Below are 55,473 nucleotides of genomic sequence, written 5' to 3' on the forward strand. Positions count from 1 at the left end.
CGGGCGGATGCCGGGCTTGTCATACGGTTTCCAGTGCAGCGCATCGGGCGAAGTCGACAGGTTGATCGACGGCCCCGCGCGCCACTCGCTGCCCGGCGGATAGGCGAAATAGAGATCGCCGAGCGGCCGCGTCTGCGCCCAGTATTTGTCGCCGATCTGTCCTTCGAAGATCAGCATGTCCTTGTTCTGGTGGTCGAGCACGATCCCCTTGAGCCGCCAGTCGAGCGCGTCGTCGGAGGTGTAGAGCGTGGTCGAATGCCGCTCCGGGCTGACCGAACAGGTGGTCATGAACCAGCGCTCGCCGACCTTGCTGATCCGCGCATCCTCGACGCCATAGCATTGGTATGGCGCGGCCGGCGCGATCGCGCGGTCGTAATGGATGTCCGCCACCTTGCGCCCATCGGCAGTCAGCTCGACCGGCAGCAGCCATGATAGGCTGGTCAGCGCCATCACCCGCCAGCCGCCGGTGCGCATCATGAACTTGCGCGGATCGGCGGTGTCGACCATCTCGATCGGCCAGGGATCGAGCACATAGCCGCCGTCATGCCAGCGGATCGCGTGGATATGCTGGTCGACGATCGGCTGACGCAGCGCCTCCGCCACCCGCACCATCAGCAGCAGATTGCCGTTGGGCAACCGCGTCATCCCGGGATTGAACGCGCCCAGGCAATAGGTCTCGGCATCGATCTGTCCGGCCAGCGGGCCGCGCGACAGATCGACGTCGCGCGGGTCGAACACCAGTTCGTCGAAGGGATAGGTCATTCCTGATCCTGCTCGCGCGGGGCGATCGTCAGTTGTTGCACGACCGCGCGACGCGGTTGCGTCAGCACGTAATGGACGCCGACCGCGATGTCCTCGGCGCGGAGCATCGTCTCCTCGCGGATCATCGCGCGCTGCTTGTCGGCCGGGATGTCGGGATACTGGAAGTCGGCGCCGGTCTTGCCGGGCTCGACCAGCGCGACCTTGATCCCCTGTGGCCCCAATTCCTTGCGCAACGCCTCCGCGAACCCGGCGATGCCGGCCTTCATCCCGGCATAGACGGTCGAGCCCGCTCCCAGCACGTGCGCGGACATCGATCCGATCAACACGATGTCGCCGCGATCGCCTATCGCATCGGCGGCGGCGTGGGCGCTCAGCAGATAGGCGGTGAAATCGGTGGCGATGGCATAGCGTAGCGACGCGTCGTCCATGTCGGTCAGCCCCTCCGCCGGGATCGCGGCGTTGACCACCGCGACGTCGAGACCGCCGAGAAACGCGGTCGCCTTGTCGACGAACACCTTGCTGTTCTTCGGGTCAGCGAGGTCGAGGTTGATGCCGTCACCCTCCCCCACCTCGCGGATCCGCGCCAGCGCATCCTCCAGATGATCGGCGTCGCGCCCGCAGACGAACACCTTCGCGCCCTCGCTCGCCAGCAGCACAGCGATCGCTCGCCCGATGCCGGTCGTGCCGCCGGTGATCGCGACTCGCCTGCCCGACAGGCTGGGCATCGCGGTATGCGCGTCGGCACGATCGGCGGTGGGGCGGTCGAGGGTGTCGGCTGCGTCGGTCATGATACCTCTCTGTTGGATGAGCCAACGAGACGCGTCAGGCGATGGCGGGTTCCTTCGCCACGCGCTTCAACAGGCGATCGACCGCAGCGATTGCAACGGGTTCGCTCAGGGTCGGGGCGTGGCCGACGCGCGGTACGGTCACCAGTTCGGCCTGGTCGAGCCGCTCCGCCATCCGCGCGGCGACGCTCGCGCCCAGCACGTCCGACCGCTCGCCGCGCACGATCAGCGTCGGCACGCCCTGCAACGCGTCGAGCGCCGGCCACATGTCGGCGCCGGTCTCGTTACCCGGCACGCGGAACGGCTCGGCGATCTTCATGTCGTAATCGAGCACGACGCGCCCGGCACTGTTGAGCCGGTACAGCCGCTTGGCCATCGCCAGCCAGTCCTCGATCCCGTAATCGGGATAGACGTCGGCGTTCCCCTCCTGCGCCGCCCGCGCGGCATGCATCCAGGTCGGCCAGGTCTGCGGCTTGCCGACATAGGAGCGGATGCGCGACAGCCCCGCCGCCTCGATCTGCGGCCCGACATCGTTGAGCAGCGCCCCCGCCAGCCGCCCCGGCGCGACGTTGGCGAGCAGCATCGTGACCAGCCCGCCGAGCGAGGTGCCGACCGCGACGAACCGATCGATCCGCAACGTGTCGAGCAGCGCCAGCACGTCGGCGACGTACGTCATCGGCAAATACGACATCGGATCCTTCGCCGCCGCGCTGCCGCCGCGACCGCGGAAATTGACCGCCAGCACGTGCCACTCGTCCGACAGTCGCTCGGCCAGTTCGGCGAAATCGCGCGCGTTGCGGGTCAGGCCCGGAAAGCACAGGATCGGCGGCCGGCCATCGTCCGTGCCGCTGCGCTTCGCATAGTCGCGATAGTGCAGCTTGAGATCGTCGACCTCCCAGTAGCAATTTTCATAGGCTGGCATGGTCGTCTCTGGTTGCGTCCTCGGCCCGGGCGCACCCATATCGCCGCATGTCCGCTCGCCCGCAAGCATATCGCCCCGAAACCGCGATCCTCGACCTGGGCGATGCGTTCTACGATCCGGTCGCGGCGGCCGATTTTCCGCAAACGATCCTGCGCTTCCGCAACGATCGCGCGGCGGCGGAGGTCGGGCTCGACGGCTTGAGCGATGCCGAATGGATCGCGCATTTCGGGCGGTTCGCGCCGCTCGACGGGTCGCTGCCGCGGCCGCTGGCGCTGCGCTATCACGGGCATCAGTTCCGCGTGTACAATCCCGACATCGGCGACGGGCGCGGGTTCCTGTTCGCGCAGTTGCGCGATCGGGCCGGGCGACTGATGGACCTGGGGTCCAAGGGATCGGGAAAGACGCCGTACAGCCGCTTCGGCGACGGTCGGCTGACGCTGAAGGGCGGCGTGCGCGAGATCCTGGCGACCGAGATGCTGGAGGCGCTGGGCGTGCCGACCTCGCGCACCTTCTCGCTGATCGAGACCGGCGAGGCGCTTGAGCGCGGCGACGAACCCTCGCCGACGCGCTCGGCGGTGCTGGTGCGGCTGAGCCACGGCCATATCCGGATCGGCACGTTCCAGCGGCTCGCCTATCTGCGCGACAATGCCGGGCTGGCGGCGCTCACGGCCTATGTGCTGCGCCATTATTACGGCGAGGAAGCGGGCGACGACGCGGCCGTTCGCCTGCTCGACCATGTCGTCGATCGCACCGCGACGCTCGCCGCGCGCTACATGGCGGCGGGATTCGTCCATGGCGTGCTCAATTCCGACAACATCAACGTCACCGGGGAAAGCTTCGATTACGGCCCGTGGCGATTCGTCCCGAATTGGGACCCGGGCTTCACCGCGGCCTATTTCGACCACGCCGGGCTCTACGCCTTCGGTCGCCAGCCGGAAGCGATCCATTGGGACGCGATGCAACTGGCGGTGTCGCTCCGCCCGATCGCCGAGGCCGAACCGATGATCGCAATGCTCGACACGTTCGGCGAGCGCTACCAGCGCGCGGTCGGCGAGGCGCCGGTGTGGCGGCTGGGACTGATCCCGCGCGACCCCGCCGAGAATCGCGCACTGGTGCAGGCGATCGAGGGCCCGCTCCGCGCGACGGCGACTCCGATCGACCGCTTCTTCTTCGACGCGTTCGGCGGCGATCTGCCCGCCGGCTATGGTGCCGAGTGGGATACGGCCCGCGCAGCCCTCGCGCCGTACCGACCGCGCAAGGATCGCTCGCATCCCTATTGGTCTGACGCACCCTGTTCGATGCTGATCGACGAGGTCGAGGCGATCTGGGCGGCGATCGACCGTCACGACGATTGGGCGCCGCTCTACGCCAAGATCGCCGCGATCCGCGAAATGGGCGACGCCCTGCGCTAAGGCGTGGCGCTCGCGCGAAAAATCGGTCAGACAGGCGATCGCATGCCCGACACGATCATTTCCCACGAACCCGCGACCGGTGCCGAACTGTGGCGGGGAGCGATCGGCGATGTCGAGACCGAGGTCGCCACCGCGCGCGCCAGCTGGGCCGACTGGGCCGCCAAGCCCGTCACCTTCCGCATCGAGACGCTGCGCCGCTACGCCAATGTCGTCCGTGCCAACGCCGACACGCTGGCCGACACGATCGCGCGCGAGACCGGCAAGCCGTTGTGGGAAGCGAAGACCGAGGTCGAATCGGTCGTCGCCAAAGTCGATATCTCGGTCAGCGCCTATTCGGAGCGGACCAGCCAGCGCCGGCTCGATTCGCCGATGGGCAGCCGCATGGCGCTGCGCCACAAGCCACACGGCGTGCTCGCGGTGCTCGGGCCGTACAATTTCCCGGCGCACCTGCCCAACGGCCACATCGTTCCCGCGCTGATCGCGGGTAACGCCGTGGTGTTCAAGCCGTCGGAGAAGACCCCGGCGTCGGGCGCGATGCTGGTCGGCTTCCTGCGCGAGGCCGGCGTGCCCGAGGGGTGCGTGCGGCTGCTGATCGGCGGCCCCGACGAGGGCAAGGCGCTGGCGGCGCATGACGGGATCGACGGGCTGCTCTTCACCGGCTCGGCCCCGACCGGCATCGCGCTCAACCGCCAGTTCGCGACGCGGCCCGAAAAGATTCTGGCGCTGGAGATGGGCGGCAACAACCCGATCGTGGTGTGGGACACGCCCGACCTGCAACAGGCCGCGGTGCTGGTGGTGCAATCGGCCTTCACCTCGGCTGGTCAGCGCTGCACCGCCGGCCGCCGGCTGATCGTCGACGAGAAGCTGGCCGACGCGCTGATCGGCGAGATCGAGCGGATCGTCGATCGCATCATCGTGGGCGCCCCGCACGACGAGCCGGCGCCGTTCATGGGGCCGGTGATCGACAACCACACCGCCGACATGTTGGGCGAGAGCTTCCTCGAACTGATGCTGCGCGGAGCCAAACCGATCCGGCACTTGCAGCGGCCCGATCCCGATCGCCCGTTCCTGCGCCCCGGCATCCTCGACGTGACGATGCTCGACGAGCGGCCCGACATCGAATTGTTCGGCCCGATCCTGCAAGTCGTCCGCTGCGACCATTTCGACGCCGCGATCGCGGAGGCGAACAACACCCGCTATGGCCTGTCGGCGAGCCTCGTCAGCCAGGAACCGGACCTCTATAACCGCTTCTGGGCGAACATCCGCGCCGGCATCGTCAACTGGAACAAGCCGACCAACGGCGCCAGTTCCTCCGCTCCGTTCGGTGGGGTCGGCTGGTCGGGCAACCACCGCCCGAGCGCCTATTACGCGGCGGATTATTGCGCGTACCCGGTCGTGTCGAACGAAGCCGACGCCGCGCGTGCCGCGATCGGGGTGGGATTGCGGGATATCTAGCTTGAGGGGCGATTTAAACCTCGGCCCCGTCGACGCCGCCTGCGGCGTCACTCAGGACAGGCTCGTGCCGGGATTCACGGGCCGCGCGTCCAGCGCAAGAACATCGACGCTCCGCTGGCGGCTTGGTGGATGCCGGGACAAGCCCGGCATGACGACGACTACTCGTAATTCGACGGCCCGAACCCATCGCCCGCGTAATCGCTGAACCGCGTGATCTCCGGCTCGAACTTCAGCGTCACCTTGCCAGTCGAGCCGTGGCGCTGCTTGGCGACGATCAGCTCCGCGAGGCCGTACACGCGCTCCATGTCCATCTGCCACTTGGCATGGTCCTCGAAGACCTTGCTGTCGTCACCCTCGACCGGTCGCTTTGGCTCCTTGGCCGCGACGTAATAATCCTCGCGATAGACGAACAGCACGACGTCGGCGTCTTGCTCGATCGAGCCCGATTCGCGCAGGTCCGACAGCTGCGGGCGCTTGTCCTCGCGGCTTTCGACCTGGCGGCTGAGCTGCGACAGCGCCAGCACCGGGACGTTCAAGTCCTTCGCCAGCGTCTTCAGCCCACGGCTGATCTCGGAGATTTCCTGCACACGGTTGTCGCTCGCGCGGTTGCCGCTGCCCTGGAGCAGCTGGAGGTAATCGACCACCACCATGCCGATACCGTGTTCGCCGTGCCGCCGCTGCAACCGCCGCATCCGGGTGTGCAGCTGGCCGATCGTCAGGCCGGCGGTGTCGTCGATCACGAACGGCAGGTTCTGGAGCTCGCCGGCAGTCACCACCAGCCGGTCCATCTCCGACTGGCTGATCTTGCCCATGCGCAGGTCCTGGCTCGAAATCCGCGCCTGTTCCGCCAGCACGCGAGTCGCGAGCTGGTCGGCCGACATTTCGAGACTGAAAAACGCGACCTTGGCGCCGATCCGCTGCTTCGGGTCGATCCCGTCCATCTCGTCCTGCATGAACCGCTGTGCCGCGTTGAACGCGATGTTGGTCGCGAGGCTGGTCTTGCCCATGCCCGGACGCCCGGCGAGGATGATGAGGTCGGAGCGGTGGAACCCGCCCATCTTGGCGTTGACCGACGACAGGCCGGTGGTGACGCCCGACACGCCGCCGCCCGAATTGAGCGCGCGGTCGGCCATCGCGATCGCGGCGGTGGTCGCCTGGGCGAAGGTCTTGACCGACGATTCGGCGCCGCCGTCGGCCGCGACCTTGAACAATTCCTCCTCGGCCGCCTCGATCTGCGCGCGCGGATTGACCTCCTTGGAGGTGTCCATCGCCTTGTCGACCAGGTCGCGCCCGACCTCGATCAGCGTGCGGAGCATCGCCAGGTCGTAGATCTGCTGCGCGAACTGGCGCGCGCCGATCAGGCCGGCGCCCGACCCGGTCAGCCGCGCGAGATAGCCCGGCCCGCCGAGCTCCTTCATCGCCGGATCGGCCTCGAACATCGGGCGCAGCGTGACCGGAGTCGCGGTCATCTCGTGCTCGCGCAGCGACTTGATCGCCTTGAAGATGCGGCCGTGCAGCGGCTCGAAGAAATGGTCGGGAACCAGCTTGTCGATCTCGTCGGCGATGCGATTGTCGATCATCATCGCGCCGAGCAACGCCGCCTCCGCCTCCACGTTCTGCGGCAGGGTCGGCGTGTCTGTCGGGGGTACGGATTGAATCGCGGTCGCCATGCTTGCGCTTCTACGCCCCTCCCCGATCCGCTCAACTGTGGATAATCCAAATGGATGGGGATAAGCGCCGGATCGTGGCCGACCAGCGCATCAAGGGGATCACGCTCGACGAGCGGACGATCATGTGGCGCAACGCCGATGTCGAGCAGGAACGCCGCATCGCGATCTACGACCTGATCGAGGACAATTCGTTCGCGCCGGCGCGCGACTATCCGGACGGCTATGCCGGGCCGTATTTGCTGAACCTGGCGGTCGAGGAAGGGCGGCTGGTGCTGGCGTTGTCGCGCGAGGACGGGACCGCGCTGGAGACGTTCATCCTGTCGCTCGGCACGCTGCGGCGCCCGATCCGCGACTATTTCGCGATCTGCGACAGTTATTACGACGCGATCCGCACCGCGACGCCCGACCGGATCGAGACCGTCGACATGGCCCGGCGCGGTATCCACAACCAGGCGGCCGAACTGCTGATGACGCGGCTGGAGGGCAAGATCGCGGTCGATTTCGACACGGCGCGGCGGCTGTTCACGTTGATCTGCGTGCTGCACATTCGGGGATGACGATGACGGATGACACGAGCCCGACCGGGCGACTGATCGTGGCGGCACGGGCGGCAGCGGCGAACGCCTGGGCACCCTATTCGCGCTTCTCGGTCGGGGCGGCGCTGCTGATGCGCGACGGCTCGCTGGTGACCGGCGCGAACGTCGAGAATGCCAGCTACGGCCTGTCGCTCTGCGCCGAGACGGTCGCGGTCGCCAGCGCCGCCGCCGCGGGGCGGATACGCGAGGTGGTCGCGGTCGGCATCGTCGGCGGAATGACGGGCAAGGATGCGATCGAGCCGGTACTGCCATGCGGGCGCTGCCGCCAGGTGCTCAACGAAGCCGCCCAGGCCGGCGGTCGCGACCTCACGGTCTATTGCTCGGGCCTGACCGGCGGTCCGATCGTCGAGCATCGGCTCAGCGACCTCCTCCCCCACGCCTTCGGCCCGGCCAGCCTGGGCATACTGTAGTGCCGCGGCGAGCGGTCGTGCTGGGCGCCGGCATTGCCGGGCTGACCGCCGCGATCGCCTTGCGGCGCGCGGGCTATGCGGTGACGGTCCACGATCGCGCACCGACGCTCGACCCGGCCGGTGCCGCGCTGAGCCTGTGGCCCAATGCGATGCAGGCCCTGTCACTGATCGGTGCGGCGGATCGCATCGGCACGGAGGCGGCCCCGATCGCAAGCATATCGTCGGCTCGCCGTGACGGCCGGCCGATCTTCGGTCCCCTGCGGATCGACGCCGTCATCGCTGGCGGCGAGGCATACCTCCCGACCCGCACCTTCCTGCAAAATTGCCTGCTCGATGCGCTCGGCGATGTGCCGATCCAGCTCGGGCAGGAACTCGATACGATCGAGGACATCGACACTCGCCCGGTCGTCCGGCTGGCCGACGGCACCCGCATCGTCGCCGACTTGGTGATCGACGCGACCGGCATCTGGTCGGCGACCGCGACGCGTTTGATCGGCAATCCGCCGACCTATCGCGGATATGGCGGCGTCATCGCCCTGTCCGACGCGCTGCCGCCGCTGCCTCCCGGTTGCTCGTCCGAGTTCTGGGGCGAGGGCGAACGGTTCGGTCTGTTCGATGCCGGCGGCGGGCGGCGATACTGGTTCTACATGCGCAACCAGCCGGCCAATGCGACGATCGGTCTGTCCGACGTCAGGGCTCGCACGAGCGGCTGGCCCGCGGTCGTGACCGATTCGGTGGCGGGCACGGCGGCGGCGGCGCTGATCCCGTTCGCGATCCATGCGCGCGGTCTGCCCCGTCGTCTCGGCGCCGGCCGCGTGATCTGCGTCGGTGACGCGGTGCATGCGATGGAGCCCAATCTGGGCCAGGGCGCCTGTCAGGCGATCGAGGACGCGGCGGCGCTCGCCATGCTGGCGCCCCGATGCGAGCCCGACGCGTTGCTGCCCGCGTTCGAGACGGCGCGGCTGGCCCGGATCCGGCGCTTCATGCGGCGTTCCCGCAGCGGCGGCTATGGCGCGCATGGCGGCGCGCTGACGCGAACGGCGACGCGCCTGGTTTTCGGGATGATCCCGCCGGCCGTCCAGCGCCGGATGATGGCCGGCATGTTGACGCTGCCCGATTATGCGCCATGACGCCCGATAGCCTCGTTCCGCCCGGTCGTGCCCGGCGGCGGGGAGATGACGCAGGGAGTGGTAGCATGTCGATCTTGTCGGACCGCTGGATTCGCGAAGCGGCGCAGACCCGCGGCATGATCGAGCCGTTCGTCGAGGCGCAGCGGCGCGAGGGCTGCATCAGCTACGGCCTGTCGTCCTACGGCTACGACGCGCGCGTGGCGAACGAGTTCAAGATCTTCACCAACGTCGATTCGGCGACGGTCGATCCGAAGGATTTCGCCGCCAACAGCTTCGTCGACCGCAAGACCGACGTCTGCATCATCCCACCCAACAGCTTCGCGCTGGCGCGGACCGTGGAGTATTTCCGCGTGCCGCGCGACGTGCTGGTCATCTGCCTCGGCAAGTCGACCTATGCGCGATGCGGGATCATCGTGAACGTGACCCCGCTCGAACCCGAATGGGAGGGGCACGTGACGCTCGAATTCTCGAACACGACGCCGCTGCCGGCCAAGATCTACGCCAACGAGGGAGCGTGCCAGTTCCTGTTCCTGCAAGGCAACGAACCGTGCGAGACCAGCTACGCCGACCGCGCGGGTAAATATATGGGCCAGCGCGGGGTGACCCTGCCGCGACTCTAGGTTCGGGTCGGCGGCCAAAGTTGACAAACTTGACGGGGGTACGGGCGTGATCGCCGCGCGGATCGGTCACGATCTCGTCTGGCGTGACGGTGGCTCTGTCGACGCAACCCGGCCCCCGTGCCATGCGGCAGATGACGGAGAATCATCCCGCCGTTTGCCGTCGCAGGCGTACGCCGCCATGGTTTCGCGAAGTCTAGCCATCTCGGCCAGCCTGGCGAACGAAAACCTACATTGAAAGCCGGCGTTCGGACGCTCTAACGAACAGGGGCGGCCGCTCGCGCGACCGCCCCCGATTTGGTGCCGTCCGTTACCGAAGCGTCAGAAGGCGCTGCCGTATTGCTCGTTGCCGATGAAGCCGAGCTTGCTGACGCCCGAGCGCTTGATGATCGCCAAGACCTTGTCGACCGTCTCGTAGCGCGCTTCCGGGTCGGGCTGGAAGTGCAGCTCGGGCTCCGGCGTCTTCTGCAGGCTGGCCTGAAGATAATCGGGCAGCTGCTGCTCGGTCACCGGCTGGCCGTTCCACGTCATCTGATCGTTCGGATAGATGATGAGCTTGTTCTTGTCGGGCTCGACCGGGGGCGCCGGGTTGTTGGTGTTGACCGGCAGGTCCACCTTCACCGCGTGCGTCTGGATCGGAATGGTCATGATGAACAGGATGAGGAGCACGAGCAGGACGTCGATCATCGGCGTCATGTTCATGTCCATCATCGGCGAGCCGTCATCCTTGCCGCCACTCATTGCCATGTCGAATTAACTCCTGATTCTGGGGCGACTTAGGACTGGATCTGGTCCTTGGGCGGCGGCTCGGAAATGAAGCCGACCTTGATGAACCCGGCCGACTGCATCGTGTAGATCGCCGCGCCGATGCACTTGTACGGCGTGTTGACGTCGCCGCGGATGTGCACTTCCGGGATCTTGTCCGGATCGATCGGGCCCGCCGCCTTCAACCGCTCGATGTCCGCCTTCATCTTCTTCGACGCGAAGTCGTAGAGTTCCTGGTGGGTCATCTTGGTCATGTTGCGATAGACGCCGCAGCTGCCGTCATCCTCGCGCCGGATCGACAGCGAGACGTTCTCCGGCTTGGTCGTGGTCGGTTCGTTGACGACCTTCGGCAGCTTGAGCTTGATGTTCTGCACCACCGCCGGGACGGTGATGATGAAGATGATGAGCATGACCAGCATGACGTCGACGAGCGGCGTCGTGTTGATATCGGACATCGGGGCATCGCTTGATCCACCGGTGCTGATCGCCATTGAGCTATCCTATCCTTACTTCGATTTCGCCCCGGCCGCGTTGCCGGGGCGAAGCGGCGGACGAGCCGTTCCCGTCCGCCGTGACGGTGCTTACGCCTTGGTGGCGGGGTTGGCGGCCGTCGTGTTGGTGGTCGTCACCGGCTTCGCCGTGGTCGAGGCCGGCGCGGTCTGCGCCTTGCGCTGCGCCGGGGTCGGCTTCACCGCGCCGTTCGACGCCAGGTAGCCCAGCACGTCGGTCGAGAAGGCCGACAGATGCTCGGCGATGCCCTTGTTACGGCGCTGCAGCCAGTTGTAGGCAAGCACCGCGGGAACCGCGACGACCAGACCGAAGGCGGTCATGATTAGCGCTTCACCGACCGGACCGGCGACCTTGTCGACCGACGCCTGACCCGAGGCGCCGATGTTCAGCAGCGCCTTGTAGATGCCGACGACGGTGCCGAACAGACCGATGAACGGCGCGGTCGCGCCGACCGTCGCCAGGAACGACAGGCCGTTGCCGAGCTGCGAGTTAATCATGTCCTCCGAGCGCGACAGCGAGCCATGGAGCCAGTCGTGCGCCTCAACCGGATCGGTCAGGCGGCTGTGCTGCTCCTGCGCGGCCAAGCCGTCGTCGACCAGCTGCTTGTAGGCCGAGTTCTTCTCGAGCTTGGCGGCGCCTTCGCGCAGCGAGTTCGAGTTCCAGAAGGTCGCGCGGACGCGGCGGCCCTGGTTGATGACCTTCTGCTGCTCGAACACCTTCGTGAAGAGGATGTAGAGCGTGAAGAACAGCATCACGGCCAGGATGACCGCGACCGCCCACGAGATGAAACCGCCCGTCTGGAGCGCGTTCAGGACGCCGAACTGTTCTGCGCCGCCGCCCGAGGCACCGGCATTAAGGATGGAGATGCTCATCGATGTCGTTCCTTACCAAAAGATCAAAAGCGTTTCGTAACCTCTCGACGGAGCGGGCCGCGACCGCGACCCGCCCGCCTGCATTCAATCACTCGCTCGGCAGCACCCAGCGGACCGGCAGCGTGTAGCTGGACGCGATCGGGTTGCCCGCCTCGTCCTGCGCCGGAGTGAAGCGCACACGGCTCTTCGAGATGCGGCAGACCGCCGAATCCAGCGCGCTGTTGCCGCTCGACGACGTGATCGAGCAGTCCGTCACGCGGCCGTCGGTGCCGATCGACAAGCGAGCGACCACGCGACCCTGCGCACCGGCACGGATCGCCTCCGGCGGATAATTGTCCGGACCGAAGAAGTTGGCCGGGTTACCGCGCAGACCGGCAGCCTTCGACTGGCGCGGCGCGGGCGGCGGAGCCGGCGGCATCGGCGGCACGGGCGGAGCCGGCGGCGCGACCGTCGGCGGCATCGGCGGAGCCGGCGGCAGTGCCATCGGCGCCGGCACCGGCACGGGCGGCGGGAATGCCGTCGGCACGGTCGGCGGCGGCGGTAGGTTCGGCTGGTCGGGCGGCGGGGGCGGCGGCTTGTCCGGCGGCGGCGGCGGCGGCGGCGGCGCCACGTCGAACGTATTAAGCTTCTTCTGGACCTGCTCGACGACGTTCATCGCCAGGCCGGTCACGAACGCGTAGCCGAACGCCGCAACGATGATCGACACGACGACGATCGCTACGATGCGGCTGCCACTGGTATCACGATCAGCGTATGCCATTCAGAAAATCAACTCCTTCTTCCCCGCCCTGCTGCGTCACGTTAACCTTTGCCGGTGTAACCGGTTCGGTGGCGTCAGGCCGGGTAGAGCCCAAGTCTCTATCGCCAGCCACGGAACGACGCAAACGCTTTGTCGGACGCAACAAACGTACAATCGTGGCATGGCAGAATTATTTCTGTTGCCGTTCATGTTGGATCGTTAACGTCGCCGGGATGACCCGCGTTCCGCTGCCCCCCCCCGCTGCCCTGATCCTCGCCCTCGCCGTTCCGGCCGTCGCGCAGACGCCGCCGCCCGCGCCGAGCTACGCCTATGCCGACCTGGCCGACCTGGCGATCAAGGCGCCGATGGTGATCGACGGCGCGGTGCGCAGCGTGGCGCGGATCAAGCCGGCCGAGGCGGCCGGGCTCGCGCCTGGAATGTCGCGATATTACATTACCTTAGATGTGGCGGCGCTGATCCGTGGCGGCGACGCGATCCCGCCCCGCGTCGGCTATGTGCTGGACGCGCCGGCCAATGCCGTACCGCGCAAGAAACAGCGCGTGCTGGTCTTCGCCCGGCCCGTCGCGACGATGCCCGACCAGGTGCAGCTGGTCGAGAATAACGGCCAGCTCGCGTGGAGCCCGACGACCGAGGCCACCGTTCGCAGTCTTGCGCAAGACGTCGCCTCGACCAAATCGCCGCCCGCGATCACCGGAATCGGCAATGCCTTCCATTCGCCCGGCACATTGCCTGGCGAGGGCGAGACCCAGATTTTCCTGACGACGCGCGGCGGACCCGTCTCGCTCAGCATCACGCGGCGGCAGAACGAATCGCCAACATGGACCGTGGCGCTGAGCGAGGTGGTCGGCGACGCGCTCCCGCCGCCCCGGCGCAACACCTTCCTGTGGTATCGCCTGGCGTGCGGCCTGCCCGCGGCCGTGCCGAACAGCCTGCTCGCCCAGCTCGAACCCGGCGACGCGGCGGCGGTGCGCGAGGATTACGCCTTCGTGCAGAGCCAGCTGGGCCCTTGCCACGCCTCTTGATGAAACGGCGGCGGCCCGCTTCCCCACCCGACCGCCCAGACATTCTACCTTATGGGCGGTCGGGTGGGGGAGCGGGCCGGCGCCGCATCGCGTTGTGAAACGCGAAACCTACTTCCGGTGTCGGACCAGGCTGATCCCGATCGATTCGCCGGCTTCGGCGATCGCGAGCTTGACGATCTTCACCTCGACCCGCGCGACGCGCCTGTCGCCGAGGAACAGCGTCTCGCAGATATGCTCGGCGACCGCCTCGACCAGCTTGAAATGGACGCCGGCCGGCAACGCAGTCGTCGCGGCATGTTTCAGGTCGAGATAATTCTTCGATTCGCTCAACGGCGAATCAGGATCGAATCGCCCCGGCAGGTCGAGATCGACCGTCACCGAGATCCGCAGCGGCTGCGGCAGGTGCGTCTCCTCGGAATAGATGCCGGTCAGCACCATTACCTCGAGATCGTGGACATGCAGTTGCAGGCGGTCGGTCATGGTGCGCGCCCCTGCCCGCCCGACGCCCGACGATCAACCCCGCCGGTGACGGAGTTCGCTTGTAAACGCCGCCGTTCGGCGTAAAGCGCCGCGCCTTTGGGTCGTCTTTGGCCGAATGTAGGAAGAACGTTGCCCGAATTCGTGCCGATCGTTGACGCCGACCCCGCCGCCGTCGAGGCGTTGCTGGACCGTGCGTTCGGCCGCGACCGGCACCAGCGGACCGCCTATCGCCTGCGCGCCGGCGTGTCGGCGATCCCCGAGCTGAGCTTCGCCGCGATCGAGGACGGCGTCCTGATCGGCACGATCCAGTGCTGGCCGGTGACGCTGACCGCCGATGACGGGATGCACCATCCGCTGGTGCTGGTCGGCCCGGTCGCGGTCGCGCCGGAGCGCCAGCGCGGCGGGCTGGGCAAGGAGCTGATGCACCTGGCGCTCGATACCGCGCTCGAACTCGGGCTGGACGACGCGATGACGCTGGTCGGCGACCCCGAATATTACGGCCGGTTCTGGGGCTTTTCCGCCGAGGCGACCGGCAGCTGGCGCCTGCCCGGTCCGGTCGAGGCGCGCCGCCTGCTCGCGCGCGGGACGAACGTGCCGGCGGTGGCGGGCGCGCTGGGGCCGCGAGTGGTCGTGGCGGCCTAACGAGCCGTGCTCCTGCGAAAGCAGGAGCCTAGGGCCAGGAACGGCACAGCGCGTGGCCCTGGATTCCTGCTTTCGCAGGAATATGGGTGGCGCCTTTACCTCCGCCCCCGCCTGCCCTAGCCGATTCCCATGCCGATGGAGCCGCCGCCCGACCTCGCCAGCCTGTCGCTCGCCGACATCGCGCGGGCGGCGGCCGAGCATCGCCTGCCACCGGTCGAGCGCTGGCACCCGACCCATTGCGGCGACAGCGAGATGCGGATCGCGCGCGACGGCACGTGGTATCACCAGGGCTCGCCGATCGGGCGGGTGGAGATGGTGCGGCTGTTCTCCACGATCCTGCGCCGCGAGCCCGACGGATCGTTCGTGCTGGTGACTCCGGTCGAGAAGCTGGACATCGCGGTCGAGGATGCGCCGTTCGTCGCGGTCGAGATGAAGGCCGAGGGCGACGGCCGCGACGGCCGCCTCGCCTTCCGGCTGAACACCGGCGAGCTGGTCGCGGCCGGCCCGGCGCATCCGTTGCGGTTCGATCAGGGCGAGGACGGCCCCCGCCCGTATCTCCATGTCCGCGGCGGGCTGGAGGCATTGGTCGCGCGATCGGTCTATTACGAGATCGCCGAACGCGCGCTGATCGGTGACGACGAGCCGCCCGGCGTGTGGAGCGACGGCGCCTTCTTCGCGCTGGCGACGGCATGACGTGGGTCCTGTCGCTGGCCGAGCGGTTGCGCGCCGCGCTCGATCATCCGCATCTGCCCGAGCTGCTGCCCGGCGACATGGGCGACGTGCCGGCGGACATGCGGCACACGCCCGCGGCCGTGCTGGTCGCGGTGACCGATCGCGCCGAACCCGGGCTGATCCTGACCCAGCGGACCGATACGCTGCGCCGTCATGCCGGGCAGATCGCCTTTCCCGGCGGCCGGATCGACCCCGGCGATGCCGATGCCGCCGCCGCCGCCTTGCGCGAGGCCGAGGAGGAGATCGCCCTGCCCCGCCACGCCGTCGCCGTCGTCGGTGCAGCCGATCCCTACGTCACCGTTACCGGATTCGCGATCACGCCGATCGTCGGCGTGATCCCGCCCGATCTGCCCTACCGTCCCAACGAAGCCGAGGTCGCCGACGTGTTCGAAGTGCCGCTCGCGTTCGTGCTCGACACCGTCAACCAGGTCCGCGCGAGCGCCGAGTGGCAGGGGCGGACGCGGCATTATTACGAGATTCGCTGGGGCGAGCGGCGCATCTGGGGCGCGACGGCGGCGATGCTGGTCAACCTGTCGCGGCGGCTGCGATGGGCGGCGTGATCCTGCCCCCCGCTGCGTGGCGCGAGCGGCCGGGGCTCGCCCGGCTGATCGCGGCGCTCGGCCCCGGCACCGCGCGGATCGTCGGCGGCGCGGTGCGCGACACGCTGCTGGGACAGGACACCGCCGACATCGATCTCGCGACGACGCACGATCCGCAGGCGGTGATCGCGTTGCTGGAGGCCGCGCGGATCAAGGCAGTGCCGACCGGCATCAAGCACGGCACGATCACGGCGGTCGCCAACGACGAAGTGTACGAGGTCACGACGCTCCGCCGCGACGTCGAGACCGACGGCCGCCACGCGACGGTCGCCTTCACCGACGATTGGCGCGAGGATGCGGCGCGGCGCGACTTCACGATCAACGCGCTCTACGCCGACCCCGCGACCGGCGCGGTGTTCGATTATTTCGGCGGGCTCGGCGATCTGGAGCGGCGCCACATCCGCTTCATCGGCGACCCGCTGGTGCGGATCGCCGAGGATCACCTGCGCATCCTGCGCTTCTTCCGGTTCCTGGCGCGATTCGGCGATTCGCCCGATCCGGTGGGGCTGGCCGCGTGCACCGCTCGCGCCAACGACCTGATGGCATTGTCGCGCGAGCGGATCGCCAACGAGTTGTTGCGCCTGTTGGTCGCGCCGCGCGCGGTCGAGGTCGTCGCGCTGATGCTCGCGCACGGCATCCTGACGCCGGTGCTGCCGGAGATCGTTGACACGAGTTTGTTGGCCCGCGTCGTGGAGCTTGAGGAAGCGGCCGAGTTGCCGCCTGATCCGATACGACGGCTTGCCGCACTCATGTCTCGGAATGCCAAGGCGGCCGAAGATGTAGGATCGCGCCTCAAGCTGTCGAACGCGCAACGTAAGCAATTGTCGTCGGCCATGATCCCGTCGTTCGGATCACCGCATGAGTTGGCCTATCGTTTCGGCCGGCAGGCTGCGACCGATCGCTGGCTTCTAACGATCGAGGAAAACTTCGATGCCGTTATCGGAGCGCGGCATCTTCAGAACATGAAAATACCCGTCTTTCCGCTAACGGGCGGCCAGCTCGTCGCGCGCGGGATCACCGCGGGGCCGGACGTCGCACGCACGCTGCGCGCGATCGAGGATCGCTGGATCGCCGAAGGCTTCCCCGATGCGGTCCGCGTCGGCGTCATTGCCGACGACGCGGTCGCTCAGACGTTGGCGGCCATCAGGAAGGCATAGGCCGCGTCGGCCTCGAGCGGCTTCGCATAGGCATAGCCTTGGCCGTAGGTGCACCCCAGCGCCGCCAGCGTCTGGCCGAGCTCGTTGGTCTCGATCCCCTCCGCCGTCGTCTGCATGCCGAGCGCCTGGGCCAGGCTCAGGATGGCGCGGACGATCGCGATCTTGTCGCGATCAGCGAGCATGCCGGTCACGAAGCTGCGGTCGATCTTGAGCACGTCGATCGGCAGCTTCTGCAGGTAGGCGAGGTTCGAATAGCCGGTGCCGAAATCGTCCATCGCCAGCGTCGTGCCGAGCTGCTTCAGCGCCTGCATCGTGTCGGCGACGCGCGCCGGATCGGCGATCAGCGCGCTTTCGGTGAGTTCGAGCGTGAAGCGGCTGCCCGGCAGGCGGTGCGCCATCAGCGCGCGCTCTACCGCCGGCGCGATGTCGTCGCGGTGGAGCTGGATCGCCGACAGGTTGACCGCGAACTTGACCCCGCACCCGCCGCCCGCGCGCACGTCCCACGCGCGCAGCGTCTTCGCCGCCTCGTCCAGCGCCCAGCGACCGAGCGGGACGATCAGCCCCGATTCCTCGGCGACCGGAATGAACTGGTTGGGCGAGATTTCCTCGCCGCTCTCATTGGCCCAGCGCGCCAGCGATTCGAACGCGACGACACGCCCCGACGACAGGTCGCAGATCGGCTGGTAGGTCAGCCGCAGCGCGCCGTTCTCGATCGCGCGGCGCAGCTCGGTCTCGATCCCGAATTGCGTGCGCGCCGCGTCGAACGCCTGGGTCTGGTACCATTCGGCATGGCCCGAACTCTTCGACCGCTTCACCGCGAACTGGGCGTGGCGAATCAGGTCCTCGGGATCGGCCAGGTCGTCGGTGCCGAACGCGATGCCGATCGCGCAATCGACCCGGATCTCGAAGTCCGACATGCGGAACGGCGTCGCCAGCGCGCGTTCGATCCGGCGCGCGACCTGATCGGCCTCGGCCGGCCCGTCGTCGATCTTCATCAGGATGCCGAATTCGTTGCCGCCGGTGCGCGCCAGCGTGTCGGTCGCCCGCAACGCCCCCTTCAGCCGCCGCGCGACGGTGATAAGCAGCTCGTCGCCCGCCAGACTGCCGAGGCAGGCATTGACGCGGCTGAACCGGCTGAGGTCGATGATGAGGACGGCGTGGCGGGTCGGATCGTCGGAGAGGTTTTCCTCGATCAGCTCGGCGAACCCCGTGCGGTTGGGCATGCCGGTCAGCGAATCGGTGACCATCTCGCGCCGAAGATTGCGTTCGGTCCGCAGTTCGCCGGTATAGTCGACCAGGGTCACGAGCGCTTCGCCCGGCGCGGTGGTTCGTCGGGCCAGCGTGACCTGGAAGTATCGCCGGTCGACCGCTTCGCCGACTTCCCACGGGAATTGCTCGCGCTCGCTATCGCCGGTGACCAGCGCGACGATCCGCTTGCGCTGGTCGGCGACCAGCCGCGATGGCTCGCCCGGCGCGCCGAGCCCGGCGGCGCGGAACGGCCGGTTGGCGGCGGTGATCGCGATATCGCCGTCGATCAGCTTGAGCAGCGCGACCGGCATCGGGAACATCTCGATCGCGCTGATCGCGTCCGACACGTGGCGCGGGTGCGGGGCATCGTCCGCGGGCGCGATCTCGGCCAGCGGGGGCAGTTCGATGCGGGCAGGTCCAAGCGCCATCGCCATTCTGGGTAGCGGACACTGGTTAAGGCGAGATAAAGCGCGTTACCGGCGCAAACCGATTTTACCGTGATGTCAGAAGCGGTTGTCGCGCGGGAAACCATTCGGCGGCATGCGGCCGGCGGCACCGCGCGCGGTGCGCCACGGTTGCAGGTCCGCCTCCGTCCGCACCCGCCCGCTATCGCCGCCCATCGCCCAGCTCAGCCCGTCGGCGAAGCGGAACGTGATCGCATCGGACAGCCCGCCGTCGCGATAGCGTTGCAACTGCACCCCCTGCCCCTTCGCCAGTTCCGCGACCTCGGCCATCGGGAACACCAGCAGCTTGCGATTGTCGCCGATCGCCGCGACGTAGTCGTGTTCGGGACGGATCGGCTTGACCAGCTTGAGCCGGGCCCCGGCGCGCGGGTTGACCACGCTCTTGCCCTTGCGCGTCTCGGCAATGGCGTCGGCGGCCTTCAGGATGAACCCGCGCCCGTCCGATGCCGCGACCAGCAGCCGCTCCGCCTCGCTCGCGCGGAACAGTGCGACGATCGGCACGTCGCCGTCCAGGTCGATCATCAGCCGCACCGGCTCGCCGAACCCGCGCCCGCCCGGCAGCTTGTCCGCCGCCAGCGTGTAGAACCGCCCGGTCTCCGCCGCGAGCAGCAGCTTGTCGGTGGTCTGTGCGTGGAACGCGAAGCGCGGGCCGTCGCCTTCCTTGAATTTCATCGCGTCGGCCGAGGCGAGTTCGACATGCCCCTTCATCGCGCGAATCCAGCCGCGCTGCGACAGGATGACGGTGATCGGCTCGCGCTCGATCATCGCTTCCAGCGGAATCTCGCGCGCCGGCGCCGCTTCCTCGATCGTCGTGCGCCGCTTGCCGAGCACGGTCTCGGGGCCGTAGCGGTCGCGGATCTTGCCCAGGTCGCGCTTCAGCCGCGTGCGCTGGCGGGCGTCGCTCGACAGCAGCAGCTCGAGCTCGCCTTTCTCCTTCTCCAGCCCGTCGCGCTCCCTGCGCAGCTCCATTTCCTCGAGCCGCCGCAACGACCGCAGCCGCATGTTCAGGATTGCCTCTGCCTGGCGATCGGTCAGGTCGAACTCGGCGATCATCACCGGCTTCGGCTCGTCCTCGGTACGGATGATCTCGATCACGCGGTCGAGGTTGAGGTACGCGATGATGTAGCCCGCCAGCAGCTCCAGCCGGTCGGCGATCTTGTCGAGCCGGTGCTGCGACCGCCGCCGCAGCACGACGAACTGGTGATCGACCCACGCCTGCAACGCTTCGGTCAGGCTCATGACGCGCGGCGTGCGGTCCTTGTCGAGCACGTTGAGGTTGAGCGGCACCCGCGTTTCGAGGTCGGACAGCCGGAACAGGCTCTCCATCAGCGTGTCCGGATCGACCGTGCGGGTGCGCGGTTCGAGCACGATGCGGATGTCCTCCGCGCTTTCGTCGCGGACGTCGGCCAGGATCGGCAGTTTCTTGTCGTTGACCAAAGCGGCGATGTTCTCGATCAGTTTGCCCTTCGACACGCCGTACGGGATTTCGCTGACCACCAGGTGCCAGCCGCCACCCTTTTCGGTCACGCGTTCGATCCGCGCGCGGGTGCGGAAACTCCCCCGGCCGGTGGCATAGGCTTCGGCGATCGCCGCCGGGCTGTCGACGATCACGCCGCCGGTCGGCAGATCGGGGCCCTTCACGTAATCGAGCACGTTGGCCTGGGCGTTGTCGATCAGCGCGATCGCCGCGTCGAGCAGTTCGGCGGCGTTGTGCGGCGGAATGCTCGTCGCCATGCCGACCGCGATCCCCGCCGCGCCGTTCGCGAGCAGGTTGGGGAACGCGCCCGGCATCAGCTCGGGTTCCTGTTCCTCGCCGTTATAGGTCGGGCGGAAGCCGGTCGCGTCCTCGTCCAGCCCGTCCATCAGGTCGATCGCGACCTGCGTCAGCCGCGCCTCGGTGTAGCGATAGGCGGCGGCGTTATCGCCGTCGATATTGCCGAAATTGCCCTGCCCGTCGACGAGCGGATAGCGCAACGCGAAGTCCTGCGCGAGCCGCACCATCGCGTCATAGACCGACGCGTCGCCGTGCGGGTGGTACTTGCCGATCACGTCGCCGACCACGCGCGCCGACTTCTTGTACGCCCCCGCCGGGTCCATCCGCAGCAACCGCATCGCCCACAGCAGGCGACGGTGCACCGGCTTCAACCCATCGCGCACGTCGGGCAGCGACCGCGCGGTGATCGTCGACAGCGCATAGACGAGGTACCGCTCCGACAGCGCGCTGTCGAACGGCGCGTCGAGCACGCCCACCGGAGGATTGTCGGGAAGGTCGGTCGTGGAAGCCATCGCTCGCGATTAGAGGGTAACGCGGCGCATCGCTAGACCGGGCTCGGCACGTCGCGGGCGAGTTCGGCGATCAGCCAGTCGCGGAAGCGTTTGATCTTGGCCACCCCGCGCCGCGCCTCGGGATAGACCAGCCAATAGGCATAGCCGCGCGTCGATACCTGATCGAACGGCCGGATCAGCTTCCCCTGCGCCAGGTCGTTGCGCCAGAAGAACGGCGTCAGCATCGCCACCCCCTGCCCCGCCATCGCCGCATTGCCCTCATGCGCCTGGCTGTCGAGCCGCACGCCGACGCGCGGCGGTCCGTCGGGCACGCCGACCCCCGCCTCGCGCAGCCAGTGCGCCCACCACGGATCGTGCGGGCTGAGCTGCGGCACGCGCAGTAGGTCGTACGGCGCGCGCAGCCGATGGCGCTCGGCGAAATCGGCGCTGCACATCGGGGTGAAGTCGATCGCCAGGATCTTTTCCGCCGCCAGCCCCTCCCAATCGCCACGGCCGGAGCGGATGCCGACATCGGCCTCGTCGCTGGCGAAATCGGCCATCGCCTCGTTGGTCAGCAGCCGCACCGCCATTTCCGGGTGCGCCATCTGGAAGCTGCCCAGCCGCCACACCAGCCATGTGTTGGCAAAGGTGTTGGTGGTCGAGACATTGAGCACACTGGCATCGTCGGCGCGCACCGCGGCGAAGGCGGCGTCGATCGCGTCGAACGCGCGCGTGACGGGGGCGGCGGCGCGGCGCCCCGCCTCGGTCAGCACCACACGCCGCTTCTCGCGCCGGAACAGCGGGGCGCCGAGCCGCTCCTCCAGCACCTTGATCTGATAGCTGACCGCCGCCTGGGTCATGCCGAGCTCGGCAGCGGCGCTGGTGAAATTCTCGTACCGCGCGGCGGCCTCGAACACACGGACGGCGGCAAGGGGCGGCAGGCGACGCATAAGGCATCGATAAGCTCGCCTTGTCGATCCTGTCCAACGATTTGTTGGCGCCGCGCAACGATCATCGGCATATCACGATGGCTAGCGACACCCCATGACCGAAGAAGGAACCGACCATGCGCGACGATTTCCTGCGCGGCGACTGGGCCGCCGACCACCGTCACCTGACTGTCACGATCGATAAGCTGGTGCGTGATATCGCTCGCTTCGTCGGCGACACGTTCGATGCGCTGACTCGCCAGCAATTCGACGCGCCGTGGCAGCGCCGCTGGCGGCAGGTGCGGATCAAGCCGGTCCGTTGATTCCCGGCGCGGTCGGGCCGCCGCGACGATCGAGCTTGCGCTCGGCCCCGTCCTGGCGTCTGACCCGACGATGCCGAGCACGACCAGCTTCGTCCCCCTGACCTGGGCTGACCTGACGTCGCGCCCACGCCCTATGCCGCAGGCGACGATCGCTTATGGCCCCGACGATTATCAGAAGGTCGACCTCTGGCTCCCGGACTCGCCGGGCCCGTTCCGCACCGTCGTGATGGTGCATGGCGGCTGCTGGACGACGAGCATAGCCGACCGCCACCTGATGGACTGGGCCGCCGACGACCTCCGCCGGGCCGGCTATGCCGTGTGGAACATCGACTATCGCGGGGTCGATCGCCCGGGCGGCGGCTATCCGGGGACGTTCCTGGATGCGGCGGCCGCGACCGACGCCTTGCGCGGTGAGGCGGCGCGCCATCATCTCGACCTCCGCCACGTCGTCGCGGTCGGGCACAGCGCCGGCGGGCACCTCGTCTTGTGGCTGGCGGCGCGCCATCGCCTTCCGGAGACCAGCCCGCTCCGCACACCCGCCCCGCTGCCGATCGCCCATGTCGTCAGCCTCGGCGGTCTGCCCGATCTCGAAGCGACCGCGGCGAGCCCTGACAATGGCTGCGGCACCGACGTCATCGCCCGCCTGGTCGGCGACCCCGGCCCCGCAAGGCCCGACGTCTACGCCGACACCTCCGTCCCGCGCCTCCTCCCGATCGGCATCCCGCAAGACCTGGTCAACGGCCGCGAGGACGCCATCATCCCCTACCGACTCGCCACCGACTACATCGCGAAAGCGGGCGCAGAAGCAACGCTCCACACCGTCTCCGACACCGGCCACGTCGAACTCATCACACCCGGCACCGCCGCCTGGAGTACGGCAAAGCGTCTGATCGCCACCGCCTTCGCATGCTGAATCCCTCTTTCGTTGCGCAGCCGCGCGCTTTCCTGTAACCGCGCGGCTTCCCGCCCCGGCGCGCTCCCTTGCGTGGCCGGGGCCGCTCATTTTTGATGAAGGGTAGCGCCACGATGGCACGCCGCCGCCAGATCTACGAGGGCAAGGCCAAGATCCTGTACGAGGGTCCCGAACCCGGCACGCTGATCCAGTATTTCAAGGACGACGCCACCGCGTTCAACGCCCAGAAGAAGGGCACGATCAACGGCAAGGGCGTGCTCAACAACCGCATTTCCGAGCACATTTACACCCTGCTCGGCATGATCGGCGTGCCGACCCACTTCATCCGCCGCCTCAACATGCGCGAGCAGTTGATCCGCCAGGTCGAGATCGTGCCGGTCGAGGTGATGGTGCGCAACGTCGCGGCGGGATCGCTGTCGAAGCGCTTGGGGATCGAGGAAGGCACGCAGCTTCCCCGCACGATCATCGAATATGCCTACAAGTCGGACGAGTTGGGCGATCCGATGATTACCGACGAGCATATCGCCGCGTTCGGCTGGGCGAGCCAGGAGGAGATGCACGACATCGCCGACCTGGCGATTCGGGTGAACGATTTCCTGTGCGGCCTGTTCGCCGGGATCGGCATCCGCCTCGTGGACTTCAAGCTCGAATTCGGGCGGATCTGGGACAATGATTACGGTCGCATCATCCTGGCCGACGAGATCAGCCCCGATTGCTGCCGGCTATGGGACATGAAGACCAACGAGAAGCTCGACAAGGACCGCTTCCGCCGCGACCTGGGCGGCGAGGTCGAAGCGTATCAGGAGGTCGCGCGACGGCTCGGCCTGTTGCCAGATGGCGGCGAGAATGCCGTGCTCGACATGGAAACGCACCGGCTGAACCGGGGAAAGTGACGACGCCGCTTAAAGCCGACCGACATTTAGCTCGTCATCCGCGCAGGCGGGGATCCATATTTGGCCATACTCACGGCTTTGAGCCGCACATCCGCCAACTCTGGGTCCCCGCCTGCGCGGGGATGACGCTTCAGGGATTGGGTCGCCCCTTAGTCCTTCACGCGATACCCGCAGATGATGCCGAAGATGAAAGCGCTGGCCAGCGACAGCTTCACCCAGCCTTGCGGATCGCTCCACCCGAAATAGTCGCCGCCATAGGCAAACAAGGCGACGAACATGACCATCGCCAGACCGGCCATGTCCCCACTCCCCACCGTCGGCGCACGACCAGCCGCCCGCCCGCACCCGAAAGGCTGCGCCCGGCGCGTTAACGAAGCGTGAAGCTTGCGACGAACCGCGCCTGCCGCCATAGGGGCGGCGTTCCCGCCAGCCCTCCAGCGAAAGCGATTCCATGAAGGTCCGCCCATGAAGGTCCGCATCGTCGTCACCCTCAAGCCCGGCGTGCTCGACCCGCAGGGCAAGGCGATCCACAAGTCGCTCGACGGGCTCGGCTTCACCGGCATCAACGACGTCCGCGCCGGCAAGGTGATCGAGCTCGACGTGGCCGACGGCACCAGCGACGCCGACCTGGACGGCATGTGCCGCAAGCTGATCGCCAACACCGTGATCGAGAATTACCGGATCGAGCGGCCGGAAACCGCGGCATGAAGCCCGCGGTCGTCGTCTTTCCCGGCTCCAATTGCGACCGCGACCTGGCGGTGGCGATCGCGGCGGTCGGCGGGCGCAAGCCCGCGATGGTGTGGCATGCCGATAGCGAGTTACCCGACGGCACCGACCTGATCGCCCTGCCCGGCGGCTTTTCCTATGGCGACTATCTGCGCTCGGGCGCGATGGCGGCGCGGTCGCCGGTGATGCGCGCGGTCGTCGAGGCGGCGGGACGCGGCGTCCCCGTGCTCGGCGTGTGCAACGGCTTCCAGGTGCTGACCGAGGCGGGATTGCTGCCGGGAGCGCTGATGCGCAATGCCGGGCTCGACTTCGTCTGCCGCGACGTCGCGCTGACGGTCGAGAACGCCCAGAGCGCCTTCACCAGCCGCTATGCCGCCGGCGAGACGATCCGCATTCCGGTCGCGCACCATGACGGCAATTACAATGCCGACGCCGACACGCTCGACCGGCTCGAGGGCCAGGGCCGCGTCGCGTTCCGTTATGTGGGACAGGTCAACGGCTCGGCACGCGACATCGCCGGCGTGCTCAACGACGCCGGCAACGTGCTCGGCATGATGCCTCACCCCGAACGCAAGATCGAGTCGGCACATGGCGGCGACGACGGCCGCCGGCTGTTCGAGGGGCTGCTCGAACTGGTCGGGGCCTAGCCTCGGCCTACACCCGCGCGCGAAACGGCGAGAAGTCGGTGCCGCGATCGTACACGTCGATCCCCTCGCGCCGCTTCAGGAAATTGACGACGAGATAGGTGAACGGGGTCAGCAGGACTTCCCAGCCCACCTTGAGCAGAAACTGGCTGAGCATCACCGCCAGCATCGCAGCCACCGGCCAGTCGGGCGCGCCGTAAAAGGCCAGCGGGTAGAAGATCAGGCTGTCGAACGCCTGCGCGACCACGGTACTGCCGATCGTCCGCGTCCACAGCATCCGCCCCCGCGTCAGGATCTTGAGCTTCGCCAGCACGAAGCTGTTGGCGAACTCGCCGACCCAGAATGCGGTCAGCGAGGCCAGGATGATACGCAGCCCCGTCGCGCCCGCCGCGCTGACGAACACCGACTGGCCGAACACATGTTCGTACGCCGCCTGCCCCTTCCAGTCGCTTGCGGGGGGCAGTGCCACCACCACCTGCTCCATCACCGCCATGAAGATCAGCGCGCCGAACCCCGCCCACACGCACCGCCGCGCCCGGGCATAGCCGTACACTTCGGTCAGAATGTCGCCGATCACATAGCTGACCGGAAAGAACAGGATCCCCGCCCCGAACGGCCATGGGCCGATCACCGGCAGGTCGATCACCGCCCGCTTGCCCGCGCCGATCACGTTCGACAGCAGCAGGATGACGACGAACGCGACCATCACGAAATCGAAATAGCGGAAGTGATTGCCCGCCAGCGCGCCGGCATCGACGGCACGCGGCCGATCCTGATCCCCCTCGGTCATGGCCGCGGTTATGATCGCTGTTCCGCCCGCCCGCAATCCGCGCTAGGCGCATCCGCGACGCGCCCGTAGTTCAACTGGATAGAGCACGAGCCTTCTAAGCTTGGAGTTGCAGGTTCGAGTCCTGCCGGGCGCGCCACTTTTCAATTACTTAGCTGGGATGCCGTCGATTTCTGGCTCAGAGCTGGCACATTTTTCCTTCTGGCCGAACGTGCGCTCTCAATGGCAGTTGGAACCTACCACGTCACACTTGGCGATTTCCAGCTCTAGTTTCCGGAAGCTGTCCACTCGCGAGAGCTCAGCGATCGCGAGTGAGACGAGCCCGTTTGGCGTAACTCTAAATCTTGCTAAATGAGCGACAGGGCTATGTTGAACTCGGGGGAGCATCTTGCGGCTGAATATGTGGGCGCGGTTGGGGATCGTCGCAACGGGCCTCTGGCTCATTGGCGGGACAGCGTATTTTCATGTGACGACGATGGACCAGCGGTACGATTTCTCGATGAAGCTGGAGAAGCTGTGCCTGGACGGCTACGATCGGCTGGAGAGGCAATACCCTTCAATGGACTACTCCAAGGAACAGGGAAACTGCGTTACCGATGCCGAGCAATACCTGCGCTCAGAGACCCCCGCGTCAGAAGTTCTGAAGCAATCTTTTTTCGGAACGGCCATAATCGGTGCAATAGCGTGGGTGCTGATCGGGATAGCAATCGCGTTGACGCGCTGGGTATTGCGCGGGCGGCAGACGCAAGGAGGATCGCGTGGGACCTAAGAAGGGGACGAAAGCGTACCGCGAAGAGTATATCCAGGTCGTTTATGGCATCAGTCGGGAAACGAAGACCGTTCGATCCGTGTACGTGCAGCGCAATGGCGTTCTTTCCAGCATGAACCGGGACGGCACCTCGATACGGCACCCCATCAAGCCCGGTTGGACAGCCGAGCGAGAGGCCGGATTGATCTTTGGTCTCACTGACACTTTCATGACCCCGGTCGGTCTGAGCTCAGACGAATTTACGAAGAGGCGGCTCGCCGAACTAGAAGCCAAGGCACACGCGATGCGAGACGAAGAGCTGTCAGGATAGAGGCCACACCTTCATTTCGACGCGAGGGTGATTGCGATCGACGCCCTTCATCAAATGCAGGTCCGTGATCTGCCCGTCATCAAGCCACAGGATGCCCGTGAGAGCGTCTAGAAGCGCTTTAACGTTGTCGATGTCGCGGTTGCGCCTGTCGGGCCACCAGAGCTCAATTTCGACGGCTAGCGCGCCTTCTAGGGGTCTTCCCCTATGCTGCTGGCGGGCTTCCCACCCGATCGCTTCTTTCGCCCGCTTGGCGCGCGGGTCCATGAAGCGGCGACCCTGCCCCTGAATGTAGAGGTGGTTCGTCGTTGGCGGCAGCGTTTGGAGGGTGAGCTTCAAGCTCCCCTAAGCGTACCATGCCGGTCGGGCGGCTCCGACGTTCTCAAACCGCCAGAGCCGCCCTCACCGCGGCGCGTTTCTCAAGCCACGCCGCGGCTGCCATTACATATGCGCGTCATCGCTGGCTGGGGTATTCCCCTTTTCGGGTATAGCCAGATCAGCCTTTTTCGCCGATCCTCGGAGACGGGGACGCCTCTACCGGCTCCGGTCGCAAGAGTTCGGTCTGCTGGCGTAGAATATTGGCGATGTCCGCCATGGCAATCTGCGATGCCACGAGGATGTTGTCCCTCATGATATAGGCGTCGGCCGCGTAGCCGCTGGTCTGGATGTCAGTTTCCGCGAGCTTGAAGCCGGCCTCCTTCATCGCTTCGAAGATGAGCTTCGTCTGCTTGGCGCCGTGCAGCTTTTCGTGCGCCTCCTTGTTTTCCTCGCTGGGCTTGAAGCGAACATGCTCGATGTAGTCGTGCCACGCTGCCATGACGGCCTTGCTGCTATTGAACTCAGCGGGGATTAAATTGATCGCAGTGGAGTAGGTGGCATCGCCCACCAGATGCCGAGAAGCAAGCAGCATACGGATGATCTGGTGTCGCGCGTCGTGGCGCTTTCGCTTGCCGTCAACGATCAGCGTGATGACGACAGCGACGATCGGTCCAATGAGGATACCGGCTAAGCTGATCCATTCACTAAACTTCAGGCCCCAGTAGAGCGTTTCCGGCACAGTGGCTGGCGGCATTTACCCCTGATCCTTCCGCAATTTGTAAGTGAGCATCGCCCCGAAGCTCTTCACGTTCGGATCGTCGCACTCATTGAAGAGCTGGTAAAGGCGCGGGTTGGTCAAGCCGTCGAAGCGCTTGGCGAGACGTGCGTATGAAAATGTCGGTCGCCCGTCGCGCTTCTGCTCATCGTTGAGGCGTGAACGGAACCGCTCGACAAGCTCTTCTCGTTCATTACGCGGCAGGCCGATTTTTCGATCGCGCGGCCGGAATTTCTCACTGTAGCTAGGCGGTAAATCCATAGGTCAGGAGAGGTTTGCTACGAATTGCAGTAAGGCTTCCGATCCTTCGTCCGGGCTCCACTTCAGAAAGGGTATGCCGAACCGGCCGCACATATCGCGAAAGAGCTTCTGCCCGTCTCGAAGTGCCCTCGTGGTCGTAGGCTTCACCTCGACGAAACCCGCGATCTCTCCATCGCGAAGGATCGCATAGTCCGGATAACCTCGACGTGAAAATTCGATGCCGGCGGATTTTAATAAATGAGCAGCTTCAAACTCTGCGATATTGAGAGCGTATCCTGCTCTCCTGAGCTCTTTTCGATTAGCTCGATCTAATTGCATGTTTTCTTTGTTAGATTTTGGGTTGCGTCCCCTACCCCACGTCGGCGCAAGGTAGGAAACGCAGTCTTCTCCGTTGAGTTTTGGTCCTGATGACGCCTCGGACAGGCTGCGCGAGAACGACCGTTTTAATGTCCTGTCGTTACATCCCCGGACAAAAGCAAAAGCCCCGCAACTGTCGTAGCAGCGGCGGGACTTTTGCCCGCGATGCGCTACGACGCATCACGAAACTTATTGCTCTTCCATGATGATACCAGAGCGCCGCGAAGCGCGTGCTACTCGTCGGTGTGGACAACCTGGTCAGGCATCGGGCCTTCACCTGCAAGATACAGGTTCGGGAACTCTTCCCGGAATTTGAAGAATGGATTCACCTCGCCGGCAAGCGTGTAATTCATCATCGACGAGTACGGCAGCCCGTGGAGGATGCCCGGAACGAGGCGCTTCATGCCGAGCTGCTCGCGATAGGTGTCTTCTTCCCAAGTCATCTGCGCTTCGACGAGAGGGATGTACCAATCCTTCTTCGGGTCGGTGTCGCCGATCGCGATGCGCGCCATGTTGAAGCCGTTGCAGTAGTACAGCATCACGGCGCTGCGGCTGTTAGCGAATTGCTTCAAATCTGCCGCGGTCAGTTCGCTTTCCTCGTTCCAGACGAACCGTTTCATCTCCTCGTTGTGGTCGGCTGCCCGCGCTGCGGATTGTTGGCTAGACGCCCAGGATCACTTCGAGCTGCTTGATGATCGTGCGGCCATCGCTGATCGCGCGTCGCAGTAATTCCTTATGCGCCTTCTTGCTGAGCTTCAGCGGCGAAAAAGCGACCGGCATTAGTGTGAAGCTGCGGCCGAATATCGCCATCTCCGGCGAGCTCGTGCTGTTCGAAGCGCGGGAAGAAAATCGCCAGTGACATTCAAGGCCCTCGGGACAACCGAGGGCCTTTCTGCTACGATGATCTCGGAAGCTCGCAAAGCGCCGCCACCCCATTGGCGGCGCTTTGCTATATCTCCTTCGCCGATGCGAGAAGCGCCTTGGGCATACGCCAGTTGAGCCCGAACGTCGGCTCGACGAGGAAGCGCCAGCGATCGGCGTAGCGGCTGTTCGCCTTCACATACGCGGCGATATTCTCGGCGTGCGTAGCGTTCGTCGTGACGACTAGGATCGTCGCCGTGGGGATGCCGTAGGCGCGCTTCAATCCGCCCGATAGCGCGGCGTCATAGTCAGCGACCTTCTTCTTCCAGGTGTTGTACGTTCCGGTGTTACGCTCGATACTTTCCGTATTGCGGTCGATCTCCACCACGAAAAACTGCTTTTTGCCGCTCGGTAGCCGGAGCGCGAACACATCGTCAGGGATTAGTTTCGAGCCGTCGAGCTCTATGGTCAGGTTGTTCCGATCGAGGAGCTCTTCGCGGTGGATGAAGTCATCGCCCTTCGCGAGCTCCAGAGATGCGGTGAAGCAGGCTTGCATGAGCTGGTGGACGAATGACGCAGTACGCGCTGGCGGCATCGGACAAGCCTTGTCGCCGAGCATCGCCCTCGCCTTCGGGGTCAGGTCGTACACGATCGACGAATAGCGGGAGTGAAAACTCTCGAACTGACGCGGCGGACGGGACAGGAAGCCGTTGTGATAGAAGCGCGTGAACCGACGCTGGAGCTTCGCGAAATTCTTGCGTGACGTGAAATGCGCCAGATACGTCAGCGGGAGCGGACCGTGACGCGAGATTGCCGCCCACTGTCGCAGGTCTTCCTCCTGCGGGATGATGGCGTCCCGGTCGATCGGATCAGGGTCGTCGAACCGGAGCCGCCTAGAAAGAGCATCGGTAGCCATGCACACAGCATAACCTGCCGAAAATGGCTGAAAACGGCCGGTATGCGTGGGTGTGAGTAGCGGTGCCGCGCCATGGTGCGCGATGCTAAATCTAACTTTCTTATACCCATTCGCTATCGTTGCTGTCGGCGGCGGGCGTGCTCACGATCGGCTGTCCCGGGGCGTTCGATCGTCCAAGCGAGACGCGCTCCCGGTTCTTCCATTTGAATACCTCGCGCGTAGCAGCCGATAGCTGAGGATGTCTCGGGACTGCGAGCTTGACCGACATGGCGTGCGGGGTCGTGCCGTGAATGAAAAGGCCGAAATGATGCTTTGGAAGCGTCGAGAAAAACTCGGGTGTCGTCTTCATTTCCCTTGCGATGCGTGTTGCGTCGGCGCTCGAAGGATGAGCGAACCGGATAGCCGGCTGGGAAAGGATCGCAGCCTCTAGCGCTGCGCTGCGCTTCGTCGCCTGGGCTAGATCGTGATGCGCCAGCACGAGCCCGCAGTTGAACTTCCGCAGCTCGGTCAGCATCTCGGCGATGTCGTCGGACATGTAATTCGCGCACTCGTCCACGTACACGAACGTCGGTCGCCATAGCCGGCGATCGTGATCGTCGCGGCCGAGCATCGCTTGAAAGATAAGGGCCAGGACCATGCCGCCGAACACGGTTGAGGCTGAACCTATGCTGCTTTTGGCGGTATCGACGAGAATGACGGAGCCTCGATTGAGCTCGTCGAAAAAATCGATCTTCGTTTCCTGCGCGGACAGCACGTCATACGCGGCCTCGTTGAAAAGCACGTTGCGCAGCCGGTAGCCGATCTCCTCGCGAGTAGCGTCGAATGTGGTCTTGGCTACCTTGCCGCTGTCGCCTCCGGACGGCACGATCGCCTCGTAGAAGTATTCCCGGTCATGCGAAGGAAGCTGGTCGATAACGTCGGTGTACGATGCCGGCTTCTGCAGAAACTGCATGATGTCGATGATCGTCGCGTTGCGACCGCGCGCTTTGGGCATCGCGAGCAACATGCGTACCGTGTAGTTCCAGAGCGTCGATTGCTTTGCCGTCAGCTCAAGGTCGAGCGAGGCGAGCACGTAGTTGAATGTCTCGATGACATGGTTCGCGCGAACCGGCCGTTTCGAATGGAATGGGTTGATCGCGGGCGGGAATTTCTCGTCGGACGGATCGACGACCACGAGGCGCTGCCCGATAGTGCCGGCGTACGCTTTGAGGTTCTGCACGAGCTCGCGGTGCGGCGTGATGATGACAAGCGACGGCTGGTTTGCTGATCGAATGTCCTGGGCGACCATGGCTTCGATGAGGGTCGTTTTGCCTGATCCGGTTCGCCCGATGATGTGCGTGTGCGCGAAGCGGTCGCTATCCCTCCATGCGATCGGCACGCTGGCACGGAAGAATTCGAGGATAGGCGTGTCCTTGAACATTCGCTCGATAAGCTCGTGGTCGCCAAGCGCGACCTGCGACGGTCGCGTCCGTTCCCAATTCAGGTGATATTCGTCGCACAAGAAGAAGAAATTGCTGCGTATTTTGCAGCTCGTATCGTACGTCGGCAGGAAGGACAGCGCGGAGAATTCGTACTCGTCCTTCTCGCGGAAATGGAACAGCCAACCGGACGTAAAGAGACGGTATAGGGCGTCCACAGTCGCCCGTGCGTCTTTGAGCAAGGTCCAAGCTGGGACCGACACGAGCGAGTGCCCGCTTTCTGCTTCGATCTTCCGGGCCTCAGCGAAGTGATCCATAACGTAGCGCGCGATCTCGTTGAAGGACCGCTCGATATTGCTGCCATGCTCCATCAGGTGCGCGGCTGCTTTCAGGTCCCGCTCGTACCGCTGGAACAGCTCGCGATTGTCGTGGTACGCGTTCTCCGGCCACTGGAGCGCCACAGCCTCCGCAACGGCCCTCCGATCAGGCATGTCCTTTTCGCCGGCTTCGGCCATTGCCGCAAGCGCGCGTCCGAACAGCTCGTCCGATACGTCGAGCGCGATGCGCGGAAATTTTTGCTTCTCACGGATTACCCCTAGGTACTCCATGACGTTGCGATACAGGTCCTCATAGTAATTCTCGCCATGCTCGGTCGTGCTGACCCACATGCGCGGTATGTTTCTCGGCTCCTGCATCGTGCCTCCGGACCGGAAGCTATCACAGCCTGAGCTAATGGCGAGGGCGTATCGCGTTCTGAACGAACGTCGTGTGTCCATCCGTTCCCGGTATGAGACCCGCGTATATGCCGAGAATTTCTGCATCCTCTGGCGTTGCTTGGCTCGCGATTTTTTTCGGAATGGTGAGGAACTGATCGCGCAACACCGACACGCCTTCGAACGATGTGATGCCGGCGATGAGGCGATTTTGACGGATAAGCGCTGCGTGCTCCTTGTGCGCATAGAAGGAAAAGTCCGGCACGATAATGGCTCCGCGGAACTGGCTGATGAGCATATTGCCGAGCACGAACGCATCGAAATCGCCGATCTCTGCTCGCGGTAGCTGTGCGGTGATGGTGCCCTTGGTTGAGAAATTCGACGGCCGATTAAGGACACGCTTTAGGACAGGAGATAGTAAAAGACGCTCGATGCGCTCCGATGCGTCCCGTTCGTAGGGGTCTTTCGACCGGACAATCATATCGGACAGACGGTCTGGCTTTTCGAGAAGCTGCTTAAACAGGATGTGATTGGAATAGCGACGCGTGAGAGTTGCGCTTCCCTCGGGGAAAATGGCGTCAAGGACAGCGATGAATTCCGCTGCCCGAATATGGTTCATGTCCTTGAGCGGATTGAAGCTGTCGGTTTTGAAATCGAACGCGGTCGCACGGCGCGCAACCGGGATCGGATCGTCGTCGATAAAAAGGAAACCCTGCCGCGGAATATGTTCGACGATGGCGGTGCTGTCGAAGCCGACGACTAGGGTATTTGTTGGTTCTCTCATGGCCGGGGAAGGTAGAGCCTTGCGCCTGGCAGGATGCCTTCGCCGGCACGAAAAGGTGCAGGTCCATGGTCATTGTACCTTCCCGCCGCGGGGTTGGACGGGCTGGCCGCGGCGGGAAGTGTATAGGACACGGTATCGGACACGCGACGCGTTGGGACGGTGCCGCTCACTGTCCGTCGTTGTGCCGAAGGCCACGACCCCACACTAAAGCTAGGGGCCGTGATGTCCGATAGGACTAGGCCCCGACCGTCCGATTAGGAGGGGAGTTTTAGTGTGGGGTCGTGGCGTGAGCCCGACGGACATGTGATGCGGGAATGTAGGAAATCCGCCGTTTCTCGGCGGGATAGTACCGTATCGTAGGGGCATACAGGATAGCCCAGTCTATAGCCCTAAAAGAAAGAGCCCGGACCTTTCGATCCGGGCTCCCTGGCGTCCGTTAGGAGGCCGTGCCTGCGTCGCGTTGGGCGATGCGTTGGTAAATCCAATCGTCTACTTCCTCGTCCACCCAGCCGACCCGTCCGGCGCCTAGCTGTACCCGTTTGGGAAAGAGCCCTGACGCTTCAAGGCGAGCTAAGTGGGCGGGGCTGTATAGGACCTTCTCGCGCACGTCCTTCTTCGATAGCAGCTTCATCGCGGATCACTCCCATAAGGGAGCCATCCGGATGGCTCAGGTTATTCGCCCGAGCCCGACAGCTTTACCATGAACGCCTCGTACTTCGATAGTGCCTGTCGTTTCTCTTTGAGACGGTCGTACCGATCATAGATTTCGTCGAGCACTGCCGGCGCATGGTTGATGAGTACCTCGCATAGTTCGCGAGGAACCTTCAGCCGTGCCATGTTCGATCGGAACGTGCGACGGATGTCTCGTGTCGTGAAGCCAGATAGACCGGCTTCCTCCTGTACGGTGCGGATGAGCTTAACGAGCGAATGGCCGGTGATCGCCTTGTCCCCTTTGACGTTCGGGAAAAAGTAGGTGTCATTGCCTTTGCACTCAGCGAGCACAGCCTTAGCGAGCGGCAAGAGCGGTATCGCATGATCGCGGCCGTTCTTCGTGATCCGCTTGCCGTCTTCAAAGCCGGGTATAGTGAGCACGTTCCCTTCGGCCCATGATCGCTTGATAGCGGTCGTTTCGGAGCTCCGGGTGCCCCACAGTACCAGTAGACGGAATACGCGAGACTGAGGGCCATCTGCTGCCTTCCAGAGAGCTTTGAGTTCTGCATCTGACAGCGTCCGGGTGCCCTTCGTGTCGGCGCCGGGTGCTTCGTAGCCTTCCATGGGGCTATGCACGACGTACCGGCGCGGTGGCCGGGTCGTCCAACGGAAGAACGCGCGAGCTGCTCGGAAGGCGTGAAGCCGAGCGGATGGCCCTTCGATGGCGTCGAGCGCTTCCTCGATCTCTTCAAACGTGATCGAGGCGAGCTGTTTGCTGCCTAAACCCGGAAAATGCTTATTGAACAGCAGGGTCAGGTGGTACTTGTGGGCCGTGTCCGGAAAGGTGGCAAGGTATTCCTCCTTCGCTTCCTTGAACGTCTTCCGCGGTGCGCGCTTGGTGTCCGGCTCGGCTAGAAGCCGCTTCGCTTCCTTTCGCGCGTCGGCGAGGGAAATGTCCGGGTATCTGCCGATCGACACGCGCTCCCGCTTCGTACCGCGAAGAACGATGAAGGTCTTGGATCGTAGCCCGCAACGGATGCCAAAGTTGGGCGTCTTGGTATCAAAGAACGTTTCGTATTTTTCCGAGCCGGTCAGGGCGCGGATGGCGATGTCGGTGAAAAGCATCTGCGCCATAGCGGTCTCCTTTCTGGCTCAAATCTGGCTCAAGTATCGCACGGTTACGGGTGCGACGGTATGGTCAGTATGAGTAGCCGAAACGGCGGAAAACCTGGGCGCGTGCGGCTTCGTGTTTCGCATGCGCAGCTATGAGAAACGTTCGTATCAGCCTTCTAAGCTTGGAGTTGCAGGTTCGAATCCTGCCGGGCGCGCCATTCCCGTTCGATGTTGGGCACCGGCATACCGGGTGCCGCATCAAACCGTCCGACCGCATGTTCGAGCGCCTTGGTCGCACCGCGAATACGGATCTGCGTATCGCCGACCTCGATACGGTCGACGATCGCTCGCACGTAGTATTGGCGCAGCGCAACGTTCTCGCCGCGCAGCCGCTCGCGCATCAGCCCGGCGAACGCTTCAAGCCTTGCCGGCGTGATCCGCCGCTCCGAGGTCGCGAGCTGCCGCTCCAGCATGACGATGTCAGTCTTCACCTCGTTGAGCTGCGCGGTCTGCTCGGCATATTTGCGCGAGAATCGATCGTCGTGCGCGGTCAGGTGCCCTTCCGCGACCAGGTCGAGCAGCCGATCGAGGCCGGCCTCGATCGCGGTCTGGCGTGCGCGAAGCTGCCGGAGCGCCTCACGCCGAGCGGCGGTCGCGTCAGCAGACAGGTCGAGCCAGCCTGACAGCAGTTCCTTGAGCCGATTGGGCTGCAGCACGCGCTCCTCAATCGCCGAAGTGACGATGTCGTCGAGTTTCGGCATCGAGATGCGCCGACCCTTGCAGACGCTGAGGCCCGCACGCGCCCGGTTCGAGCAGGCATAATATTTGTAGCGGCCCGACTTGCCGGTCGAGGTCGTCATGCCGCCGCCGCAGCCATCGTCGCCACACCCACAGCGGACGAGCCCGATCAGCAGGTTATCGGTCGTAGTTACTCGCGCTGGCCTGTTGAGCGCGCGACGATCAACCAACCGCGCCTGGACGATCTCGAAGGTCTCGGCGTCGATGATCGGGGGCACGGGGATCGGCACCCATTCGCTCTCGGGCCGCACCTCGCCGGTCCTGGAGTCACGCTTGTTGTATAAGGCGACGCCGACATAGGCGATGTTGCGCAACAGCGCCTGCACGTTCGAGACGTGGAACTTCGCCCCCCGGTATTTGTAGCCGTGGGCGTTGAGCCACGCCGCCAGCCGGGTGATGCCGAGCGGCAGCGCGCCGGGCGGACCGTTGAGATAGAGGTCGAACACCTTGCGGACGATGAACGCCTCGTCCTCGTCTATCTCGAGCTTGCGCTTGGATTTTCCCTCCCGGCGCTCGGCTTCGTAGGTGCGATAGCCTAAGGGCGGGGTTTGGCCATTCCAGAATCCGAGCCGGGCATTGGCAAGCATCGCACGCTGGGTGTGCTTGGCATTTTCGACCGAATGATATTCGTCGAACAGCGCCAGCATGCCGATCGCCAATTCGGCAGCCGGGTCGTCGCCGAACCCTTGCGTGATCGAGACGATCGCCACCTTCGATCGCTTGAGCAGGTGGCGATACTGCATGAAGTGCAGCGCGTTGCGGAAAAGGCGCGACAGCGAGTGGATCAGGATTACGTCATACGGATGGTCCTCACTGGTCGCCCGCGCGATCATCTCCTGGAAGCGCGGCCGGTCGTCGTCGGTGGCGCTGGCGCCGGGCTCGACGACGGTATCGACCAGCACCGCGCCGCTCTGCTCGCACCATTGCTTGCCACGATCAATCTGGTCGGGAATCGATAGGTCGTTCTTCGCCTGGCGCGTGGTGGACACGCGGCCATAGATACATACCCGCGCGCCCACGTAGCTCGGCATCTTTCATTCCCCTGGAGGATGTTCACGAACGATCACGTCACCGATACGATCGCGACGTTTGCCTCCCCGAGGGTCTGTCCGTATTGCCCGAACAACGCGGCGTTCCGAAACAGACGCGAGGGTGAGGAGACGAGGATTACGTCGTAGGGGTGGCCGTTGCCCGTCGCCCGCGCGATCATCTCGTGCAACTGCCGACGATCGGCGATGCTGGCGCCGGCGTCCATTACGGTATCGACCAGAATCGCGCCGTTCTGCGCGCACCATTGCTTGCCGCGTTCGATCTGGTCGGCGACCGACACCCCGTTGTTCACCTGATCGGTCGCCGATACGCGGGCATATATGCACGCTCTCGTGTTGTGATAATTCTGCATTTTCATTCCTCGATGAACAGTTTTGCGATCTCATCGCCCAGCACCTGATCCAGAATCCGGATCTCGTCCGGCAGGATCGACAGCGATCGGGGTAAGCGATCCAGGACCGACCTGTCCTGAGCGGACACGTCATGTCTCGCGCTGGCGGAACCAGCGGCTTTCCGCTTGGGACAAGGCAGATCGCGAGACACGCGTAGGATATGTTTCGCGCGCCCGCGTCAGGCGTCCAACCTACCCTAACAGCAGTGACATCTTCCGCGCGGCAAGCCGCGATCAGCTTTCGTCCAGCCGTGCCAATCCACTCTCGACCATATCAAGCAGTGTGGTTTCGTGATCGTGCGCGCGTTTCAGCACGCTGATTAGCCACCCGAGCATCTCAGGCTGTGCCATGAGGCGGAGGAAACCGCGTTCATCACCACTCATGGCGCGGAAGCGTTCGATCAAAGCGATCTCATCGTCATCGAGTTGATAGAGACCGGCGTGATCCTCGACATCTTCCCGTTCGCGACGCACGTCCGCGTGTGCCGGGACGTGTTCCCGCTCCCAGGTCCAGCGATCCTCCAGTGGGATTTGCGCATGCTGGATCACCAGGGGCATCCAATACATCCAGTCTGGGATGGCCGCTCCTTCCTGCTCGAAGCGGGCGATGCGTTTTTCCGTGGGACGATCGAACAGGGCACCGCCGCCCGTCCCGATATAGAGATCACTCTTGTAGGCGCAGTCCAAGAACGCGTTCGCGATTTGCTTGTGCGTCCAGCCGAGCAGGCGGCGTTGCTCGATCAGCCATGTTCGGGCCTGAAGCGGGTTCTCCCAACGCGCGCCAGGCAGCATGGCCCAACGATCATCGCGTGCGTCGCTGGTCACCGCAACATCTCCCGATCGAAACTCGCCCCCTCTACAGGGTGCGACGATGTCGCCCAAGCGGTCGTCGCGCCTATCGCCCGAGAAATTGGGGATTACGGATGCCGCCCTTGAAAAACGGCTTGTAGCTGCGCGGTCGTTTTTCGAGTGCTACTGCGACCACACTCGACCAGATCAGGTCACAGCCTGTTGGCGGTGCCGTGCCGCGTCCCACGTTGCAGGCACGGTGTTTGAGCAGGCCGTTCGATAAATGCCGTAGCCCACCAAGGCTGCGAAGCTCTAGATGGTCGAACGTCGGATAGGCTGGATCGTTGTAATGAACCTTGCGGAAGCTCGGGACCGGCTTGCCGCAACCCGCACAGATCGAGCGCTGCGCCGCCCGTAGCGCCCGCAACTGTCGCCTGGAATGCTTTTCCGCCACGAACGCCAGATTGCGCGGGCCGGAGCAAATAATCCATTAACGGCCTAGGCGGGGATTTTCGGCATCGATTCCTTGACGCTCGGACTAGCCGTCGCCCTTCGCCGGCGTATTGGCGATCATGGTTGCGAGCACTTCTTCAGCGACGCGCTACTTATCCTTGCTCTCGGACATCAGGTTACGCCGCAGCCATTCCGCCGCGTGTGCCACGATCGCGGCAGTCTTTGCATTGTCGGTCATCATTGCGTCATCGGCACGACCTGTGTTGTCATGCAATCGGTCCGGCGCGGCATATCGCGCCGGACCGATATATGGATCACGCCACACGTGGGACGGTGTAGAGATCGATTTGCCCAGCGGTATCGACCTCTTGCTCGACCAGATCGCGCAACCGGCGCTCGGCGCGATCGATGCCCTCCTCCCAGCCATCGGGCTTGTGGGGCCGGTGGATAAGTTCGCGCGGTGTCAATTCGAAATGCCCCCGGCCACCCTTGGGCGGTATGATGATGGCGTGCTTGCCGACGAGTGACAGCCGGCACTCGGGGTAGGTGTAGACCGCGATATCCCTTGGTGCACAGATATGGATGCCGGTCATGCGGTAATCGCCATCGACATGGTCGAGCGTCAGGTGGATCAGGTCGCAGTCGCTTTGCTTCGCCACTTGGGCGAGGTGGATCCTCTTGGCCATGTCGATCGGACCACCCGCGAGCAGCGCCAGGCCGGATTTGAGCATCTTGTGGCCCAGGGTCATCCGGGTCACCGCATGGACGTAACGCCCGGCGATCTCGACTTCGTTCAGCATACACACCTCCTTTTTCTCCCCACCAGGGGATCGTCACCTCCATTCCTCATTGTCATTGGCCGGATCTCCGCCGCGCAAGGCGGGCGATCTCGGCGGCGGCCCGGCACAAGCCGGCCGAACGCTCGTCGGCGTCGAGCCAGGGCGACAGCATCTCGAGCCTGAGCCCTGCACGGGTCAGTTCGATGAACGGGCCGCGCGCGCCCGGCACCAGCCACAGTCCTCGGTCGGTATGCCGGAAGAACAGCAGATCCGTGACGACCAGTGCGTCCCCCCCGAAGCGGAGCGCGATATCGACCATCACCTCATCAATCACCTCGGGGTGTCGTCCGCTGCGGATCAACAGCACATCATGGTCATGATCGCGCGACACCTGTTCGAGCGTGGCGGCGAACGCCGGCGCCGATTGCGGCGTCATCGCCACCAGAAGCTTGGCCGCCGGGACATGCAGAGTGCAGGCCGGCATATGGGCGATCGGATGGGGCGGGATCGCCGCCACCGTGTTCATCGCGGCGAGCGGCAAGGAGAGAAGGCGCGCGGCGAGGTCCGCGCCGGCGGGGAAATTGATATCGGTCATGGGAATCTTTCGCAGGCGAGCGACACCGCCCGGCGCAGCCGGGTCGGTGTCGTCGAGTTGAGACAGGTAGATTTGCCAGCGACAGGCCAGGCAATCAAACGATCTTCGGGTTACGTCCGGCGATGCTCGTCCCACAGGCGCGCCAGTTCTTTCTGGCCCCGCGCGAAGCAGAACAGGTGCTGGTATTTGCCGAGGCCCAACGCATTGAGCACGCGAGGCACGATCAGCAGATGGGCGTGCACCGGATTGGACGAGCCCGCGCGATGCGGCGCGTGCAGCGCGACGATGGTCGCGACCTCATGATCATCGGCAAGCCGTTCGGCGAACGAGCGCGCATCGTGCCACGCGTGGTGCAGCCGGGTGGCTTGAGGATAGTACAGTGTCACGTAGCATAGCAGCGCCGGCTTGCCCGCGACAGCCATACGATCGACCTCGGCGGCCAGCACGAACGGATCGCCGAACCGGTCGTCGGCATCCGCCGGCAACAGCACCTCGGCACGCTCGGCGGTGATCAGCGGCCCGCCGATCACTGGCGGCACCGGCTGTAGTTTGACGGTCGCGAACTCGGTCGCGCTGTTGAGGCGGCCATTATAATTCCTCTCCAGCACGCCGAACATAAAGTGATCGGCAGCATGCTTGTCATCGGGATTGAGATCGAGCCACGTGTGCGGGTTGGCGGTGATGCTCGATGCGGTCTTGGTCTTGGGCAAGGTAACTTCCTTGAGGCTGGGTGGATCGGCCGGTTGACCGATCAAGCCTCGCGCAGGCGTTTTCACACCCTTGGAGGCTCGTGCCTCCGCTCTCTCTATACCGCGCCGATCGGCGCCCATTCTCTTCAATGCTTCTCGAATTCCGGTTTCACCAATTGTGTCGTGCCGCATCAGGTCATGGCTCTACGGCTTGGTTTCGCCGGCGGAGCGCTTATCTCCGGCGCTTGATATTTCGAGGAAATTCCATGGCCATGCCGACACGCGTCGTTGTTCCGATCGACGATTCCGACCCGCAGTCGCTTAAGATCGCGCTCGGCTATGCGCAGATTCTAGCCGACAACGCATCGCCCAAAGCCGGCAAGGTCATCCTACTGACCCACACCAAGGCGCAGATGCAATCTTCATCGCTTGCCAGTCATCTCGGTGCGCAAGCGACAAAAGCGCTGTCGGGCGGCAAGCCGGTGCGGTTGAATGGCGACCTCATGTTGCAGCACGAGACGATGCAAACCTTGCGCTATGGGGCCAACAATGCGGTCATCGTCGTGTTTTACGCCGAGGACAAGATCCTGGATTTCGTCGATGGACTTGCAGGCGTCGCCGGCGTTGTGGCGGTGCCGTGGCCGCTCGATGGCGCGAAAGGCTGGACCGACCGCTGGACACCAAGGGTCCACGGGCAGCCAGTTCAGGCGCCCGCGCCCTTGCTCACCGATCCGGTCATCGAGCAGGCACTGCGCTCGCTCTCGCGGATGGTGAACCTCTCGCATGGCGTGATGAACCCCCGCGACAAGCAGCATGCCGAAGAGACCCTGCGCATCTTGCGCGCCAAGGGCCATTCTGCGCCTGGGGATCGCATCAAGTCATGGGCCGTGCGGGAGGGGTGGAAGCCCGGTGCCGCTGAGGAACTTGCCAAACTGGCCGGCCGGATTTTTGCCTTGAAGACCAAGCCAAGCCTCGCCGCATTTCATGAGCCGGACGCGCGCTACGCACGCTGGAAAGGCGGCGGCGACTGACCGGCGTCGCGATTACCCCCATCTTACTGTCGCGTGATGCCGCCATCCCGGAACGCGTGCTGGATAGCCATATCGATGTCGTCTTGGCCGATCGCAGGCGTTTCCGCCTCGGCGGACACAGGTTCGGTTTGCTCGGCAAACAGATCCCGCAACCTGCGCTGCAGGTCGTCCGCGAACCCGGGCCTGAGTAACAGCGCCCGCTCGGTATCGGTGAGCATAGCCATGTCGATGTCATAGCTGGTGCCATCATAGGTCACGATGGCGCGGCTTTTCACGAGCCGTTTCCAGGCGGCTTCGCGATCAATCCGTTCACGCTCCACCGCAGCCGCTCGCGCCAGTTCACGATCGCTGGTCGCCCCGATGGTCTCGGCAGCCTGGGTAATCGCCGGCACCGCGTCGGGCTGCGACGGCGAGGCGACCTCGGGCCGGCGTTCGACGCTCTCCTCCCTGGCAGGAACAGGCGGTGCCGTATGGTCGCGGATCATCCGCATGGCAGCCGATTCCGATCTCGCTTCGGCCCTGCCCATTTTCGCCGCGTAGAGACGCGTCACGATGCGCCGGCCGTCCGCCGATCGGGGATCGATTGCCGCCACGATCGTGCGAAGGCGATCCCGCACATCGGATCGCACCGCCGGTATCCGGTTGTCGGCATGCCGTAGTTGCCCAACGATCACCTCCAACCGGCGGCCAAGTGCGGTTCCTGCCGCAGCCAGACGTGTTTGACCATAGGTCGTCACGCCCAGAAGCGACACGCGGATATCGTCGCGCGCCCTTGCGCGCTCGATCCGCCGCGAAGCGTCGGCGAGCCGGGATGCGCCATCGGCCCTAACATGATCGATGTCGTCAACGACCGAACGCAGTCGTGTATCGGCTTGGTGTCCCTGGCTCTGGATCGCCGAGCCACCGCCCGCGACAACCGTGGCGACGGATATCCGGCCGAAGCGATCGCCGATGTCGCGACGTAGACCGAGCCGGGCCTGGTGGCCGTGTTGTCGCACCTGATCGATGCCTTCGCGCATGGTATTGAGGCGCCGCGCGATCAGCACGCCGATGTCGCCGACACCACCATCCTCCGCCCACACCCCGACCCGGTGCGCCATCACCTCAACCTTCCGCCGCACCGCCGTCCGCACGCGATCGATGTCGCCCGGCAATTCGACGATACGCTCCGCCATACCGGTCAGTGCGACAGCAAGCCGCGGCCGCATATCGTCGATGCCGCTCCCCTCCGACCATATGGCGGTAGCGCGCCCCATCGTCTCGACCTTGCGGATGGTCTTGATCCGTGCCGCCTCCACGCGCGCTGCTCCATCGACCGCCGCATCGCGCAGATTCGCCACGATACCGGCGAGTGCTTCGAGTCTGCCCTGCCGCCGGGTCATCGCTTCGAGCCGGCGCCGCGTCCAGGTCGCCTGCTGCCCGACTTTGCCTTGCTCGGGCGGCAGCATATTGCGGGCCTTGTTACTCAAGTGGGTGTAGCGCTTGTTGATACCGGCCGCGTGCAACGTGGCGTTGATCGCACGCACCACCGCCAACCGCCGAGCGCGGATGCCGTCGGGCGTGTTGATGTCGTTCTGCTTTCCCGTCGCAAACTCCCATTCATACGGGGCCACACGTCGGGATTGTCGCAGCGAATAGACGATGTGGCAGTGGAAGTTGCGCTGGTCGCCCGACGCGTCGGGCAGGTGAATGCCGACCGAATACGCCATTCCGCGTGCCTCGAACCAGCGGCAGATCCGTCGCACCGCGCGGCGGCGCTGCCGCGCGGTCAATTCGGCGGGCAGCGCGATCACCTCAACGCAATAGACGTTGGCATTGGCGCGGTCGTGCTTTTCGAGCGCTTCCGACGCGCGGTAATGCGCGGCAAGCTCGTTCCTGTCCTCTGCAATGTTCGACCACCAGCCGCGCTCGCCGCCCTCCAGCGCATCCTCGCGAACGCCATACAACGCGGCGCGTTCGGCCTCGCCGGAGCGCCAGCGTCGGCCCTTGCGCGACGCAAACCCGCGGGCTGTGAACGCATAGTGGATGGAATACAGCCGGTCAGGGCCTCGGCTGTCGCTGAGCCCGATCGTGCCAGCGAGCATCGCTTGCACCTGACGATGGTAGAGCCGACGCGGAGTAGACCCGCGATAGCGCGGCCTGTCGGGCTGCGCGACCCGCACCCGGATCCGCCGCCGCCGTGCGACGTCGGCCGCGCGATCGTCACGGCGCTTTTTGTCGAGTTGGTCGCGGGTCTTGGCGCGCTCATCGGCCCGCTCGACCGCTTTGCGCCGGCTGGCGAAGTTGCGCGCGCTGCGCTCGGCGGCGATGGCCTGCGCCACCCCCTCCGATCGTTGTTTCAGCGCGGCGTAGCCGACCTCCATCCTACCCTTCCAACATCATGAGAGGGGGTGGCCAAAGCGGTGTGTTGTGGGCTTTGCCCCAAACAACACTTTATCGCGCACCACCCCCTCTCACCCTTATCTGGGATTTCTACGGCCGATGGTGGGCCAACCTACCCCGGCGCTAGTGCTGGCACCTATTCGGTGAAAGGCGCTCTTTGGGGTAGGTTGGACATGCCATGCCGCAGGCGTGGCCACATCCTAACCATGACCTACGATACCGATTTTGCGGCCATCATGGCCGCCATCGACTGCACAGCTGACATGATCCGCGCCGACCTGGGCGTCATCACGGAGAAGCTCCCTGAATTGCGTCGCCAGGCGCTGGCGGATCCACGGCGGCGCAACCGCGATGCTAAGCGCTATGCGTTGGGCGGAGCGCTCACGGTGCTCGGGTTCGAGCGAATCGATCCGATCGCGATTACCGGCCTGCTCGGCAATCCTCGACGGATGCTGACATGGCTGGTCGACGCGCGCGCCGTCATCGGCGATGCGCCGCTGGCTGATCTCGTCGACGCGGTATTCGAGCACGCCGATCGCTACGATTGGTGCAGGCAGTGGGGTGTCCATATCGACTGGCTGCACGGCAAGGCGTTATACGACGCTGCTGTGACCTCCTTTGTCACCTCGGGTCGCACTGGCGCGAACGAGCGCTGGCGCCGAGACACCATCACGGCTGACCAGGAGCAACTGATCTCACGAATCTGTACATGGCGTCAGATCACCGAGCCTAAGGTCACGACCCGGGGCGAAGCGTTCGACTGGATCTATGCAGCCGGTGGCAATCCGACTTGGTGGGGGCCGCCGGCCACGCCGGCTGATTGGATCGACTGATGGACGATTTCACCGACATCGACGCGGCTTATACCGCCTTCCTGCAACTCGCAAAGCAGCGCGATGACGCGCTTGACGATTGCGCCGCCGAGCAGGTGGCTGGCAGGACGGGACTTCTTGCCTATCGCCGCGCCGCTGCGTTGCAAGGCGAAGTTAATGTTTTTGCCGCCAAGTTGGCCGCCGCAATCGAGCGGGAGCGGCAGACGCTATGAACATGGACGTCAAGCTCGGCCGCAAGGAAGCTAAGCGCCAGCGCACTGCACGAGAACAACAGACCTATTTCCAACAGAAGTCAGCGTCGCGCCAGCGCAACGCTGTCGTCAGCGACTTCACCGAGTTTACGCGACTGTTCGAAGAAGAAGGGTTACCGGTCGCGGACGACCTGACGTCGTTTATTGACCGCCTAATTATAGAATACCGCGAAGGCTCAGGCGAACGCAGCGATCACGATCTGCTGATCTTCGATCCCGGCCTTACCGACCTGTCGACCTTGCCCATCGGGGTGCTCGATCACAAGGAACTGGCGCTACCCGATGCGCTGATCCCCCGGTCGCGCGACGATCTGCTCTCCTTGTGCGAATGCATGATCGTGCGCAGTCGCGACCGCGAACTTATCGCCTATGTGGTCGCGGGCTGGCCCGACTGCACGGTGTCCCGCCGCGACATTCGTAACGGCAGTTCTGATGCGATCGATGCGGCGATTGCGTATCTACATCGCCATGTCGATCGGCTGTGGCACCTTTATGGCTCTGCGCCAGCAATGTATGAAGCGATCGTCGCTGGGCGGCATGGCCATGCGCTCAAGCGCCTGCGCAACAAGGGTGCACCTGGGAACTTCTCCCGCGAGATCATCTTCGATCTGATCGCACGCCAAGGCCTGATCTGGTGCTGCAACGATCTTCAGTTGACCTTCGCGCGAAGTCGGATCGCCGCCGCCAATCCATTCGGCGCGCTGGTCAGCGCCGGTCAGATCGAGCTCAAGCCCGAGCGGATCACCAACGACTTCAAGCCGTATCTGCTTCTCCTGCGCGTGGCACTGCAACTCTATGCCACCCTGCGCGAGGAGCATGACCCGGTTCGGCCCAAGGCCGTGCCGGAGGGCTTGCCCGACAACCCTCAGGCGCGCCTGCTCGGCGCGGCGGTAAAGCACGACCTCGATCTCCTCGTGCTTGGACTCGGCCTCGATCGCACCCCGCTCGATAGCCTGGTCGAGCGAATCCGGTCGCTCCAGACGTACGGCAACAAGCGGCTATGGCGCATCCTCGATAGGCCGCTGACCCAGAATGAACTGACGGCGCACTTCTCGGGCATATGGTTCGCGGGGCTATCGCACGTGCAGATCGCCGGAGTCGGCGTCCTTCGCTACCTGCAAGCCGAAGCATACATCGAACACATGGTCCAAGAATGGTATCCGCAGAAAGGGACATCTCGCGCGATACCACGGGATGGCATCGCCATGCCGCCGTTCGATGCGAACTACTTGGGCGCGGCGTGGAACGGCCATGCCAAGGATCTGCTACATCTCTATCGACGAGAGACACTACGCGACAAAATGGCACCAGAACCCGGGGTGTCGCTGACACATCGCTCGAAGAACGCCGGGGATGCCTCGCTGGACATTGCGTGTGCGTTTCTTAGTGGGCGATCGCAGCGACGGATTGGTGACCATGCTGGTCATATCAACTCGGTAGAACGAACTTTCTATCTGATCGACATCATTCCCGAGGCGCGGCTCGCGCGAGGCTAACGCGGTTGGGTGAGTGACGCACCTTTGGGATAGCTAGCCAGAGAGTCGGATATCAGGCGAAGGCCTCACTCAATCGAACGCGACCATTTTTGAATGCCTGGCGCACCAGCGCCTCGAAGAAATGGATGTTGTCTATTTCGCGATAGCCCATCGTCTCCGACGCTTTGGAGCCCTTCGGGCCTTCCACAATGAACGAACCGTCGGCCGTCCTGACCGTCACGTCACCCCAGCCGAACTCCACTCGTTCGCTGCTGAACATCTTGCGCTGCGTGAGGACCACGGTTTCGTTCCTGACGACCATCTTGCCGAATGTGAGCTCGCCGCCAGCGCCGAGCGCGGCCATCATCTCGTTCATGAGGCGGAAGCCGACGCCCTGCCATAACCTTGGCACGAAGGCCTCGAAGATCGCGCCGTTCCTGAATTCGGCTGTCGTTGTGGCAACCCCGTCGTTCCAAGCGATCAAATAATCTGTCCCGGTCGGAACGCCGTTGACGGACTTTCTGATAGCGCCCCAGCGCACGCCTCGGATCGCAGATAGCCTGGTGCGCCTACCTCGCCACTCTACGCCATCCCGATCGATCGAGAGGCGGGTCTTGCTGAACGTTCCAACATCGGCAGCATAGGCCAGCTCCGCATCCTCCTGCGCGGCTTGCGCTGACAGATTGTCGAGGGCCTGCGCGTCTTCGGCGATCTTGGACGCAACGCGTGGCAATGCCGAGAAACTACTACCTACCAGGACGGACACCTGCTGAGATTCTTCCAGCAGGCTATGGTCGTTGTACAGGTCAATCGAGAGGCTACGGACGGTGAACGCTAGCTTCTCGCTTTCCTCGTCACGCTGACCACGCAGTGTCGCGCTTATCTGGACCGGGTGCGTCAGTTCGTCCCAGGTCACGAGCAGCTTTTTAAGCGCGTCGATGATTGGCGGCAGCGCATCAGGTCGCGTCGCCGCCAGCTCGCGCGCCTTCTCAACTAAGCGTTCCGCGCCTGCGATCTCGCGCGCCAAGAACGACTGCGACCTCACCGCGTAATCATCGATCACTTCATGAAGGAAACGAGGAAAGCGCTGTTCATCGGCGACCTTATCAACCAACGTGAACATCGCCTCGGCCATTTCCACCGTCGGCACGCGCTCGAATGTCGCCATGACCGCTCGTCGCCAAGCCTGCCGGCGATCACGCAGCGATTCCGCTGCCACGTCCATGGACGTGACCATTGGGAAACCGGCAATCTCGCGGTCCTCATTCACCTCGCGGATTACCCGCTCGACATCGACTTGATCGGCGGCACTGGTCAGCGCGTCCAGGAAGTCGCGGAGCTCAACGACCGTCTGTGCGGTCCAACCCGACGAGGCGGCAACCAAGGCGTTGGCCATGGCTAGCCCGCCCAGCGGCAATTCCGACAGTTGAGATACCGTTGATGAAGCAGCCTGCTCAGCAACCTTTGGCGATGTCCCGGGGAACCAACTAAGCTCTGCTTCCAGCCGGCGTCGCGGGTTTGTGAGGATGGCCTGTGCCTGCTGACATAGGTCTGAATCTGCGATCAGCGACCTTTCCTCGGCCGCCTCCATGATACGCCCACGATCGTCTCGGGTCGTCACGCCAAGGATGGCGAATGGATTCGTGGGCTGCTTTTCAGGATCACTGGACACGGGCGCGGCCCTCGGTTTCCAATTGATACCGCTTCGCCTCCACCTGCGAGGTCGCCGTTGGACGATCACTCGCCAGAATGGATCGATTGGAGCAGCGGCTGTTATAGTCGCTCACGGCGTCGTTGAACCCATCGACGTTCCGATTGAATTTGTCGGTGTCGCTGTATTGCAGTCCGTCGATCTCGGTCTTCTGCGCGGCAATACGGATGTCTTCGGCCAGGCAGTAGCGGATCTCTGCCAAGCCAAGGGAGGCATAGCCCGGCGTAGGCTTTGATTCCGCCCCATCGTCCTCAGAGGCGGCGGCCTCGCCCGTCGCTGTCCCGTCGCTGCCAGTCGATGTGTCTACGGCGTCACCAATCGTCATGTTGTCGGTCGACGTGCCGCTGGAGCCGGCAGTCGTATCATAGGCGGTCGATTGATCGCTTGGTGCGACATACGTGCTGCTGCTGTCACTGACGGCATGGACACCGCCCCAGATGCAAGCCTTTATCGCTAGTAGGATTCCGATTCCTAGCACCCAGCCGCCAATCTTTTTGACGCCGGCAGGGATTGCGCCGCCATCTTTATGAACGGGCGCTGTCGGTGCTGTCGCTGTCGTTCCTGCTCGTGGAGGCGCCGGTTGCGGTGCGGCCGATGCTATCCGATTAGCAGCGGCGATCGCTTCATCGACGTCCGTGGCAAGCCCAGCCAGACCCTCAAAACCTATATCTTTCGGCGTGACCATGGTCAGAAACCGATCCGCCGCTGCTCGTCGCTATTGCGGGAGGGACTCTTGGCGAGGGCGCTCGCTATCTCGTCCGGACCGATCCGTTCCTTCTTGCCGCGAGCCGTAAGCCGCGCGGCCTCGCGAACAACGAACGACACATCGGATAGCGGCCGGCCGGCAAGCGCCGCCGCCAAGCCAGCCAAGTCGGGCACGTCGTTGGGAATCTCCGACAGGAGCGAGCTTAACAGCGCGGCGACCTCATCTCGGCCGGCGTGATCGACGTGGATTACATGGTCAAAGCGGCCACGTCGCAGGATGGCCGGATCGATGGCATCGACCTGATTGGTCATGCCGATGACCAGCACCCGATTTTTCGCAGCCTCCGGAATGCGCCGGAGAAATTCGGCGACCTCCTCTACGTGATGCTGTTGCGATCCGGTGTCGCGGCTCGCAAGAAAAGCATCCATCTCGTCAATGACGATAACCGCCGGTGCTGCTTTCGTTGCCTCGGCGAAGACCTGCGCGACCTTGCGCGAAGTTTCGTGGATATATGGGCTGGCGACGCTCGATGCCTCGATGTGGAACGACGGCCAGCCAAGATGCTCTATCAGTCGCTCAACGGCGAACGTCTTGCCACAACCAGTCGGACCCTCGAGGACGATCCCACCGGGAAAGCCGATGCCCAGCGATGCGTAGCGCTCCTCATCCGCGACAATGTCGATAACATGCTCGTTGAAGAAGTCGGCGAGAGCTGGGCGGCCGGGCAATTCGAACGGCCCGATAGCCGCCGAACCGACGTTGGCACGGATATCCGCGGCCTTCTTTTTCTGCTTGCCACCCCGGACCGTCGATTTGAGCTCCAGACCCGCGGCGATGACGATCGCCTCTAAATCGTCGACATCGAACTTGGGCAAGATCTGCTCAAGAGCAACCACATCGTCTGCGCGCACTTCAATGCCCCCGGTCAGGAACAGGCCCAGCACTTCGGCCTTGTCGCGTGATTGAAGCGATGGGTCGGAATATGGCAGCAGCAGCTTCCCCGCCTCGTCGTATATCGCGCCCTGGACGGTCTTGTCCGTGCGGCGCAATGCGGTCGCGAACGCTAGGGCCTGATCAACCGTCGTCGGGCGAGGCAGATGCCCCACGATATCGAGCGTGCCGTCGGTGACCATGACTCGGTATTCGCCGCCAGCGAAGGACAGAACGTCGAGATCTGGCAACGCCGCAGTGCCGACTGCAGGAACCTTTGCGAACTCGGCGGCCATGAGAAGCGCTCGCCTGCGACTCTTGGTCGCATGGATCCAGAACATTGGATCTACGGCGCGCACGAGCCGTCCAAGCTCTTCACCGTTGGGCAGCACCGTGCCTTGAGGAAATGGCGATGCCGGCATCAACCCCTCATGATGTTGGTCATGGCGAGCATCTCCTCCTCGCCACCTCGCGTAAAGCGAAGGTCGTCAAGGTGGATCAGGATATCACGGAGCGAGCCCAGGTCTGTCTGGGCCAATGCGGCGCGCCCTTGCTGTATCAGCGCGGCGTAGCGATTTTGATCCATGAATTGCTCCGGGCTTCGCGAGAGCCAATGGAAGCGTTCGACGACGAATTCATCCGATCGCCATAGCGCCGCGATGTTCTTCGACCGAAGTTCTGCAAGGTGGGTTTCGAAATCGCTGGCGCCGGCGTCGATCGAATGTTGCGCCGTTCGCACAAGGGCATCGAACGCCGCTGCCTCTTCGGGCAACGCGAATTCCCGCCCCCAGCCATCGAAGCTCGAAACTATCCCGTCGAGATCGAGTTGCCGGATGACTTTCAAATGGTCTTTGCGAACATTTGAGATGTCGCGGCGGGCGGCTCGTATCTCATCAAGGGCATGCTTCGTCTCTTCGGGCTCCGCCCGATCGACGTCCAGCGATGACGCCTTCTCGATCCGATCCATGATCGCCTCCACACGCGGATCATCGATATGCTTGGAGAACTCGTCCAGCCGGGACATGGTCGATTGGGCCTCGACAGCCACAAGGCCAGCGGCTTGGGCGTAATCGAGCTGGGCGTCCTGGCGGGCGTAATAATTATGGCCGCTGGTAAACGAACCGCCGATCTCGGGAACTGAAACGTCAAGTCGGATCGTGCCGCCGTCTGTGATTTCATACTCGCAGCGGATCTCCGATCCGATCGAGATCATGCCCTCATCGAAATCCGATCCGGACACCCGGAAGGTGCCGATGGGCATATTGTCCTCGACGGGTTCGCGGATGTCACCTTCCCACAGCTTGAAGTTGAGTGCGCCCGGACTCCCGGCTCGAAGGGCCTCGCCTGATCTGAACGTGACGACGCCCTTTTTCGGAAGTGGGTCGCCCGCGCGAACGAGTGGCTCCAGGCCTTTGGCGCCGCCGCGCCCTTCGAGCACCTCGATGCTAATGGTGTGCGATGCAGGGATCGCGTCGATCGAGGCTGCCGTCCTGCTGATGATGATGCGATCGTTTGCGATCCCGATCGGCCCGCCGCCCGCATCGAACACGAAAACCCGGAAGGCATTCTCGCCAGGTTTCGCAAGCGGCAGGTCGATCGTGGCGCCGTCCTTGAGTTCTTTGCGGCCTGAAGACCAACCGGTGTCGAGGCTATCGACTTGAAACTCGCCGTTTGCGGTGCCGACCTTCTTGGCGACGATCCGCGCCGATGCGTCGGGCGTTCGCGCGACATACGCAAATTCAAGGCCCGTGGAGGACAAAGAGCTCCGCGCCGCCTTGCGGCCACGGCTCTGGGTCGACCAGTCGATCGACTCCGCGAAGATAGCGGCGCCTTCGGCGACCGCCGTCATCGGATTCACGTCGGTGGAAGCGGCGATCCCGAGCTCGAACGCCACCCTATCGCGCAGCGGTTTGTATTGGGTAGGGCCGCCGACGAACACGACGCGATCGACGTCGTGGGCGCTGATCCCGGCCTGATCGAGGGACGCCCTTGCTGCCTTAATCGCTTGCTCGAGGATGGGGTCGATCAGTCGATCGAGTTGTGAGCGGTCGATTGGGATATCCAAATAGATTTCTTCATCTGCATTATCGCGCACACCGATTTCGGTTTCGGACAATGCGATTACCGCTTCGTCGCTACGAGAGAGCTCGATCTTGGCCCGCTCGGCGGCCCAGGTCGCGAGTCGAGTCAGCGATCTGAAGCGCTTGTCGGCAACGAAATCGTCGCTGAGATCAAAGGTATCGACCAGCCAAGGCTTGACCACCTCATTCATGAGCGCCCGATCGATTTCGCGGCCGCCACACATCTCGACGCCACCGTGCGCTAGCAGGCTCACGCGACCCTTCATGCTCTGGGCGATCGCGATGTCCAGCGTGCCGCCCCCTAGGTCGAACACCAAGAACGTGCCGTCGCGGTTGCGCTGACGCATGACGCTCATGACCGCAGCGACCGGCTCCTGCATCAGCGCCACGCGACCGATACCAGCCGACTCCGCTGCCGCGAGCGTCGCGTCCTTCTGCATCTGGTTGAAGGCCGCCGGCACGGTGATGACGGTTCCGGTATCGCCATCACGCCGCATGGTCTCGGGGAGATAGCCAAACACCGTCCGCAGCACCTCGGCCGAGCATTCCTCGGGCGTCATGACCTTGTCGACTGCCGGCAGCTGGATGGGGGTATTCGTCCCCATCATGCGCTTGAAGAGGGTTGCGGCGTTATCAGGATTTCGCGCCGCATTTGTATAAGCCCGCGAGCCGACGAATTTGTTGCCTCGGCGGTCGATGAAGATCGCTGACGGCGTCACGTCGTGCTGTTCCGGACTCTTGTAGAGCGCGACATTCTCTCCATCGTAACTCGCGATGGCGCTGTTCGTCGTGCCGAGGTCGATACCGACATATTCCACTGGCTTAATTCCTGAGCATCATGGTGCCGGTGCGACGGACGCCATTGGGTCCCATCACAATCGGCTCCATCATCTGATCGACGTAGAGCGTGTCTTCGGGACCGAAGTCCGCTGCGTTTAGTGCGGTAGCCGCCATGCCGGTATCGTAAGCCTGACCGTCCAACACGACGAGCTTCAGGCCCAACGGTGCCAAGCTATCATCCAGCTTGCGCTGAAAATAGCGGACCTGATTGGATTGTCGCCCAGCAGCCCTGATATCGCGCGCGTCTATCGATCGCTGGAACATCCGGCACAGCCGCCAGCTCTCGACCGCGAGATCGATAAGCAGATCCTCAGCGCTAGCCGAATCGTCCATTTCCATCCCCCGAACAGCCCCCAAGGGGCCAACGACTGTGTAGAATCGCCGCTAATTTTTTCCAAACATTTCCAATGACGGCGAGCGACCAAGCGTGGAGGCGGTGAGCGAGGCCTCAACCATAGTCTCTGAGCGATTGTCGATTCGGAGTGAATTGCTTTTGCACAGCGAAGACAGCGCCCTATGTTCGTAGGCTAGGGGAGAGCCGATGCAACTGAGCAAGGTCTACGCGCGCTTCTATAAGTCGTTTAATTATGATCATCACCGCAAGGCTCACCGCGATGCGGAAACCCGTACGTGGGAGATGATCGGCGACCTGTGGTATCCGTATATCGAGGTGCCAATCGACTCACGCATCACCACGATCGTCGGTGCGAACGAGTCTGGTAAGAGCCATTTGCTCGGGGCAATCGAAAAGGCGATCAGCGGCGAAGGGTTCAAGCATCAGGATCTGTGTCGATATTGCGATTTCTTCAATGTCGAGCGCGGTAACGAATTCTGGCCGCACTTGGGCGTTGCATGGAGTAACGTCGATCAAGTTGAGGTAGATAAGATACGGGTCGATGCGCCTGCCGCGCCCGAAACTTTCGATAGCTTCCTGATGTTTCGCCAAGGCCCCGATCGCCTCGATCTTTACTTTCCTGATGGCGCTGGCGGGTATCAGCATTTGCCGCTCGTTGATAGCGACGCGCACAACTTCGGGAAGCTGGTGCTCCCGCGCGTGTTTACGATCCAGTCGAACGTCGCGTTACCTGGCGCGCTACCCACATCTGAACTGGTTGAGGCTCGATCGGGGCCGGTTCGTGACCGACGGACGCGCCGTCGCTCTCTTGATGTCTTGGACATTTTGCGGCGCATTTTTACGACCGATCAAGGCCTCTTCTCTCAGAATCTGACGGCAACGGTAGGTGAATTATCTCCAATTATATCCGAGCTGGAAGAAACTCCGGCGACGCGAGAAGAGATTGCCAAGTCCTATGCGCTTGCGCGACGGCTACTGCTCCAGTTGGCGAATGTAGAACCTGAACGGCTCGTAGAACTCGCTCATTTCATCGACGCGGGCGAAAACGGTCATGCCACCGCGCTTGTAGAAAGCATAAACCAACAACTCGAGAAGCGATTAAATTTTCCCAAATACTGGGTTCAGGATCGTGATTTTCAGCTCCGCGTCACCGCCCTGGAATCCGACCTTGTCTTCACCATACGCGACCGCACCGGCACGCAATATACCTTCGACGAACGAAGTGCGGGCCTCAAATACTTCCTGTCATATTTCATTCAGTCGCAAACGCACGAGCCGGATCCGGACCGCCCCGAGATTTTGCTAATGGATGAACCCGACGCTTATCTTTCCGCAGAGGCGCAACAGGATTTACTAAAGATTTTCCGTGGCTTCGCCGAACCTGACGATGGTGCTGCACCCGTTCAGGTGGTCTACGTAACTCATTCACCATTCCTGCTCGACAAGAACCGCGCCGAGCGCATTCGCGTCCTACAGAAAGGAAAGGGCGCCGACGGCACCCGCGTGATCAAGAACGCTTCGCAAAACCACTACGAGCCTCTGCGTTCAGCGTTTGGCGCCTATGTTGGCGAGACCGCCTTTATCGGTGCGTGCAACCTCTT

At 64.1% G+C, this 55,473-nt stretch carries 61 protein-coding genes and 1 tRNA gene (2 of these 62 only partly in view); 24 read left to right on the top strand and 38 right to left on the bottom strand.

The window, feature by feature from the left end:
* The 3 genes in view from J0I47_RS05985 to J0I47_RS05995 are tightly spaced (at most 34 nt apart) and all read right to left on the bottom strand, a layout consistent with a single transcriptional unit that may run on beyond the window.
* Positions 1-762: the 5' portion of a glycosidase gene (locus tag J0I47_RS05985; protein WP_294045550.1), read on the bottom strand. The gene continues 360 nt to the left of window position 1, outside the view; 762 of the gene's 1,122 nt are visible here — the first part of the coding sequence; its start codon is at positions 760-762; its stop codon lies beyond the left edge, outside the window.
* Complete coding sequence (locus J0I47_RS05990) at positions 759-1,550, bottom strand: SDR family oxidoreductase (RefSeq protein WP_294045551.1); 792 nt, start codon at positions 1,548-1,550, stop codon at positions 759-761. The genes J0I47_RS05985 and J0I47_RS05990 overlap by 4 nt, the downstream gene beginning before the upstream one ends.
* 34 nt (positions 1,551-1,584) lie before the next feature.
* On the bottom strand, positions 1,585-2,469 hold the full coding sequence (locus J0I47_RS05995) for an alpha/beta hydrolase (RefSeq protein ID WP_294045553.1): 885 nt from the start codon (positions 2,467-2,469) through the stop codon (positions 1,585-1,587).
* Between the two features lie 47 nt (positions 2,470-2,516).
* On the opposite strand from J0I47_RS05995, the gene J0I47_RS06000 reads away from it, so the two are divergent.
* Positions 2,517-3,881, top strand: a complete 1,365-nt coding sequence (locus tag J0I47_RS06000) for a protein adenylyltransferase SelO (protein WP_294045554.1) — start codon at positions 2,517-2,519, stop codon at positions 3,879-3,881.
* A gap of 42 nt (positions 3,882-3,923) precedes the next feature.
* Positions 3,924-5,336 carry a succinylglutamate-semialdehyde dehydrogenase gene (gene astD, locus J0I47_RS06005; protein ID WP_294045555.1) on the top strand — a complete coding sequence of 471 codons (1,413 nt, stop codon included), beginning with the start codon at positions 3,924-3,926 and terminating at the stop codon, positions 5,334-5,336.
* A 158-nt stretch (positions 5,337-5,494) separates the two neighbouring features.
* Here astD and J0I47_RS06010 read toward each other — a convergent pair whose 3' ends face one another.
* Positions 5,495-7,006, bottom strand: a complete 1,512-nt coding sequence (locus tag J0I47_RS06010) for a replicative DNA helicase (protein ID WP_294045556.1) — start codon at positions 7,004-7,006, stop codon at positions 5,495-5,497.
* Positions 7,007-7,080: 74 nt separating this feature from the next.
* On the opposite strand from J0I47_RS06010, the gene J0I47_RS06015 reads away from it, so the two are divergent.
* The 4 genes from J0I47_RS06015 to dcd all read left to right on the top strand — a co-directional run bounded on the left by J0I47_RS06015 (position 7,081) and on the right by dcd (position 9,762).
* On the top strand, positions 7,081-7,563 hold the full coding sequence (locus J0I47_RS06015; protein ID WP_294045899.1) for a UPF0262 family protein: 483 nt from the start codon (positions 7,081-7,083) through the stop codon (positions 7,561-7,563).
* A 2-nt stretch (positions 7,564-7,565) separates the two neighbouring features.
* On the top strand, positions 7,566-8,012 hold the full coding sequence (locus J0I47_RS06020) for a cytidine deaminase (RefSeq protein ID WP_294045557.1): 447 nt from the start codon (positions 7,566-7,568) through the stop codon (positions 8,010-8,012).
* Positions 8,012-9,142 carry an NAD(P)/FAD-dependent oxidoreductase gene (locus J0I47_RS06025; RefSeq protein WP_294045558.1) on the top strand — a complete coding sequence of 377 codons (1,131 nt, stop codon included), beginning with the start codon at positions 8,012-8,014 and terminating at the stop codon, positions 9,140-9,142. Before J0I47_RS06020 ends, J0I47_RS06025 begins: the two co-directional genes overlap by 1 nt.
* 65 nt (positions 9,143-9,207) lie before the next feature.
* Complete coding sequence (dcd, locus tag J0I47_RS06030; protein ID WP_294045559.1) at positions 9,208-9,762, top strand: dCTP deaminase; 555 nt, start codon at positions 9,208-9,210, stop codon at positions 9,760-9,762.
* A gap of 318 nt (positions 9,763-10,080) precedes the next feature.
* Here dcd and J0I47_RS06035 read toward each other — a convergent pair whose 3' ends face one another.
* The 4 genes from J0I47_RS06035 to J0I47_RS06050 all read right to left on the bottom strand — a co-directional run bounded on the left by J0I47_RS06035 (position 10,081) and on the right by J0I47_RS06050 (position 12,666).
* Entirely contained in the window at positions 10,081-10,506 is a 426-nt protein-coding gene (locus J0I47_RS06035; RefSeq protein WP_294045560.1) for a biopolymer transporter ExbD, read from the bottom strand.
* A gap of 29 nt (positions 10,507-10,535) precedes the next feature.
* The gene (locus J0I47_RS06040) at positions 10,536-11,015 is read right to left on the bottom strand and encodes a biopolymer transporter ExbD (protein ID WP_294045562.1); all 480 of its coding nucleotides are present in this window, start codon (positions 11,013-11,015) and stop codon (positions 10,536-10,538) included.
* A gap of 90 nt (positions 11,016-11,105) precedes the next feature.
* The gene (locus J0I47_RS06045) at positions 11,106-11,906 is read right to left on the bottom strand and encodes a MotA/TolQ/ExbB proton channel family protein (RefSeq protein ID WP_294045563.1); all 801 of its coding nucleotides are present in this window, start codon (positions 11,904-11,906) and stop codon (positions 11,106-11,108) included.
* A gap of 88 nt (positions 11,907-11,994) precedes the next feature.
* Positions 11,995-12,666, bottom strand: coding sequence for an energy transducer TonB (locus J0I47_RS06050; protein WP_294045565.1), 672 nt, complete (start codon positions 12,664-12,666; stop codon positions 11,995-11,997).
* A gap of 212 nt (positions 12,667-12,878) precedes the next feature.
* Here J0I47_RS06050 and J0I47_RS06055 point away from each other — a divergent pair, with 212 nt between their 5' ends.
* On the top strand, positions 12,879-13,688 hold the full coding sequence (locus tag J0I47_RS06055) for a hypothetical protein (protein ID WP_294045567.1): 810 nt from the start codon (positions 12,879-12,881) through the stop codon (positions 13,686-13,688).
* Between the two features lie 108 nt (positions 13,689-13,796).
* Here J0I47_RS06055 and J0I47_RS06060 read toward each other — a convergent pair whose 3' ends face one another.
* The gene (locus J0I47_RS06060) at positions 13,797-14,168 is read right to left on the bottom strand and encodes a dihydroneopterin aldolase (RefSeq protein ID WP_294045568.1); all 372 of its coding nucleotides are present in this window, start codon (positions 14,166-14,168) and stop codon (positions 13,797-13,799) included.
* A gap of 129 nt (positions 14,169-14,297) precedes the next feature.
* Here J0I47_RS06060 and J0I47_RS06065 point away from each other — a divergent pair, with 129 nt between their 5' ends.
* From J0I47_RS06065 to J0I47_RS06080, 4 genes are all read left to right on the top strand, one after another.
* Positions 14,298-14,810: an N-acetyltransferase gene (locus J0I47_RS06065; protein WP_294045570.1), complete on the top strand. Its 513-nt coding sequence runs from the start codon at positions 14,298-14,300 to the stop codon at positions 14,808-14,810.
* Positions 14,811-14,939: 129 nt separating this feature from the next.
* Positions 14,940-15,503 (top strand): DUF1285 domain-containing protein, encoded by a 564-nt coding sequence (locus J0I47_RS06070; protein WP_294045571.1) that lies wholly within the window; start codon positions 14,940-14,942, stop codon positions 15,501-15,503.
* 8 nt (positions 15,504-15,511) lie between these two features.
* On the top strand, positions 15,512-16,102 hold the full coding sequence (locus tag J0I47_RS06075; RefSeq protein WP_294045900.1) for a CoA pyrophosphatase: 591 nt from the start codon (positions 15,512-15,514) through the stop codon (positions 16,100-16,102).
* Positions 16,090-17,298, top strand: coding sequence for a CCA tRNA nucleotidyltransferase (locus tag J0I47_RS06080; protein WP_294045573.1), 1,209 nt, complete (start codon positions 16,090-16,092; stop codon positions 17,296-17,298). Before J0I47_RS06075 ends, J0I47_RS06080 begins: the two co-directional genes overlap by 13 nt.
* On the opposite strand, the gene J0I47_RS06085 is transcribed toward J0I47_RS06080, so the two are convergent.
* The 3 genes from J0I47_RS06085 to J0I47_RS06095 form a co-directional block, all read right to left on the bottom strand.
* The gene (locus J0I47_RS06085; RefSeq protein ID WP_294045902.1) at positions 17,268-18,866 is read right to left on the bottom strand and encodes a bifunctional diguanylate cyclase/phosphodiesterase; all 1,599 of its coding nucleotides are present in this window, start codon (positions 18,864-18,866) and stop codon (positions 17,268-17,270) included. The genes J0I47_RS06080 and J0I47_RS06085 overlap by 31 nt on opposite strands.
* Positions 18,867-19,049: 183 nt before the next feature.
* Positions 19,050-21,296, bottom strand: a complete 2,247-nt coding sequence (gene parC, locus J0I47_RS06090) for a DNA topoisomerase IV subunit A (protein ID WP_294045574.1) — start codon at positions 21,294-21,296, stop codon at positions 19,050-19,052.
* A 32-nt stretch (positions 21,297-21,328) separates the two neighbouring features.
* The gene (locus J0I47_RS06095) at positions 21,329-22,225 is read right to left on the bottom strand and encodes a LysR substrate-binding domain-containing protein (protein WP_294045576.1); all 897 of its coding nucleotides are present in this window, start codon (positions 22,223-22,225) and stop codon (positions 21,329-21,331) included.
* Between the two features lie 116 nt (positions 22,226-22,341).
* Between J0I47_RS06095 and J0I47_RS06100 the strand changes: the two genes are divergently transcribed.
* From J0I47_RS06100 to purC, 3 genes are all read left to right on the top strand, one after another.
* Positions 22,342-22,527, top strand: a complete 186-nt coding sequence (locus tag J0I47_RS06100) for a hypothetical protein (RefSeq protein WP_294045578.1) — start codon at positions 22,342-22,344, stop codon at positions 22,525-22,527.
* 70 nt (positions 22,528-22,597) lie between these two features.
* A complete protein-coding gene (locus J0I47_RS06105) occupies positions 22,598-23,440 on the top strand; it encodes an alpha/beta hydrolase (RefSeq protein WP_294045579.1) in 843 nt (280 codons plus the stop codon).
* Positions 23,441-23,553: 113 nt separating this feature from the next.
* Positions 23,554-24,333, top strand: a complete 780-nt coding sequence (gene purC / locus J0I47_RS06110) for a phosphoribosylaminoimidazolesuccinocarboxamide synthase (protein ID WP_294045580.1) — start codon at positions 23,554-23,556, stop codon at positions 24,331-24,333.
* A gap of 149 nt (positions 24,334-24,482) precedes the next feature.
* On the opposite strand, the gene J0I47_RS06115 is transcribed toward purC, so the two are convergent.
* Entirely contained in the window at positions 24,483-24,632 is a 150-nt protein-coding gene (locus J0I47_RS06115) for a hypothetical protein (RefSeq protein ID WP_294045582.1), read from the bottom strand.
* Between the two features lie 166 nt (positions 24,633-24,798).
* On the opposite strand from J0I47_RS06115, the gene purS reads away from it, so the two are divergent.
* Complete coding sequence (purS, locus tag J0I47_RS06120) at positions 24,799-25,041, top strand: phosphoribosylformylglycinamidine synthase subunit PurS (protein ID WP_294045583.1); 243 nt, start codon at positions 24,799-24,801, stop codon at positions 25,039-25,041.
* Positions 25,038-25,706: a phosphoribosylformylglycinamidine synthase subunit PurQ gene (gene purQ, locus J0I47_RS06125; RefSeq protein WP_294045585.1), complete on the top strand. Its 669-nt coding sequence runs from the start codon at positions 25,038-25,040 to the stop codon at positions 25,704-25,706. The genes purS and purQ overlap by 4 nt, the downstream gene beginning before the upstream one ends.
* 7 nt (positions 25,707-25,713) lie before the next feature.
* On the opposite strand, the gene J0I47_RS06130 is transcribed toward purQ, so the two are convergent.
* The gene (locus J0I47_RS06130) at positions 25,714-26,493 is read right to left on the bottom strand and encodes a queuosine precursor transporter (protein ID WP_294045587.1); all 780 of its coding nucleotides are present in this window, start codon (positions 26,491-26,493) and stop codon (positions 25,714-25,716) included.
* A 59-nt stretch (positions 26,494-26,552) separates the two neighbouring features.
* Here J0I47_RS06130 and J0I47_RS06135 point away from each other — a divergent pair.
* Together J0I47_RS06135 and J0I47_RS06140 are read left to right on the top strand one after the other, a co-directional pair.
* Positions 26,553-26,629 (top strand) — tRNA-Arg (locus J0I47_RS06135).
* 249 nt (positions 26,630-26,878) lie between these two features.
* Positions 26,879-27,259, top strand: coding sequence for a hypothetical protein (locus tag J0I47_RS06140; protein ID WP_294045589.1), 381 nt, complete (start codon positions 26,879-26,881; stop codon positions 27,257-27,259).
* A 301-nt stretch (positions 27,260-27,560) separates the two neighbouring features.
* Here J0I47_RS06140 and J0I47_RS06145 read toward each other — a convergent pair whose 3' ends face one another.
* From J0I47_RS06145 to J0I47_RS06165, 5 genes are all read right to left on the bottom strand, one after another.
* Positions 27,561-27,905: a RusA family crossover junction endodeoxyribonuclease gene (locus J0I47_RS06145; RefSeq protein ID WP_294045591.1), complete on the bottom strand. Its 345-nt coding sequence runs from the start codon at positions 27,903-27,905 to the stop codon at positions 27,561-27,563.
* Between the two features lie 157 nt (positions 27,906-28,062).
* Entirely contained in the window at positions 28,063-28,638 is a 576-nt protein-coding gene (locus tag J0I47_RS06150) for a DUF6680 family protein (protein ID WP_294045592.1), read from the bottom strand.
* Positions 28,639-28,920: a hypothetical protein gene (locus tag J0I47_RS06155; protein WP_294045593.1), complete on the bottom strand. Its 282-nt coding sequence runs from the start codon at positions 28,918-28,920 to the stop codon at positions 28,639-28,641.
* A gap of 3 nt (positions 28,921-28,923) precedes the next feature.
* Positions 28,924-29,238: a hypothetical protein gene (locus tag J0I47_RS06160; RefSeq protein ID WP_294045594.1), complete on the bottom strand. Its 315-nt coding sequence runs from the start codon at positions 29,236-29,238 to the stop codon at positions 28,924-28,926.
* A 272-nt stretch (positions 29,239-29,510) separates the two neighbouring features.
* Positions 29,511-29,897, bottom strand: a complete 387-nt coding sequence (locus tag J0I47_RS06165; RefSeq protein ID WP_294045595.1) for a hypothetical protein — start codon at positions 29,895-29,897, stop codon at positions 29,511-29,513.
* A 71-nt stretch (positions 29,898-29,968) separates the two neighbouring features.
* On the opposite strand from J0I47_RS06165, the gene J0I47_RS06170 reads away from it, so the two are divergent.
* Positions 29,969-30,136 (top strand): hypothetical protein, encoded by a 168-nt coding sequence (locus J0I47_RS06170; RefSeq protein ID WP_294045596.1) that lies wholly within the window; start codon positions 29,969-29,971, stop codon positions 30,134-30,136.
* Positions 30,137-30,226: 90 nt separating this feature from the next.
* Here J0I47_RS06170 and J0I47_RS06175 read toward each other — a convergent pair whose 3' ends face one another.
* The 13 genes from J0I47_RS06175 to J0I47_RS06235 all read right to left on the bottom strand — a co-directional run bounded on the left by J0I47_RS06175 (position 30,227) and on the right by J0I47_RS06235 (position 41,469).
* Positions 30,227-31,054: a replication-relaxation family protein gene (locus J0I47_RS06175; protein WP_294045597.1), complete on the bottom strand. Its 828-nt coding sequence runs from the start codon at positions 31,052-31,054 to the stop codon at positions 30,227-30,229.
* Positions 31,055-31,154: 100 nt separating this feature from the next.
* Positions 31,155-33,140: a type IV secretion system DNA-binding domain-containing protein gene (locus J0I47_RS06180; RefSeq protein WP_294045598.1), complete on the bottom strand. Its 1,986-nt coding sequence runs from the start codon at positions 33,138-33,140 to the stop codon at positions 31,155-31,157.
* A gap of 61 nt (positions 33,141-33,201) precedes the next feature.
* On the bottom strand, positions 33,202-33,969 hold the full coding sequence (locus J0I47_RS06185) for a hypothetical protein (protein ID WP_294045600.1): 768 nt from the start codon (positions 33,967-33,969) through the stop codon (positions 33,202-33,204).
* A gap of 436 nt (positions 33,970-34,405) precedes the next feature.
* Entirely contained in the window at positions 34,406-34,600 is a 195-nt protein-coding gene (locus tag J0I47_RS06190; protein WP_294045601.1) for an AlpA family phage regulatory protein, read from the bottom strand.
* Between the two features lie 41 nt (positions 34,601-34,641).
* On the bottom strand, positions 34,642-35,754 hold the full coding sequence (locus J0I47_RS06195) for a site-specific integrase (RefSeq protein ID WP_294045603.1): 1,113 nt from the start codon (positions 35,752-35,754) through the stop codon (positions 34,642-34,644).
* Positions 35,755-35,909: 155 nt separating this feature from the next.
* Positions 35,910-37,562 (bottom strand): recombinase family protein, encoded by a 1,653-nt coding sequence (locus J0I47_RS06200; protein WP_294045604.1) that lies wholly within the window; start codon positions 37,560-37,562, stop codon positions 35,910-35,912.
* A gap of 32 nt (positions 37,563-37,594) precedes the next feature.
* A complete protein-coding gene (locus tag J0I47_RS06205) occupies positions 37,595-37,933 on the bottom strand; it encodes a recombinase family protein (RefSeq protein WP_294045606.1) in 339 nt (112 codons plus the stop codon).
* A gap of 2 nt (positions 37,934-37,935) precedes the next feature.
* Positions 37,936-38,061, bottom strand: coding sequence for a hypothetical protein (locus tag J0I47_RS06210; RefSeq protein WP_294045607.1), 126 nt, complete (start codon positions 38,059-38,061; stop codon positions 37,936-37,938).
* A 145-nt stretch (positions 38,062-38,206) separates the two neighbouring features.
* Complete coding sequence (locus J0I47_RS06215; RefSeq protein ID WP_294045609.1) at positions 38,207-38,797, bottom strand: hypothetical protein; 591 nt, start codon at positions 38,795-38,797, stop codon at positions 38,207-38,209.
* Positions 38,798-38,867: 70 nt separating this feature from the next.
* Positions 38,868-39,215, bottom strand: coding sequence for a hypothetical protein (locus J0I47_RS06220; protein WP_294045610.1), 348 nt, complete (start codon positions 39,213-39,215; stop codon positions 38,868-38,870).
* A gap of 313 nt (positions 39,216-39,528) precedes the next feature.
* On the bottom strand, positions 39,529-40,014 hold the full coding sequence (locus J0I47_RS06225) for a hypothetical protein (RefSeq protein WP_294045611.1): 486 nt from the start codon (positions 40,012-40,014) through the stop codon (positions 39,529-39,531).
* Between the two features lie 52 nt (positions 40,015-40,066).
* Positions 40,067-40,588: a hypothetical protein gene (locus J0I47_RS06230; protein ID WP_294045613.1), complete on the bottom strand. Its 522-nt coding sequence runs from the start codon at positions 40,586-40,588 to the stop codon at positions 40,067-40,069.
* Between the two features lie 110 nt (positions 40,589-40,698).
* Complete coding sequence (locus J0I47_RS06235) at positions 40,699-41,469, bottom strand: hypothetical protein (RefSeq protein WP_294045614.1); 771 nt, start codon at positions 41,467-41,469, stop codon at positions 40,699-40,701.
* Between the two features lie 74 nt (positions 41,470-41,543).
* Here J0I47_RS06235 and J0I47_RS06240 point away from each other — a divergent pair, with 74 nt between their 5' ends.
* A complete protein-coding gene (locus J0I47_RS06240) occupies positions 41,544-42,308 on the top strand; it encodes a hypothetical protein (RefSeq protein ID WP_294045616.1) in 765 nt (254 codons plus the stop codon).
* A 23-nt stretch (positions 42,309-42,331) separates the two neighbouring features.
* Here the strand turns inward: J0I47_RS06240 and J0I47_RS06245 are convergent, their stop codons facing one another.
* On the bottom strand, positions 42,332-44,671 hold the full coding sequence (locus J0I47_RS06245) for a MobA/MobL family protein (protein ID WP_294045617.1): 2,340 nt from the start codon (positions 44,669-44,671) through the stop codon (positions 42,332-42,334).
* Positions 44,672-44,896: 225 nt separating this feature from the next.
* On the opposite strand from J0I47_RS06245, the gene J0I47_RS06250 reads away from it, so the two are divergent.
* Genes J0I47_RS06250 through J0I47_RS06260 form a run of 3 tightly spaced genes read left to right on the top strand, consistent with a single transcriptional unit; the run spans position 44,897 to position 47,270 of the window.
* Positions 44,897-45,523, top strand: a complete 627-nt coding sequence (locus tag J0I47_RS06250) for a hypothetical protein (protein WP_294045619.1) — start codon at positions 44,897-44,899, stop codon at positions 45,521-45,523.
* Complete coding sequence (locus tag J0I47_RS06255; protein ID WP_294045620.1) at positions 45,523-45,735, top strand: hypothetical protein; 213 nt, start codon at positions 45,523-45,525, stop codon at positions 45,733-45,735. Before J0I47_RS06250 ends, J0I47_RS06255 begins: the two co-directional genes overlap by 1 nt.
* 2 nt (positions 45,736-45,737) lie before the next feature.
* Entirely contained in the window at positions 45,738-47,270 is a 1,533-nt protein-coding gene (locus J0I47_RS06260; RefSeq protein WP_294045621.1) for a hypothetical protein, read from the top strand.
* A gap of 52 nt (positions 47,271-47,322) precedes the next feature.
* On the opposite strand, the gene J0I47_RS06265 is transcribed toward J0I47_RS06260, so the two are convergent.
* Genes J0I47_RS06265 through J0I47_RS06285 form a run of 5 tightly spaced genes read right to left on the bottom strand, consistent with a single transcriptional unit; the run spans position 47,323 to position 53,850 of the window.
* Complete coding sequence (locus J0I47_RS06265) at positions 47,323-48,921, bottom strand: hypothetical protein (protein WP_294045622.1); 1,599 nt, start codon at positions 48,919-48,921, stop codon at positions 47,323-47,325.
* Complete coding sequence (locus J0I47_RS06270; protein WP_294045623.1) at positions 48,911-49,645, bottom strand: hypothetical protein; 735 nt, start codon at positions 49,643-49,645, stop codon at positions 48,911-48,913. The genes J0I47_RS06265 and J0I47_RS06270 overlap by 11 nt, the downstream gene beginning before the upstream one ends.
* 2 nt (positions 49,646-49,647) lie before the next feature.
* Positions 49,648-51,018 carry an ATP-binding protein gene (locus J0I47_RS06275; protein WP_294045624.1) on the bottom strand — a complete coding sequence of 457 codons (1,371 nt, stop codon included), beginning with the start codon at positions 51,016-51,018 and terminating at the stop codon, positions 49,648-49,650.
* Positions 51,018-53,495 (bottom strand): Hsp70 family protein, encoded by a 2,478-nt coding sequence (locus tag J0I47_RS06280; RefSeq protein ID WP_294045625.1) that lies wholly within the window; start codon positions 53,493-53,495, stop codon positions 51,018-51,020. Before J0I47_RS06280 ends, J0I47_RS06275 begins: the two co-directional genes overlap by 1 nt.
* 4 nt (positions 53,496-53,499) lie before the next feature.
* Positions 53,500-53,850 (bottom strand): hypothetical protein, encoded by a 351-nt coding sequence (locus tag J0I47_RS06285; protein WP_294045626.1) that lies wholly within the window; start codon positions 53,848-53,850, stop codon positions 53,500-53,502.
* Positions 53,851-54,058: 208 nt separating this feature from the next.
* On the opposite strand from J0I47_RS06285, the gene J0I47_RS06290 reads away from it, so the two are divergent.
* Positions 54,059-55,473, top strand: partial view of an AAA family ATPase gene (locus J0I47_RS06290; RefSeq protein WP_294045628.1) — the 5' portion only. The gene runs 1,087 nt beyond the window's last position; the window shows 1,415 of its 2,502 coding nt (coding positions 1-1,415); it begins with the start codon at positions 54,059-54,061; its stop codon lies off the right edge, out of view.

Origin of the sequence: Sphingomonas sp. (assembly GCF_017304635.1) — a bacterium.
Lineage (GTDB): Bacteria > Pseudomonadota > Alphaproteobacteria > Sphingomonadales > Sphingomonadaceae > Sphingomonas.

Bases quoted from the DNA above. Each gene is read 5' to 3' on its own strand.
- J0I47_RS06040 (WP_294045562.1), bottom strand. From the start codon at position 11,015: ATGGCGATCAGCACCGGTGGATCAAGCGATGCCCCGATGTCCGATATC.
- J0I47_RS06200 (WP_294045604.1), bottom strand. From the start codon at position 37,562: ATGCCGAGCTACGTGGGCGCGCGGGTATGTATCTATGGCCGCGTGTCC.
- J0I47_RS06020 (WP_294045557.1), top strand. From the start codon at position 7,566: ATGACGGATGACACGAGCCCGACCGGGCGACTGATCGTGGCGGCACGG.
- J0I47_RS06170 (WP_294045596.1), top strand. From the start codon at position 29,969: ATGATCGTGCGGCCATCGCTGATCGCGCGTCGCAGTAATTCCTTATGC.
- J0I47_RS06250 (WP_294045619.1), top strand. From the start codon at position 44,897: ATGACCTACGATACCGATTTTGCGGCCATCATGGCCGCCATCGACTGC.
- J0I47_RS06235 (WP_294045614.1), bottom strand. From the start codon at position 41,469: ATGCGGCACGACACAATTGGTGAAACCGGAATTCGAGAAGCATTGAAG.
- purC (WP_294045580.1), top strand. From the start codon at position 23,554: ATGGCACGCCGCCGCCAGATCTACGAGGGCAAGGCCAAGATCCTGTAC.
- J0I47_RS06010 (WP_294045556.1), bottom strand. From the start codon at position 7,006: ATGGCGACCGCGATTCAATCCGTACCCCCGACAGACACGCCGACCCTG.
- J0I47_RS06180 (WP_294045598.1), bottom strand. From the start codon at position 33,140: ATGTGGGTCAGCACGACCGAGCATGGCGAGAATTACTATGAGGACCTG.
- J0I47_RS06105 (WP_294045579.1), top strand. From the start codon at position 22,598: ATGCCGAGCACGACCAGCTTCGTCCCCCTGACCTGGGCTGACCTGACG.
- J0I47_RS06185 (WP_294045600.1), bottom strand. From the start codon at position 33,969: ATGAGAGAACCAACAAATACCCTAGTCGTCGGCTTCGACAGCACCGCC.
- J0I47_RS06045 (WP_294045563.1), bottom strand. From the start codon at position 11,906: ATGAGCATCTCCATCCTTAATGCCGGTGCCTCGGGCGGCGGCGCAGAA.
- J0I47_RS06275 (WP_294045624.1), bottom strand. From the start codon at position 51,018: ATGCCGGCATCGCCATTTCCTCAAGGCACGGTGCTGCCCAACGGTGAA.
- J0I47_RS06260 (WP_294045621.1), top strand. From the start codon at position 45,738: ATGGACGTCAAGCTCGGCCGCAAGGAAGCTAAGCGCCAGCGCACTGCA.
- J0I47_RS06130 (WP_294045587.1), bottom strand. From the start codon at position 26,493: ATGACCGAGGGGGATCAGGATCGGCCGCGTGCCGTCGATGCCGGCGCG.
- J0I47_RS06245 (WP_294045617.1), bottom strand. From the start codon at position 44,671: ATGGAGGTCGGCTACGCCGCGCTGAAACAACGATCGGAGGGGGTGGCG.
- J0I47_RS05995 (WP_294045553.1), bottom strand. From the start codon at position 2,469: ATGCCAGCCTATGAAAATTGCTACTGGGAGGTCGACGATCTCAAGCTG.
- J0I47_RS06055 (WP_294045567.1), top strand. From the start codon at position 12,879: ATGACCCGCGTTCCGCTGCCCCCCCCCGCTGCCCTGATCCTCGCCCTC.
- J0I47_RS06175 (WP_294045597.1), bottom strand. From the start codon at position 31,054: ATGGCTACCGATGCTCTTTCTAGGCGGCTCCGGTTCGACGACCCTGAT.
- purS (WP_294045583.1), top strand. From the start codon at position 24,799: ATGAAGGTCCGCATCGTCGTCACCCTCAAGCCCGGCGTGCTCGACCCG.
- J0I47_RS06000 (WP_294045554.1), top strand. From the start codon at position 2,517: ATGTCCGCTCGCCCGCAAGCATATCGCCCCGAAACCGCGATCCTCGAC.
- J0I47_RS06270 (WP_294045623.1), bottom strand. From the start codon at position 49,645: ATGGTCACGCCGAAAGATATAGGTTTTGAGGGTCTGGCTGGGCTTGCC.
- J0I47_RS06100 (WP_294045578.1), top strand. From the start codon at position 22,342: ATGCGCGACGATTTCCTGCGCGGCGACTGGGCCGCCGACCACCGTCAC.
- J0I47_RS06230 (WP_294045613.1), bottom strand. From the start codon at position 40,588: ATGACCGATATCAATTTCCCCGCCGGCGCGGACCTCGCCGCGCGCCTT.
- J0I47_RS06085 (WP_294045902.1), bottom strand. From the start codon at position 18,866: ATGTTCCCGATGCCGGTCGCGCTGCTCAAGCTGATCGACGGCGATATC.
- J0I47_RS06165 (WP_294045595.1), bottom strand. From the start codon at position 29,897: ATGAAACGGTTCGTCTGGAACGAGGAAAGCGAACTGACCGCGGCAGAT.
- J0I47_RS06285 (WP_294045626.1), bottom strand. From the start codon at position 53,850: ATGGACGATTCGGCTAGCGCTGAGGATCTGCTTATCGATCTCGCGGTC.
- J0I47_RS06195 (WP_294045603.1), bottom strand. From the start codon at position 35,754: ATGGCGCAGATGCTTTTCACCGACATCGCCATCCGCGCCCTGACCGGC.
- J0I47_RS06070 (WP_294045571.1), top strand. From the start codon at position 14,940: ATGCCGATGGAGCCGCCGCCCGACCTCGCCAGCCTGTCGCTCGCCGAC.
- J0I47_RS06225 (WP_294045611.1), bottom strand. From the start codon at position 40,014: ATGCTGAACGAAGTCGAGATCGCCGGGCGTTACGTCCATGCGGTGACC.
- J0I47_RS06205 (WP_294045606.1), bottom strand. From the start codon at position 37,933: ATGCAGAATTATCACAACACGAGAGCGTGCATATATGCCCGCGTATCG.
- J0I47_RS06255 (WP_294045620.1), top strand. From the start codon at position 45,523: ATGGACGATTTCACCGACATCGACGCGGCTTATACCGCCTTCCTGCAA.
- parC (WP_294045574.1), bottom strand. From the start codon at position 21,296: ATGGCTTCCACGACCGACCTTCCCGACAATCCTCCGGTGGGCGTGCTC.
- astD (WP_294045555.1), top strand. From the start codon at position 3,924: ATGCCCGACACGATCATTTCCCACGAACCCGCGACCGGTGCCGAACTG.
- J0I47_RS06160 (WP_294045594.1), bottom strand. From the start codon at position 29,238: ATGCAATTAGATCGAGCTAATCGAAAAGAGCTCAGGAGAGCAGGATAC.
- J0I47_RS06240 (WP_294045616.1), top strand. From the start codon at position 41,544: ATGGCCATGCCGACACGCGTCGTTGTTCCGATCGACGATTCCGACCCG.
- J0I47_RS06190 (WP_294045601.1), bottom strand. From the start codon at position 34,600: ATGAAGCTGCTATCGAAGAAGGACGTGCGCGAGAAGGTCCTATACAGC.
- J0I47_RS05990 (WP_294045551.1), bottom strand. From the start codon at position 1,550: ATGACCGACGCAGCCGACACCCTCGACCGCCCCACCGCCGATCGTGCC.
- purQ (WP_294045585.1), top strand. From the start codon at position 25,038: ATGAAGCCCGCGGTCGTCGTCTTTCCCGGCTCCAATTGCGACCGCGAC.
- J0I47_RS06155 (WP_294045593.1), bottom strand. From the start codon at position 28,920: ATGGATTTACCGCCTAGCTACAGTGAGAAATTCCGGCCGCGCGATCGA.
- J0I47_RS06080 (WP_294045573.1), top strand. From the start codon at position 16,090: ATGGGCGGCGTGATCCTGCCCCCCGCTGCGTGGCGCGAGCGGCCGGGG.
- J0I47_RS06115 (WP_294045582.1), bottom strand. From the start codon at position 24,632: ATGGCCGGTCTGGCGATGGTCATGTTCGTCGCCTTGTTTGCCTATGGC.
- dcd (WP_294045559.1), top strand. From the start codon at position 9,208: ATGTCGATCTTGTCGGACCGCTGGATTCGCGAAGCGGCGCAGACCCGC.
- J0I47_RS06050 (WP_294045565.1), bottom strand. From the start codon at position 12,666: ATGGCATACGCTGATCGTGATACCAGTGGCAGCCGCATCGTAGCGATC.
- J0I47_RS06095 (WP_294045576.1), bottom strand. From the start codon at position 22,225: ATGCGTCGCCTGCCGCCCCTTGCCGCCGTCCGTGTGTTCGAGGCCGCC.
- J0I47_RS06060 (WP_294045568.1), bottom strand. From the start codon at position 14,168: ATGACCGACCGCCTGCAACTGCATGTCCACGATCTCGAGGTAATGGTG.
- J0I47_RS06035 (WP_294045560.1), bottom strand. From the start codon at position 10,506: ATGGCAATGAGTGGCGGCAAGGATGACGGCTCGCCGATGATGGACATG.
- J0I47_RS06150 (WP_294045592.1), bottom strand. From the start codon at position 28,638: ATGCCGCCAGCCACTGTGCCGGAAACGCTCTACTGGGGCCTGAAGTTT.